At 67.4% G+C, this 56,362-nt stretch carries 52 protein-coding genes and 1 tRNA gene (2 of these 53 cut by a window edge); 29 read left to right on the forward strand and 24 right to left on the reverse strand.

Features of this window, described 5'->3' with window-relative positions; all coding sequences use genetic code 11:
• Positions 1-106, reverse strand: partial view of an FAD-linked oxidase C-terminal domain-containing protein gene (locus tag DYI37_RS17690; RefSeq protein WP_116684608.1) — the 5' portion only. It extends 1,388 nt beyond the left edge of the window; 106 of the gene's 1,494 nt are visible here — the first part of the coding sequence; it begins with the start codon at positions 104-106; its stop codon lies beyond the left edge, outside the window.
• 106 nt (positions 107-212) lie between these two features.
• Complete coding sequence (locus tag DYI37_RS17695) at positions 213-1,493, reverse strand: DUF3422 family protein (RefSeq protein WP_245413986.1); 1,281 nt, start codon at positions 1,491-1,493, stop codon at positions 213-215.
• 272 nt (positions 1,494-1,765) lie between these two features.
• Between DYI37_RS17695 and DYI37_RS17700 the strand changes: the two genes are divergently transcribed.
• The 3 genes from DYI37_RS17700 to DYI37_RS17710 all read left to right on the forward strand — a co-directional run bounded on the left by DYI37_RS17700 (position 1,766) and on the right by DYI37_RS17710 (position 5,777).
• Positions 1,766-2,305, forward strand: a complete 540-nt coding sequence (locus DYI37_RS17700) for an O-acetyl-ADP-ribose deacetylase (protein WP_199520204.1) — start codon at positions 1,766-1,768, stop codon at positions 2,303-2,305.
• 281 nt (positions 2,306-2,586) lie between these two features.
• Positions 2,587-4,872 (forward strand): transglycosylase domain-containing protein, encoded by a 2,286-nt coding sequence (locus DYI37_RS17705; RefSeq protein ID WP_245413987.1) that lies wholly within the window; start codon positions 2,587-2,589, stop codon positions 4,870-4,872.
• A 140-nt stretch (positions 4,873-5,012) separates the two neighbouring features.
• A complete protein-coding gene (locus DYI37_RS17710; RefSeq protein WP_116684610.1) occupies positions 5,013-5,777 on the forward strand; it encodes an SDR family NAD(P)-dependent oxidoreductase in 765 nt (254 codons plus the stop codon).
• 78 nt (positions 5,778-5,855) lie between these two features.
• Here the strand turns inward: DYI37_RS17710 and DYI37_RS20065 are convergent, their stop codons facing one another.
• The 6 genes from DYI37_RS20065 to DYI37_RS17730 form a co-directional block, all read right to left on the reverse strand.
• Complete coding sequence (locus DYI37_RS20065; RefSeq protein ID WP_158555207.1) at positions 5,856-5,999, reverse strand: hypothetical protein; 144 nt, start codon at positions 5,997-5,999, stop codon at positions 5,856-5,858.
• Positions 6,000-6,092: 93 nt separating this feature from the next.
• Positions 6,093-6,233, reverse strand: a complete 141-nt coding sequence (locus tag DYI37_RS20070; RefSeq protein WP_158555208.1) for a hypothetical protein — start codon at positions 6,231-6,233, stop codon at positions 6,093-6,095.
• 176 nt (positions 6,234-6,409) lie between these two features.
• Positions 6,410-7,714, reverse strand: a complete 1,305-nt coding sequence (gene fucP / locus DYI37_RS17715) for an L-fucose:H+ symporter permease (protein WP_116684611.1) — start codon at positions 7,712-7,714, stop codon at positions 6,410-6,412.
• A 217-nt stretch (positions 7,715-7,931) separates the two neighbouring features.
• A complete protein-coding gene (locus DYI37_RS17720) occupies positions 7,932-8,714 on the reverse strand; it encodes an anti-sigma factor (protein ID WP_158555209.1) in 783 nt (260 codons plus the stop codon).
• Positions 8,711-9,283 carry a sigma-70 family RNA polymerase sigma factor gene (locus tag DYI37_RS17725; protein WP_116684613.1) on the reverse strand — a complete coding sequence of 191 codons (573 nt, stop codon included), beginning with the start codon at positions 9,281-9,283 and terminating at the stop codon, positions 8,711-8,713. Before DYI37_RS17725 ends, DYI37_RS17720 begins: the two co-directional genes overlap by 4 nt.
• A 288-nt stretch (positions 9,284-9,571) precedes the next feature.
• Positions 9,572-9,739, reverse strand: coding sequence for a DUF1328 domain-containing protein (locus tag DYI37_RS17730; protein WP_116684614.1), 168 nt, complete (start codon positions 9,737-9,739; stop codon positions 9,572-9,574).
• A gap of 246 nt (positions 9,740-9,985) precedes the next feature.
• Here DYI37_RS17730 and DYI37_RS17735 point away from each other — a divergent pair, with 246 nt between their 5' ends.
• Positions 9,986-11,818, forward strand: a complete 1,833-nt coding sequence (locus tag DYI37_RS17735) for an ABC-F family ATP-binding cassette domain-containing protein (protein WP_116684615.1) — start codon at positions 9,986-9,988, stop codon at positions 11,816-11,818.
• A 186-nt stretch (positions 11,819-12,004) separates the two neighbouring features.
• Here DYI37_RS17735 and DYI37_RS17740 read toward each other — a convergent pair whose 3' ends face one another.
• The 3 genes from DYI37_RS17740 to DYI37_RS20455 form a co-directional block, all read right to left on the reverse strand.
• Positions 12,005-12,799, reverse strand: coding sequence for an aspartyl/asparaginyl beta-hydroxylase domain-containing protein (locus tag DYI37_RS17740; protein ID WP_116684616.1), 795 nt, complete (start codon positions 12,797-12,799; stop codon positions 12,005-12,007).
• 231 nt (positions 12,800-13,030) lie between these two features.
• On the reverse strand, positions 13,031-14,464 hold the full coding sequence (locus DYI37_RS17745) for a helix-turn-helix domain-containing protein (RefSeq protein ID WP_116684617.1): 1,434 nt from the start codon (positions 14,462-14,464) through the stop codon (positions 13,031-13,033).
• A gap of 42 nt (positions 14,465-14,506) precedes the next feature.
• The gene (locus DYI37_RS20455; RefSeq protein ID WP_280987355.1) at positions 14,507-14,641 is read right to left on the reverse strand and encodes a hypothetical protein; all 135 of its coding nucleotides are present in this window, start codon (positions 14,639-14,641) and stop codon (positions 14,507-14,509) included.
• 347 nt (positions 14,642-14,988) lie between these two features.
• On the opposite strand from DYI37_RS20455, the gene DYI37_RS17750 reads away from it, so the two are divergent.
• The 18 genes from DYI37_RS17750 (at position 14,989) to DYI37_RS17835 (ending at position 37,571) form a co-directional block, all read left to right on the forward strand.
• Positions 14,989-15,252 (forward strand): SMc00767 family acetate metabolism repressor, encoded by a 264-nt coding sequence (locus DYI37_RS17750; RefSeq protein ID WP_116684618.1) that lies wholly within the window; start codon positions 14,989-14,991, stop codon positions 15,250-15,252.
• A 147-nt stretch (positions 15,253-15,399) separates the two neighbouring features.
• Positions 15,400-16,392, forward strand: coding sequence for an adenosylcobinamide-phosphate synthase CbiB (cbiB, locus tag DYI37_RS17755; RefSeq protein ID WP_116684619.1), 993 nt, complete (start codon positions 15,400-15,402; stop codon positions 16,390-16,392).
• A 347-nt stretch (positions 16,393-16,739) separates the two neighbouring features.
• On the forward strand, positions 16,740-17,486 hold the full coding sequence (locus DYI37_RS17760) for a DUF6894 family protein (RefSeq protein ID WP_116684620.1): 747 nt from the start codon (positions 16,740-16,742) through the stop codon (positions 17,484-17,486).
• 234 nt (positions 17,487-17,720) lie between these two features.
• Entirely contained in the window at positions 17,721-18,818 is a 1,098-nt protein-coding gene (locus tag DYI37_RS17765; RefSeq protein ID WP_116684683.1) for a TRAP transporter substrate-binding protein, read from the forward strand.
• A gap of 208 nt (positions 18,819-19,026) precedes the next feature.
• Positions 19,027-20,280: a D-amino acid dehydrogenase gene (locus tag DYI37_RS17770; RefSeq protein ID WP_116684684.1), complete on the forward strand. Its 1,254-nt coding sequence runs from the start codon at positions 19,027-19,029 to the stop codon at positions 20,278-20,280.
• Positions 20,281-20,466: 186 nt separating this feature from the next.
• The gene (locus tag DYI37_RS17775) at positions 20,467-21,273 is read left to right on the forward strand and encodes an N-acetylmuramidase domain-containing protein (protein ID WP_116684621.1); all 807 of its coding nucleotides are present in this window, start codon (positions 20,467-20,469) and stop codon (positions 21,271-21,273) included.
• Positions 21,274-21,346: 73 nt separating this feature from the next.
• Positions 21,347-22,108: a trehalose-phosphatase gene (gene otsB, locus DYI37_RS17780; RefSeq protein WP_116684685.1), complete on the forward strand. Its 762-nt coding sequence runs from the start codon at positions 21,347-21,349 to the stop codon at positions 22,106-22,108.
• 2 nt (positions 22,109-22,110) lie between these two features.
• Positions 22,111-23,565 carry an alpha,alpha-trehalose-phosphate synthase (UDP-forming) gene (locus tag DYI37_RS17785; protein ID WP_116684622.1) on the forward strand — a complete coding sequence of 485 codons (1,455 nt, stop codon included), beginning with the start codon at positions 22,111-22,113 and terminating at the stop codon, positions 23,563-23,565.
• A gap of 192 nt (positions 23,566-23,757) precedes the next feature.
• A complete protein-coding gene (cobW, locus tag DYI37_RS17790; protein ID WP_116684623.1) occupies positions 23,758-24,846 on the forward strand; it encodes a cobalamin biosynthesis protein CobW in 1,089 nt (362 codons plus the stop codon).
• 10 nt (positions 24,847-24,856) lie between these two features.
• A complete protein-coding gene (gene cobN, locus DYI37_RS17795; protein WP_116684624.1) occupies positions 24,857-28,642 on the forward strand; it encodes a cobaltochelatase subunit CobN in 3,786 nt (1,261 codons plus the stop codon).
• Positions 28,635-29,486 carry an MBL fold metallo-hydrolase gene (locus DYI37_RS17800; RefSeq protein WP_158555210.1) on the forward strand — a complete coding sequence of 284 codons (852 nt, stop codon included), beginning with the start codon at positions 28,635-28,637 and terminating at the stop codon, positions 29,484-29,486. The genes cobN and DYI37_RS17800 overlap by 8 nt, the downstream gene beginning before the upstream one ends.
• 181 nt (positions 29,487-29,667) lie before the next feature.
• On the forward strand, positions 29,668-31,146 hold the full coding sequence (locus tag DYI37_RS17805; RefSeq protein WP_116684626.1) for a sensor histidine kinase: 1,479 nt from the start codon (positions 29,668-29,670) through the stop codon (positions 31,144-31,146).
• Positions 31,121-31,918 carry a peptidoglycan-binding domain-containing protein gene (locus DYI37_RS17810; protein WP_158555211.1) on the forward strand — a complete coding sequence of 266 codons (798 nt, stop codon included), beginning with the start codon at positions 31,121-31,123 and terminating at the stop codon, positions 31,916-31,918. The genes DYI37_RS17805 and DYI37_RS17810 overlap by 26 nt, the downstream gene beginning before the upstream one ends.
• A gap of 110 nt (positions 31,919-32,028) precedes the next feature.
• Entirely contained in the window at positions 32,029-32,361 is a 333-nt protein-coding gene (locus tag DYI37_RS17815) for a DUF1491 family protein (RefSeq protein ID WP_116684628.1), read from the forward strand.
• A 359-nt stretch (positions 32,362-32,720) separates the two neighbouring features.
• Complete coding sequence (locus tag DYI37_RS17820) at positions 32,721-34,586, forward strand: AsmA family protein (RefSeq protein WP_116684629.1); 1,866 nt, start codon at positions 32,721-32,723, stop codon at positions 34,584-34,586.
• Between the two features lie 22 nt (positions 34,587-34,608).
• Positions 34,609-35,781: a hypothetical protein gene (locus DYI37_RS17825; protein WP_116684630.1), complete on the forward strand. Its 1,173-nt coding sequence runs from the start codon at positions 34,609-34,611 to the stop codon at positions 35,779-35,781.
• A 190-nt stretch (positions 35,782-35,971) separates the two neighbouring features.
• Entirely contained in the window at positions 35,972-36,391 is a 420-nt protein-coding gene (locus DYI37_RS17830) for a CopG family transcriptional regulator (protein WP_116684631.1), read from the forward strand.
• Positions 36,392-36,461: 70 nt separating this feature from the next.
• Positions 36,462-37,571, forward strand: a complete 1,110-nt coding sequence (locus tag DYI37_RS17835; RefSeq protein ID WP_116684632.1) for an extracellular catalytic domain type 1 short-chain-length polyhydroxyalkanoate depolymerase — start codon at positions 36,462-36,464, stop codon at positions 37,569-37,571.
• 52 nt (positions 37,572-37,623) lie between these two features.
• Here DYI37_RS17835 and DYI37_RS17840 read toward each other — a convergent pair whose 3' ends face one another.
• Complete coding sequence (locus DYI37_RS17840; protein WP_116684633.1) at positions 37,624-38,019, reverse strand: hypothetical protein; 396 nt, start codon at positions 38,017-38,019, stop codon at positions 37,624-37,626.
• Between the two features lie 141 nt (positions 38,020-38,160).
• Between DYI37_RS17840 and lhpI the strand changes: the two genes are divergently transcribed.
• Positions 38,161-39,096 (forward strand): bifunctional Delta(1)-pyrroline-2-carboxylate/Delta(1)-piperideine-2-carboxylate reductase, encoded by a 936-nt coding sequence (lhpI, locus tag DYI37_RS17845; RefSeq protein ID WP_116684634.1) that lies wholly within the window; start codon positions 38,161-38,163, stop codon positions 39,094-39,096.
• Between the two features lie 27 nt (positions 39,097-39,123).
• On the opposite strand, the gene fabI is transcribed toward lhpI, so the two are convergent.
• From fabI to fabA, 3 genes are all read right to left on the reverse strand, one after another.
• The gene (gene fabI, locus DYI37_RS17850) at positions 39,124-39,972 is read right to left on the reverse strand and encodes an enoyl-ACP reductase FabI (protein WP_116684635.1); all 849 of its coding nucleotides are present in this window, start codon (positions 39,970-39,972) and stop codon (positions 39,124-39,126) included.
• Between the two features lie 207 nt (positions 39,973-40,179).
• Positions 40,180-41,397, reverse strand: a complete 1,218-nt coding sequence (fabB, locus tag DYI37_RS17855; RefSeq protein ID WP_116684636.1) for a beta-ketoacyl-ACP synthase I — start codon at positions 41,395-41,397, stop codon at positions 40,180-40,182.
• 58 nt (positions 41,398-41,455) lie between these two features.
• Positions 41,456-41,986 carry a 3-hydroxyacyl-[acyl-carrier-protein] dehydratase FabA gene (fabA, locus tag DYI37_RS17860; protein ID WP_116684637.1) on the reverse strand — a complete coding sequence of 177 codons (531 nt, stop codon included), beginning with the start codon at positions 41,984-41,986 and terminating at the stop codon, positions 41,456-41,458.
• A 240-nt stretch (positions 41,987-42,226) separates the two neighbouring features.
• Between fabA and DYI37_RS17865 the strand changes: the two genes are divergently transcribed.
• Positions 42,227-42,634: a hypothetical protein gene (locus DYI37_RS17865; protein WP_147307942.1), complete on the forward strand. Its 408-nt coding sequence runs from the start codon at positions 42,227-42,229 to the stop codon at positions 42,632-42,634.
• Between the two features lie 130 nt (positions 42,635-42,764).
• Positions 42,765-43,199 (forward strand): iron response transcriptional regulator IrrA, encoded by a 435-nt coding sequence (irrA, locus tag DYI37_RS17870; RefSeq protein ID WP_116684639.1) that lies wholly within the window; start codon positions 42,765-42,767, stop codon positions 43,197-43,199.
• Between the two features lie 186 nt (positions 43,200-43,385).
• Here irrA and yihA read toward each other — a convergent pair whose 3' ends face one another.
• The 6 genes from yihA to rpmH form a co-directional block, all read right to left on the reverse strand.
• Positions 43,386-44,057: a ribosome biogenesis GTP-binding protein YihA/YsxC gene (gene yihA, locus DYI37_RS17875; protein ID WP_116684640.1), complete on the reverse strand. Its 672-nt coding sequence runs from the start codon at positions 44,055-44,057 to the stop codon at positions 43,386-43,388.
• Positions 44,054-44,701, reverse strand: coding sequence for a CatB-related O-acetyltransferase (locus DYI37_RS17880; protein ID WP_116684641.1), 648 nt, complete (start codon positions 44,699-44,701; stop codon positions 44,054-44,056). The genes yihA and DYI37_RS17880 overlap by 4 nt, the downstream gene beginning before the upstream one ends.
• A 229-nt stretch (positions 44,702-44,930) precedes the next feature.
• Positions 44,931-45,365 carry a VOC family protein gene (locus DYI37_RS17885; protein WP_116684642.1) on the reverse strand — a complete coding sequence of 145 codons (435 nt, stop codon included), beginning with the start codon at positions 45,363-45,365 and terminating at the stop codon, positions 44,931-44,933.
• A gap of 85 nt (positions 45,366-45,450) precedes the next feature.
• The gene (yidC, locus tag DYI37_RS17890) at positions 45,451-47,262 is read right to left on the reverse strand and encodes a membrane protein insertase YidC (RefSeq protein ID WP_116684643.1); all 1,812 of its coding nucleotides are present in this window, start codon (positions 47,260-47,262) and stop codon (positions 45,451-45,453) included.
• A 12-nt stretch (positions 47,263-47,274) separates the two neighbouring features.
• Positions 47,275-47,667 carry a ribonuclease P protein component gene (gene rnpA / locus DYI37_RS17895; RefSeq protein ID WP_116684644.1) on the reverse strand — a complete coding sequence of 131 codons (393 nt, stop codon included), beginning with the start codon at positions 47,665-47,667 and terminating at the stop codon, positions 47,275-47,277.
• Between the two features lie 70 nt (positions 47,668-47,737).
• Positions 47,738-47,872 (reverse strand): 50S ribosomal protein L34, encoded by a 135-nt coding sequence (gene rpmH / locus DYI37_RS17900; RefSeq protein WP_116684645.1) that lies wholly within the window; start codon positions 47,870-47,872, stop codon positions 47,738-47,740.
• A 257-nt stretch (positions 47,873-48,129) separates the two neighbouring features.
• Between rpmH and DYI37_RS17905 the strand changes: the two genes are divergently transcribed.
• The 4 genes from DYI37_RS17905 to DYI37_RS17920 all read left to right on the forward strand — a co-directional run bounded on the left by DYI37_RS17905 (position 48,130) and on the right by DYI37_RS17920 (position 52,281).
• A complete protein-coding gene (locus tag DYI37_RS17905) occupies positions 48,130-48,954 on the forward strand; it encodes a TVP38/TMEM64 family protein (protein ID WP_116684646.1) in 825 nt (274 codons plus the stop codon).
• Between the two features lie 10 nt (positions 48,955-48,964).
• Positions 48,965-50,392 (forward strand): dihydrolipoyl dehydrogenase family protein, encoded by a 1,428-nt coding sequence (locus DYI37_RS17910; protein WP_116684647.1) that lies wholly within the window; start codon positions 48,965-48,967, stop codon positions 50,390-50,392.
• Between the two features lie 186 nt (positions 50,393-50,578).
• Complete coding sequence (locus DYI37_RS17915) at positions 50,579-52,057, forward strand: sensor histidine kinase (protein ID WP_158555212.1); 1,479 nt, start codon at positions 50,579-50,581, stop codon at positions 52,055-52,057.
• A 147-nt stretch (positions 52,058-52,204) separates the two neighbouring features.
• A tRNA-Arg gene (locus tag DYI37_RS17920) sits at positions 52,205-52,281 on the forward strand.
• A gap of 290 nt (positions 52,282-52,571) precedes the next feature.
• On the opposite strand, the gene recQ is transcribed toward DYI37_RS17920, so the two are convergent.
• From recQ to addA, 3 genes are all read right to left on the reverse strand, one after another.
• Entirely contained in the window at positions 52,572-54,410 is a 1,839-nt protein-coding gene (recQ, locus tag DYI37_RS17925; RefSeq protein ID WP_425365061.1) for a DNA helicase RecQ, read from the reverse strand.
• A 231-nt stretch (positions 54,411-54,641) separates the two neighbouring features.
• Positions 54,642-54,959, reverse strand: coding sequence for a thioredoxin (gene trxA / locus DYI37_RS17930; protein ID WP_116684687.1), 318 nt, complete (start codon positions 54,957-54,959; stop codon positions 54,642-54,644).
• 58 nt (positions 54,960-55,017) lie between these two features.
• Positions 55,018-56,362: the 3' end of a double-strand break repair helicase AddA gene (gene addA, locus DYI37_RS17935; protein WP_116684649.1), read on the reverse strand. Its footprint extends 2,300 nt past the window's final position; 1,345 of the gene's 3,645 nt are visible here — the last part of the coding sequence; its start codon lies beyond the right edge, outside the window; its stop codon occupies positions 55,018-55,020.

Here is a 56,362-nt window from a genome sequence, read left to right on the forward strand (position 1 = left end):
TCGCGTCCACCACCCCTTCGCCGGGCACGATCGCGCGCAGCGCCGAAACGATTTCTTCTCGCCGCGACAGGACCGCCGCGGACGGCTTCGGCATTGCGATGGACATGAATCGAGACCTCCCAGTCCTTTATGCGAGAACTTAAGACGGCCGGCCGCGTGCGTCCACCTCGGCCAAAACACCGCAGGCGGGCTGTCTATCCGGAACGTGTATATCAATCGGTATGGGAGCGGCGGATGCGCCGGACGACCGTCCAGACGCCGAGAAGGGCGACGGGCACGAAGCCGGCCGTCAGCATCGTCGCCGAGACGGGGAAGCCCTCCTTCTCCAGCGCCTTCGCCACATAACCGAACAGGCCGACCACATAGTAGCCGATCGCGGCCACGGAGAGGCCCTCGACGGTCTGCTGCAGGCGAAGCTGGAGGCGGGCCCTGCGATCCATCGAGGAGAGGAGGTCGCGGTTCTGGTGTTCCAGCTCCACGTCGATGCGGGTGCGCAGGAGATTGGCGGCCCGGCTGAGCTTCTCCGACAGCACCGCCAGTCGCCGGTCCACGGAGAGGCAGGTGCGCATGGCCGGCGCCATGCGCCGCTGGAGGAAGGCGCTCCAGCTTTCCGATCCGGGAACCGTCTGCTCGCCGACGGCGGCGAGGCGCTCGCGCACGATGTCGTCATAGGCCCGGCTCGCGCCGAACCGGTAGAGCACCCGCGCGGCGGTCGCCTCCACCTCGGCGGCTGCGAGCGTCAGCTCCTGCAGGAGCGCGCGGCTGTCCTCGCTGCCGCCCTTCATCTCGTCGGTGATCTTGACGAGCTGGCCTTCCAGCACCTCGATCGCCGGGCCCACATCGTGGGCGAGGGGCAGGCCGAGAAGCGCGAGCGTTCGGTAGACCTCCAGATCGACGAGGCGCATGGCGAGCGCTCCCGCACGCGCCGGCGTCAGCCCGTCGCTGAGGACCAGCATGCGGGTGAGGCCGTCGGCGTCCTGGCGGAAATCGGTCGCGGCCATGGCAAGGCCGCCATCCATGTTGGAACAGCAATAGCTCGACCGGTCGAAGCTTTTCAGGGCCGCCTCGTCGCTTGCGCTCTTCTGGCGGATCTCGATATGGACGCCCGCCATCATCGGGCCGGGCGCCTCGAACTCGGCGCCGAAGGGATGCCCCGTGACCGGCTGGCCGAAGCGCTCCGGCGCCGGTCCGTCCCAGGAATAGGTCGAAAATTCGGTATGGCGTTCCCAGCGCAGCCGTCCCTGGCCGAAGACGAAGCCGTGGGTGCGCGCGTCGAGCGCGGGCGGCGGCACGCCCTGGCGGCGGGAGAGTTCGGCGAGAACCTCGCGGTCGCGCTCGCCCCCGTCCTCGGTCATGAAGGCGATGGTGACGATCGCGCGCGGCAGGCTGAGAAGGGGGAAGGGGCGGGCATGGATCTCGCCGAGGACGCTCGCCCGTCTCGGATCGACGGGGAAGCGGTCGCGGCCCATCTCCCGCAGCGTTCTGTCGCTCATGCCCCGTCCCTTCAATATCGCCCCTCTCGCGTTATCTCGTATCGGCGGGAGAAGTCCAAGGGTTTGGCGCCGTGCGGCCGCGCTTTGGGGGCGGGGCGGCGAATTTCCACCCGAGGGGGTACGGGTTTGCCCGCCCCGCTCCACCCGAAGGCGACGCCGCCGGGACCGGGGTCCCGTTCCGCGCCGGCCGCACTGGGGGACGCGATGGCGCCGAGACGCACGAGCCCGAAACGCACGAGCCCGAGACGCACGAGATCGAGGATCCGAGGATGATGACGAGAGCCGAACGCGATGGTGCGAGGATCGAGGTCGTCACCGGCGACATCACGCGGCTCGAGGTGGACGCGATCGTGAATGCAGCGAATGAGAGCCTTCTGGGCGGAGGCGGCGTCGACGGGGCGATCCACCGGGCCGCCGGGCCGCGTCTCTTGGAAGCCTGCCGCGCGATCGGGGGATGTCCGACCGGCGAGGCGCGCATCACGCCGGGCTTCGATCTGCCGGCGCGCCACGTGATCCATACGGTGGGGCCGTTCTGGCGGGGCGGCGGGGCGGGCGAGGACGAACTGCTGGCCTCCGCCTATCGATCGAGCCTCGAACTCGCCTGCGCGAACGATCTCGCCTCGATCGCCTTTCCGGCGATCTCGACCGGGGTCTACGGGTTTCCGAAGGCGAGGGCGGCCCGCATCGCGGTGCGCGAATGCTTGCGGGCGGCGGACAGTGGCGCGGTTCCCGGCCGCATTCTCCTATGCTGCTTTTCCGAGGGCGACCGGGCGCTCCACGCAGAAACCCTCGAAGCCGCCCTGAGGGCGTGACCTCCTCGGCGGGCTCCGGATGGTGGCGGTGCGCCAGGCTCGCGCCGGCCGGCGTTCGAAGCCTGTCCGAGACTGCCACAATTGGTTCAGGTCCCGTTAAATCGCCGCATTTAAAGTTTGGAAAGGATCCGTCGGCCCTGAAAAGGGGCGCGTCGGACGGGCGAACCGTTCGCCGCGAGGGCGGACGAGGGGAAGCGATCGCATTGGGTCCCGGCGGATGGCGGCACGAGCTGCGCCGCGAACGGGATGCGCGATCGCGCAACGAATGACGAGCGGGGGCCATGTCCATGGCGGCCAGACGGCAAGAGCGGATCGAACCGAGCTTTGAGGGTGCATTTGAGGATCGCGGCGAGGACGAGATCCGCGTGACGGCGGACGATCGCGCCATTCCCACGGCGGCCAACAGCCGGGGCCGCAAGGCCAAGCCCGAAAAGGCAGAGCGTCGCTCCTTCTTCGGTGGCCGCAAGACGAATTCCGGCCGTGGCCGCCCGGGCGGTGGCTCCGGCGGTGGCTCGGGAGGCAGCGGCGGCAAGCGGCGCCGGCGCGGCTTCGTCGGCCATGTGTTCAGAACCTGCCTCACGCTCCTCGTCTGGGGCGGGCTCGGCGTCGCGATGGTCGTCGGCTATTTCGCGGTCAAGCTTCCGAGCGAGGCCTGGGCGATCCCGGAGCGCCCGCCAAACGTGAAGATCGTCGCCGTCGGCGGCGAGATGATCGCCAATCGCGGGCTCACCGGCGGGCGCGAGGTCGCCCTCGACGAGATCAGCCCGTATATCCCGCAGGCCGTGATGGCGATCGAGGATCGCCGCTTCTACGACCATTTCGGCGTCGATCCCCTGGGCATCGCCCGCGCCGCCTTCGAGAACTATCAGGCGGGCTCGACCGTGCAGGGTGGCTCGACCCTCACCCAGCAGCTCGCCAAGAACGTCTTCCTCAGTCCCGAACAGTCGTTCCAGCGCAAGATCCAGGAGGCGATCCTCTCGCTCTGGCTGGAGCAGAAGTTCACCAAGGACCAGATCATGGAGATGTATCTGAACCGGGTCTATTTCGGTTCGGGTGCGACCGGCGTGGAAGCCGCCTCGCGGCGCTATTTCAACAAGAGCGCCGCCGATGTGGACCTGCACGAGGCCGCGCTTCTGGCCGGCCTTCTGAAGGCGCCCTCGCGTCTTTCGCCGGCCCGCGATGCAGAGGCCGCCAAGGCCCGCGCGGACGTGGTTCTGACGGCCATGCGCGAGGAAGGCTATATCGACGATGCGGAGCTTGCCGCCGCCAAGGCCGAGGAGCCGGTGAAGGCGAAGAGCTACTGGTCGGGCGCCGAGAACTACGCCGCCGACGTGGTCATGAACGACCTCAAGGAGCTCATCGGCGAGGTGAAGGAGGACGTGGTCGTCCAGACCACGATCGATCTCGATCTCGAACGCGAGGCCGAGAAGGTCATCAAGAAGACGGTCAACGGCGCGCGCCAGAACGTCTCCCAGGGCGCCCTCGTCTCGATCGACGGCACCGGGGCGATCCGCGCGCTCGTCGGCGGCGTCGACTACGCCAAGAGCCAGTACAACCGCGCCTTCCAGGCGCGGCGCCAGCCGGGCTCGGCCTTCAAGCCCTTCGTCTACCAGACGGCGATGGAACAGGGATGGCGCCCGGAGACCGTGCTCGACGACGCGCCGGTGAAGATCGGCAACTGGACGCCGCAGAACTACGACAACCGCTATCGCGGCCCGGTGACGCTCGCGAGCGCCCTTCAGAATTCCCTCAACACCATCGCGGCCCAGCTGATCGAGGCGGTGGGTCCGGCCTCGGTGATCGAGACGGCCAATCGCATGGGCATCAAGTCGCAGATCGGCGACAACGCCTCGATCGCGCTCGGCACCGCGGAGGTCTCGCTGCTCGAACTGACGGACGCCTTCACGCCCTATGCAAACGGCGGCTACCAGGCCAAGCCCCATCTCATCAACCGGGTGACCACCGAGGGCGGCAAGCTCCTGTGGGAGCGCGGCGCGGAGGTCCCGCCGGTCATCGTCGATCCCGACACGGTCGCCATGATGAACGCCATGCTGACGCGTGTGGTCAGTTCCGGCACCGGCCGCAGGGCCGAGATCGACGGCTGGCAGGTGGCGGGCAAGACCGGCACCACCAACGACTATAAGGATGCCTGGTTCATCGGCTACACCGCCAATCTGACGACCGGTGTCTGGCTCGGCAACGACAACGGCGCCAAGATGCAGAAGGTCACCGGCGGCTCCCTGCCGGCCGAGGCGTGGAAGGAGTTCATGACCGCCGCGCATGAGGGCCTGCCGCCGACGCCGCTGCCGGGCGACTACCAGATCGGCGCCCAGGGCGCGCCGCTCGTCGCCGACAGCCAGGGCGGGGAATATTACGATCCGACCATGGCCGAAGGGGGCGACCCCTACTACGCCCCGGCCGGCCAGGTGCCGCCGGAGAACGTCGGCGGGGCACGCCAGTCGGCCGACAATCGCGGCCGGGTCTACGATTCGCCGCCGCCTCCGGGCGTCTCGGTCGAAGGCCGGGTGCGCAATCCGACCCTGCTCGAAAGCATTTTCGGCATGTGAGGACGCTTGAGGGCGTCCCCGCCGTCACCCGCGGCGGGGATTGCCCGGCCCCAGGGCTTTCGACCATAAGGGGCGGCTCACGCGTCCGGTCCGGTTCGGGCCGGCGCTCCAAGCCGCTTCGAAGTCGAGGACCCAGGCCCATGACCGCATTCGCCCTCTATCCGAGCCTCAAGGGCGCGAGCGTCGCCGTTTCCGGCGGTGCCTCGGGCATCGGCGCCGAGATCGTGCGCGCCTTCGCCGCGCAAGGCAGCCGCGTCGGTTTCGTGGATTTCGATCGGGAAGGCGGGGAGCGGCTTGCGGCGGAGCTGTCGTCCGAAGGCTCCGAGGTCGCCTTCGAATTCTGCGATCTGCGCGAGGCCGAAGCGATCGGACCGGCCTTCGAGAGGCTCGCCGCGCGCATCGGGCCTGTCGGCGTTCTCGTCAACAATGCGGCGCGGGACGATCGGCACGACTGGCGCGATGTGACCCCCGCCTATTACGACGAGCGCATCGCCACCAACCTCAGGCACATGTTCTTCGCCATCCAGGCGGTCGCGCCCGGAATGATCGAGGCCGGCAAGGGCTCCATCGTCAATATGGGGTCGAACAGCTGGTGGGAGGCTTCGGGCGGCATGCCGGTCTATACGACCTCGAAGGCCGCCGTCCACGGCATGACGCGCTCCTTCGCGCGCGATCTCGGACCGCACCGGATCCGCGTCAACACGGTGGTTCCGGGCTGGGTGATGACCGAGCGGCAGAAGGAGAAGTGGGCGACGCCGCAATCGCTCGAGCGGCACCGTCAGAACCAGTGCCTGCCGGATCTCATCGATCCGGTCTATCTGGCGCGGATGGTGCTGTTCCTGGCGTCCGACGACGCCGCCATGTGCACGGCGAGCAATTACATGGTCGAGGCCGGCTCGATCTGAGGCTCGCTACGGCCGGTCTTGCCGGCGATAGCTGCGTCGGAGAGCAGTTCGAACTCCCTCGTCACCTGTTCGAAGCGCTCAGCGTCCGAAAAGCGATGCGGGGGAGGGGAAGCGCGACGGGCGGAACGGATTGGTGCCGGCTTCGTGATCGAAGCGGACGGCCTTCGCGCGGCTGCGTCCTTCATAGGTCCGGGACGTGGCGTTGCGGATATTGGCAAACATGGGACTGCTTTCGGATGGTCTTTTCGCCGCTGCGTGTCGCTTGCGGCGTCTGCATTGGTGAAGCCTCGAAGAAGGCCTCGCATTCTCGAAGTCTCAGCGGGCGTTGCGCGCGGCGATGCGGTGGGGCAGCATGGAAAAGCTGAAACGCGTCTTTTCCAGCTGATCGACGCTGCCGGTGGCCTTGTCGATATGCGCCAGCTTGCGGTGGTCGAGGGCGGTGAAGCTCGTCAGCATGGGGTCTCTCCTGCCAAGCGATGAAGGTCTTTGCTGCAATGCAATATGACCCTTCGACCCTTGCGTAACAATGCAGGCGAACGGGACGCTTCCATGCAGGAATGCATGGGGGCGTTCATCATTCCTTCACCAAAGACTGCTGTTTTGGAATCATTGCCGAACACTGCGCCGCCCGTTCAGCCCTCTCGTTGCGAAAGGCGGTCGCGATGGCGCCGGCGATCGGTGGCAAGATCGAACGCGCCATAGGCTGCGACGACCAGGAAACAGGCGGCCGGGACCCCATAGGCGGTGGTCGCCCCGTAGGCGTCCATCATCGCGCCGTGGACGAGCGGCAGCAGCGCGCCGCCGAGGATCGCCATCACGAGCCCCGCCGCGCCGAACTTCGTGTCCTCGCCGAGCCCTTCGAGGGCGATGCCGTAGATGGTCGGGAACATCAGCGAGAGGCACAGCGACAGGGCGACGACGGCGATGACGCCCGACAGCCCCGGAACGAGCACCGCATAGAGGCTGAGACCGGTGCCGAGAAGCGCCATTGCGAGGAGCAGGGCCGAGGGGCGGACATAAGCGAGGATCACGGTCATGGCGAAGCGCGAGACGAGGAAGACGATGAGGCTCGCCTGAAGCCAGGCGCCGCCTTCCGTCTCGCTCGCTCCGATCGCCGACTGGGCGTACTGGATCGTGAAGGTCCAGGCGCAGGTCTGGGCCGCGACGTTGAAGAACTGGGCGATGACGCCGAACCGGTAATGGGGGTTGCCGGCGAGGCGTTTGAGGGTCGGCCCGAAATCGATGGCCGAGATGCCCTCTTCCTCGTCCCGCGTCCTCGGCACCTTCGACAGAGCGATGCCGATCCAGATCACGACGAGCAGGCAGGCCATGCCCACATAGGGCGTCATGACGGCGCCGAGTTCGGCTTGCTGGATGCGTTCCAGTTGCTCGGGCGCCATCGCGGCCCGCTCCGCCTCGCTCGCCGGATTCAGCTGCGGCAGGATCAGCGTCGCGGCGAGGAAGACGCCGATATTGGTGCCGACCGGGTTGAAGGCCTGGGCGAAGTTCAGGCGGCGGGTGGCGTTCGCCTCCGGCCCCATGGCGATGACGAAGGGATTGGCCGAGGTCTCCAGGACGGAAAGACCGGCGGCGAGGACGAAGAGGGCGGCGAGGAACGGCCCGAAGGACATCGCAAGGCTCGCCGGATAGAACATGAAGGCGCCGACCGCGGCGAGGCCGAGGCCGAGAAGCACGCCGGTCTTGTAGGAATAGCGCCGGGTGACGAAGGCGGCCGGCAGGGCCAGGAGGAAATAGGCCCCGTAATAGGCGAACTGCACGAAGGCCGATTGCAGCGCGCTCATGGAAAAGATCTTCGAGAACACGTTGACCAGCGGATCGGTCATGTTCGCGGCGATGCCCCAGGCGGCGAAGCACGTCACCAGGAGAACGAAGGGCACCGTCATGCCCGGATAGAAGAATGGGGGTCTGTCCCTCATCTGTGCCGCGCCTCCCGCATCGCATCGCCGTCCGAAAGCCTTCGTTGAATGAGGTTTTCGTCACCGCCTATCGCAAAGGTAGCGCACGAGCGCCCTAGCGTCGGCACAAGGGGACGCAAAAAAGTAAAGGCAAGGGGCATGGACGGGCGCGCGGCGCCCGCCGCACAGTCTCTGCGTGGGTCTTGCGTGGAGGGGGCGCGCCGTTCCCCGGTCCGCCTCAGATCCGGTCGAGCGACCCGCTCGCGACCACCGGTCCCGTCGGGCTGCCCGTCGGCGAGCCGCCTTCCGGCTCCAGCGAGATGGCGAGCGTCGCGCCGGCGCTCGCGGCCTCCCCGCCCGTATCGAGCCGGACCCGCAAGGGCCGGTCGCCGGTGATGACGCCCAGCGAACGGGGCGCGGGGGCATCGTTCTCGATCAGCCAGAGTTCGGGAACCCGTCCGGCCTCCGCGATGCCGTCGACCGGCACGAGCGTCGCCGTGCGGCTGTCGAGATCGACCACCACCGTGAAGTAGACGAGGCCCGTATCGGAGGCGAGGCTTGCGGTGAGCGCGCCGTCCGCAAGCGTTGCCTGGGGCGCGGTGCCGAGGCCCTGTCCGCCCGGAGGGATCATGATCGCGAGCGCCGCGAGGCTGGCGACGGCAAGAAGCGAGCTCGCCCCCGCGATCGTGCGCCAGATGGGAGAGACCCCGGCAAGACCCCTGGCCGGGGCGGGGCGTTCGGCGCGGTTCGCAAGCGTGCCGCGATAGGTCGCGCTCACCCTGGCGATGCGGTCGATATCCTCGCTGACCCGCTCCCAGACATCGGCGGGGGCTTCGGCGGGCCGGATCGCGCCGAAGAGGGGCGCAAGGCGGTTCTCCCACCACAGAACGCTCGATGCGAAACCGCCGTCCTCGCGCATGCGCCGCTCGGCCTCGCGCCGCTCGGCCCCGGTGAGGACGCCGAGCGCATATTCGGCCGCCATGTCCGCGGGGGCCTCCGACCGATCCTGAAGGTCGCTCATCGCGAGAGACATCCTTTCAACTTGATCAGGCCGCGCCTGATCACGCTCTTCATGGTGCCGAGCGGCACCTCGGCGGTATCGGCGAGTTCCTGATAGGTCCGCCCGGCGAAGAACGCCGTCCGGATCGCGTGGCTCGTCCGCTCGTCCAGTTCGCCGATACAGGCCACGAGGCGGTCGTGATCGTCCCGGGCGGTGAGCACCTGGAACGCGTCGGGCTGGTCGTCGGGCACGTCGAGCGCGGTCTCGATATCCCGTTCGTCGCGCCGTCCGATCTGGCGGACGCGGTCGATCGACCTGTTGCGGGCGATCGTCGCGAGCCAGGTGATCGGACTTGCGCGACCCGGATCGAAATCGGCCGCCTTCATCCAGACCGAAAGATAGACGTCCTGGAGAACGTCCTCGGCTTCCCTGCGGTCGTTCAAGATACGCAGGGCGATGCCGAATAGCTTCGCCTGGGTCCGGTCGTAGAGGTCCTTCAAGGCGGATTTGTCGCCGCCGGCGATCCGGGCCAGCCGTTCGACCAGATAATGGCGGCCGTCCTCGTCCTCGCGTCCCGAACTGCCTGCCATCGAAGCTCCTCCATCTTGCGACAAGGCCAACAGGCTTGCCGGAAGGAAGTCAAGCTTGCGGTTTCTGCGGAACTCACCTCGGGCGCCCGCTTGAGACCCGAGCGAAGGGAGCGTTGCGAGCCGCCGCGCCGGCGACCCCTCGCGGGGCATACCCTCGCCTCGAGCCCGCCACGCCCTGCCGCGCCGGCCCTCGCGGGTCGGATGCAAAACGAAAGCGCCGGGCCCCGTCTGAGAACGGGACCCGGCGCTTGAAGATAATCGGCTGATCGAACGATCAGGATCCGAACGTCAGATCCTGCTGCGACCCCGGCCGAAGATGAGCGATGCGATGAACAGCACGATCGCGACCACCGCGATGATCTTGGCGATGCCGACGGCCGTGCCGGCGATGCCGCCGAAGCCGAGAACCGCTGCAATCAGCGCGATGATGAGAAATGTGATGGCCCAACCGAACATGGTCCTGCTCCTTTTGAAGACGACATGATCATCGGCGCGTGACCTGCCCGCATTCCCTTCCGGTCAGGACGTCGGTGATTTCATGGGTATCAACGTCCTTCACGGACAAACGATCCCTTCGTGACAACGAAATCGTGATTTCGCAGATTCCGGGGACCGACCGAGGCGGGGGGGCCGCGGCTTTGTGCGCGGATGGCGGAGCGCCGGCTCTTTCTTCGGCGCGCGCCTGCGTCTAAAGGGACGCTCATGGCTCTTCCTCCGCTTCTCCGCCTTGCCGGCGTGCGCCTCACCTTCGGCGGCACACCGCTTCTCACCGATTGCGAACTGAACGTCCTGCCGGGCGATCGCATCGCCCTGGTCGGGCGCAACGGATCGGGCAAATCGACCCTTCTGAAGATCGCCGCCGGGCAGATCGAGGCCGATGGCGGCGAGGTGTTCCTGAAGCCTGGCACGACGCTGCGCTATCTGCCGCAGGAGCCCGATTTCGGCACCTTCGGGAGCGTCGGCGAATATGTGCGCTCGGGGCTGGGGCCGGCCGACGATCCCTACCGGGTGGACATGTGCCTGATGGCGCTCGGCCTGACGGAGGACATGGTGCCGGGCAATCTGTCGGGCGGGGAGGCGCGGCGCGCCGCGCTCGCACGAACGCTCGCCCCCGAGCCGGACGTGATCCTGCTCGACGAGCCGACCAACCATCTCGACCTTCCGACCATCGAATGGCTGGAAGGCGAACTCGGCCAGATCAAGAGCGCCATCGTCACCATCAGCCACGATCGCCGCTTCCTCGAAACCGTGACGCGGGCGACCGTCTGGCTCGACCGGGGCGCGGCCAAGCGGCTCGACGAGGGCTTTGCGGGCTTCGAGGCCTGGCGCGACAAGCTGCTCGAGGAAGAGGAGCGCGACCTTCAGAAGCTCGACCGCAAGATCGTGCGCGAGGAGCACTGGCTGCGCTACGGCGTGACGGCGCGGCGCACGCGCAACCAGCGCCGGCTCGAAGGCCTGCACCAGCTGCGCCGCGACAGGCGCGATGCGCGCCGGGCCGAGGGCAAGGCGGTGATGAGCGCGGGCGAGACGCGGGAGAGCGGCAAGCTCGTGATCGAGGCCGTCGACATCGCCAAGGCCTATGGGGACCGCGTCCTCGTCCAGGACTTCTCCACCCGTATCGCGCGCGGCGACCGGATCGGGCTCGTCGGCCCGAACGGCGCCGGCAAGACGACGCTCCTGAAGATGCTGATCGGCGAGGTCGAACCCGATACCGGCCGCATCAAGCGCGGCACCAATCTCGATCTCGCCTTTCTCGACCAGAAGCGGGCGGCGCTGAAGGACGAGGAGACCGTGACCGACGCGCTCACCGGCGGGCGGGGCGATCAGGTGATGGTGAACGGCGCGCCGCGCCATGTGGCCGGTTATCTGAAGGATTTCCTGTTCAAGCCCGAGCAGATGAGAACGCCGGTCGGCAACCTGTCGGGCGGCGAGCGCGCGCGGCTTCTTCTCGCCAAGACGCTGGCGACGCCCGCCAACCTCCTCGTCCTCGACGAGCCGACCAACGATCTCGACATGGAGACGCTGGATCTCCTGGAGGAACTCGTCGCCAATTATCCCGGCACGGTCCTTCTCGTCAGCCATGACCGCGACTTCCTCGACCGCACGGTGACGGCGGTGGTCAATCCGGCCGGCGACGGCCGCTGGATCGAGTTCGCGGGCGGCTATTCCGACATGCTCGCCCAGAAGCGCGACGCGGCGAAGGCCGGCAAGGCGTCCGAGGCGAACACCCGCAAGGAGACCGGCGGTGCCGCCGGCACCGGCGGAGCGAAGGCGGGCGCCGCCACCAAGCCTGCGCCGTCCAATGCCGGCAAGCTCTCCTTCAAGCAGAAATTCGCCCTCGAAAACCTGCCCAAGCAGATCGCCAAGCTCGAGGCCTCGATCGCCAAGGCCGAGGCGGAGATGGCCGATCCCGCGCTGTTTGCGAAGAACCCGCAGCGGTTTCACGCGCTCGCCGCCGCGATCGAGACCGATCGCGCGGCGCTCGCCGCGGCCGAGGACGAGTGGCTGGAACTCGAAATGCTGGCGGGCGGCTAGGCGGCGCGCGCTCCAAGAAGACAGCCCGCACGAGGCGGCGCATCCTCGCCGCCTCTCCATTGCCGCTCCATTGCATCCGGCGTGTTCGATCCTTGCCGGGTCGTCCCGGCATGACCGGCTAAAGCACCGGACCGAAACCTGGACCCGGTTTTCGGGCCATCCGATGCGTCAGCAGGAAACAGATGCCTAGCGGTGCTTCTGGCCCTCGCCGTAGAACATCTTCTCCCATTTCTTGTGGGCCTTGTAGCCCTCGCGGATGAAGGGGGTGAAGACGGCCATGTTGAGAACGGCCTTGTTCATGGCCTTGGCCGGCTGGTTCAGGGGCTTCTCGAAATCGACGAACAGCACCACGCGGACCTCGTCCGAATGGTTCCAGGCCTCGTGCTCGTAGGCATCGTCGAAGATCAGGGCCTTGCCCTCTTCCCAGTGGCAGAGCTGGTCGTCGACGCGGATGCCGATCTTGTCGGGCTGGTCCGGGACGATGAGGCCGAGATGGAAGCGCAACACGCCGTTATAGGGGCCGCGATGGGGCGGCAGGTGCTTGCCCGGCTCGAAGATCGAGAACATCGCGGATTTCAGGCCGGGGATCTTCTGGAGGATGCGCCAGGTCTCGGGGCACTGGCGGATCGCCTCTTCCGACTTGATGCCGTAGCCGCACAGGAAGAAGGTCTTCCAGTTGCTGTCGGAGGAGATGGAGCGCACTTCCGAGGAGATCTCGTGAAAGGCCGGCAGGTCGCCCTTGCGCACGAGAAGCTTGTCGAGCTCGGCGCGGATCAGCTTCCATTCGGCCTCCACGTCCCGCGCCCAGGGGAAGGCGTCGGTCGGGAAGACCGGCGGATTGCCGACGGCTGAATGCTTGAGGTTCAGCTTCTCGGCCTTGTCGACCAGTTTCTGCACCGACCGCGCGACGATGCCGCCGCCGCCCATCGTGTCTTCCAGACCCTCGGTCTTGAAGGATTGCTGGCTCTCCGGCTTGTTCATGACGTCTCTTCCAAACTTCGAACGCTCTGGGCCCTCGGCCCCGAAATTCAGCGGCGGGTCCCGAGGGTCCGGTTTCCTGATTGCGCAACGGATGCTTCGAAACCGCTGCGACCGCGATTCGCCCGGATGCACCGGCCGGCCCCTGGACCGTCGCCGGCACCGGGCCCGGACATCGTCATCGTTCCGTCATCCAGCGTTGAAACGCGCATGACGGGCGATTTGATGCATCGGCTACTGAAAATCAAACGCGGACAGTCCGGTCACCATGTCGTCGAAGCCGGAGGGGCGGGTCAGCGGCGGCTCGGCCCGCGACAGGCAGGCCTGGCGTTCGCAGAGCCTGCAGGCCTGCCCGATCGGGGTGACGCCCGCCTGGCCGGTCTCGCTGCCGAGCTGGCGGCCATAGACCGTCTCGCCCTTGAAGGCGATGTCGCAACCGATGAGGATCGCGGTGCGCCGGGGCCGTTCGGCAAATCCGGTCTGCAGGCCCTCCAGCGTGCGGGCGACGAGGAGGAACTGCGAGCCGTCGGGCATCGCGGCGACCTCCACGATGATGTGGCCGGGCTGGGAAAAGGCGGCGTGGACGGGAAGCTTGGGGCATTCGCCGCCGAAACGCTGGGTGGGAAAGCCCCGCGCGCCGGCCCGGCGGAAGTGATTGCCGGCATTGTCGATCTCCTGCATGAAGAAGGGCACGCCCGGCGCCCCCTGGCGCTGGAGCGTTGTCATCCGGTTGGCCGCCTGTTCGAAGGAGACCTGGAAGCGGGCGGCGAGGACGTCGATGTCGTAGGCCTCGCTCTCGGCCGCCGCGCGGAAGAGCTTGTAGGGCATGACCAGCGCATGGGCCGCGTAGCGCAGGAGTTCGAAACGCGCCAGACGCCCCGCCTCGTCGGTGGAAAAGGTGAAGGTGCGCCATTCGCGGTCGATCACGTCGCCGAATTTCAGCATGGCGGCCTGGAGCGCGATCTCGCGCAGCCGGTCGGCATGGGACAGGCGCTCGGACAGAAACAGGCGGCGTGAATGCCGGTCGAAGCGGCGCCGATAGATCGGCATGCGGTTCAGCGGAAGGACGCGCACGGTCACCTCCCGCTCGCGCGCGAGCCAGGCCTTGAGGGGACCGCTCGCCCCTTCGCCCGGATCGATGCCGAGCTCCTCGTGGAACGCCTCGGCGGCCGTGTCGATGGCGGCGAAGAAGTTGGGCCGGCCCTCGAAGGTCTCGTGCACCTCGTTGATCGGCAGGCGCGTTCCCGCAAGGCTCGTGGTGCGTCCGTCCTTGGCGAGGAGATTGGACAGATCGGTCAGCCGGCTCTGCTGTTCGCGATAGGCGCGGTAGAGCTTGAGGATGGCCTTGGCCGCGTTCGGCGCCGCATCCGCGATCTCGCCGAGTTCCTGATCGCCCGCGATCTCGCCGGACAGGAGCGGATCTGAGAACAGGGTCTTCAGTTCGCTCAGGGTCTCGTCCTCGCCGCCGCGCAGGTCGCCGAGATCGATGTCGTAGGTCTGCGACAGCTTGAGGACGAGCTGCACCGTGAGCGGGCGCTGATTGCGCTCGATGAGGTTCAGATAGCTGGGCGAGATGCCCAGCTCCTCGGCCATCGCCGTCTGGGTGAGGGACAGGCCGTGACGGATGCGGCGGATGCGGGGGCCGGCGAAGATCTTGCTCTCTGCCATGATCTCAGCGCCCGGCCTTCGCTATGCCGCGCGCACGCCTCTTCAGCCGGCGGTCAGCCCCTGATCGCGGCGCGCGCAGGCCGGTCCCGGACCGCGCATGTAATAGCGTTCCGGCCGGTAGGCGGGGCGAATCGAGGTGGTGATAAGCGAAAGAAGGCGCTTGGCTGACGCGACCATGGGCGCGACCCTCCGATGAATTGAACCAGCTTCGTGTATGGCTCCAGACTGGTGCCAATCCGTTGCGAATTCGCAAATGAGCGTCCTTTCGGGCGTAATTCGGTCAACAAATACAAGTGATTGCAGGAAAGGCGCAGCTGTTGCCGCACGGCCACTCCTCACCCTGCGGCACCCGGTGCGAGCATAGCGGTCCGCGACTGGTCTTTACAACTGTGACAAGCTTCGGATGTATCCCTGTCAAGACCGGGCGGTTTCGGTGGGTTTGTCGCCCGGCCTTCCGGGACAAGCCTTGCGAAGGCGGACGGAAACGGTCAAAACGGCAGCAACCGAATTCTGGGAGCAGATCCATGAGCGAGAACAACGTCACCGGCGAAGATCGTCCGCGCACCCGCGTCCGCGAGCGCGCCGAGGAGCAGTCGAGCACGATGGGCGACGACCAGCAGGCGGCGATCCGCATGCTGGCCAACGACCTTCACCGGCTGAACCAGTCGGTGATGAAGGCGGTCGAGGCCGGAGTGTCCGTCGAACTGGTGCGCTCGGCCCGCCACCATGCCGGAAACGGCAATTGGGGCGACCTTCTGATCCCGGTGATCGTGCGCACCGAAAGCTGATGCGGCGGGCGTTTCGCCCGCTCACCTGACATCCCGGGCCGGCACGCCATCCGCGAGCCGGCCTTTTTCGTGGCAACGCCTGTCGGCCGGGCCCGGCGAAAGGGTAGCGGCACGGCGCCAAGCCGACGGAAGGCACGCGAAAAGGCCATGACCGCCCATCTCGCCATCCTGTTCCTGGCGACGCTTCTCGACCGGATCGTCGGCGATCCGCCCGAACTCTGGCGCAGGCTGCGCCACCCCGTCGTCCTCGTCGGCGGCCTCATCGCCGTGCTCGACCGGTCCCTGAACGATCCGCACCTGCCCTCCGGACGGCGGCGTCTCAACGGCTGCCTCCTCGCGCTCCTCCTCGTCCTCGGCGGGGCGATCCTGGGGCTCGGTCTCTCCGCTCTCTTCTCGCTCGCCGGCATCGTCGGCGCGGTCTTCGAGATCGTGCTCGTCGCCGTCTTCCTCGCCCAGAAGAGCCTTCTCGACCATGTGGGAGCGGTGGAGACCGCGCTGAAGGACGAGGGGCTGGAAGCCGGCCGCGCGGCGGTGGCCCAGATCGTCGGCCGCGACGTCAGCGAACTCGACGAGGCGGGCGTCTGCCGGGCCGCGATCGAGAGCCTCGCCGAGAACACATCGGACGGGATCGTCGCGCCCTTCCTCTTCTATCTCGTCCTCGGCCTGCCCGGTCTCCTCGTCTACAAGGCCGTGAACACGGCCGATTCCATGGTCGGCCATCTCGACGAGACCTATCGCGACTTCGGGTGGGCGTCGGCGCGGCTCGACGACCTCCTCAATCTCGTGCCGGCGCGCCTGACGGCCCGTCTCTATGTCCGCCTCTCCGTACCGGGCGGAAGGCCGGCGCGCCGCGCGGCAATGGACGAGGTGCGCCGCGATGCCCGCCTCCATCGCTCCCCCAATGCCGGATGGCCCGAAAGCGCGCTCGCCCGGGGTCTCGCCATCGCGCTCGGCGGCCCGCGCCGCTATCGCGGTCTTCATGTCGAAGCCCCGTTCATCAACGCGAACGGCCGGCGCGCGGCGATTGCCGCCGATATCGCCGCCGGCACCGGGCTGACGCGCAGGCTCTTCGACCGGCTCCTGTGGATCGCGGGCCTTGCGATGCTCGCATCGCTCCTCCTGTCCGCCGGCCTCGCCTGAACGTGCCGGGATGGAAGACGCGGAGCGGGAAACCGCCGAGCCGTGGCCTTGCAATGTCAGGCATTCGAACGGAGGGCAACGATCGGACCTGTAACGCATTACATCACCGGGAGTAGCGGATCGGAATCGTCCGGCGCTACCTCCGGGGAAAGACACATCCGGCCGACCGGCAAAACTGCGCTTGAAGAATCAACGGAATGGAAACTCTTCGGACGTGCAGTAACGCCGGTTCCGGGTCTTTCGCTTTGCATTCGTCCACAAGAGTGATATGGTCAATTCGCTCTTTTCATACGGTCTTCCGGGAGCGGCTTTCTCGCCCGTGGCAATTTTGACGGTTTGGGGCCGGAATGAGACTTTACTTCCACTTGCGCAAGTCGGCGCATGACGTTCGGCTGGATGAAGAAGGTCAGACGTTCGCGACCCTCGAAGACGCCTACATGACCGCCTGCCGGGAGATCCCCGACATGGTGGCGGAGTTCCTGCGCCAGCGGACCGATGCCATGGGTTTCGCGTTCGAAGTGTGCGACGCGGACGGCCAGTTGGTGATGGAAATCCCGTTCCGGGAAATGGTCCGATCCGACCTGCGGGTCGACATGACGCTCTCGGAGCGCTGGTTCGCGGGCATCAAGCGGCGGGATATCCGCGATCCCGCCTCCGGTCCCTCGAATTTTTCGGAATTTCTCTATTCGCCCGTCGCCGCCATCCTCCTGAAGCCGTCGGGCTATATCGAGGCGGTGAACCAGACCTTCGCGGGCGCCGGTGTGACCCAGGTCTCCCACATGATCGGGCGCAGTTTCTTCGAGATCTTTCCCGACCGGATCGAGAACGACGAGTTTGCCGGCCGTCGCCGTCTGCAGGAAAGCGTCGAACGCATCGCCTCCACCCATACGCCGGAAGCCTGGAGCAACCAGCGATACGACGTCCTCGTCTCCGGCGGCGAATGGATGGAGCGCTATTGGGACGTGAACAACTGGCCGCTCTTCAACGATGACGGGCGCCTTCGCGGGATCGTGCATTACGGGCGGCCCGTGGTCGATCCGGGCCTCGAGCGCACGCGCGACATCTTCGAGCGCCTGACCGTCATCGAGGCCTGACCGAGGCCCGGCCGGGTCTTCCATCCGGCGGCCGGAAGGCGCCTCGCGGACCTCAGAAACCGCTTTCCCAGCCCCCCGTCGATAATGTAAGCCCTTTAGAGCTTCGAACCCGATTTAAAGATTCGGGTCCGCGGCTCCTGTTTCTTGCTGACGCATCGGATGGCCCGGAAACCGGGCCCACCTTTCGGTCCGATGCTCCAGGCAAACCACGCGCCCATGCTATCGGAGGACCCCATGGACAGACGCAAATTCATCACCGGTGCGGCCGTCGGCGCCGCCGGTGTGACGGGGCTCGCCGCGCCCGCGATCGCGCAGGACAGGCCCAAGCTCCAGTGGCGCATGACCTCCTCCTTCCCCAAATCGCTCGACACGCTCTACGACGCCTCGCTGACCATCGCGAAATACGTGACGGAAGGCTCCGACGGCCAGTTCGAGATCCAGGTCTTTGCCGCCGGCGAGATCGTTCCGGGCTTGCAGGCCGCCGATGCGGTGACGAACGGCACCGTCGAGATGGCCCATACCTGCTCCTATTACTACTGGGGCCAGGACGCGACCTTCGCCCTCGGCACCTCGATCCCGTTCGGGCTGAACGCGCGCCAGACCAATGCCTGGTTCTACCATGGCGACGGCAACAGGCTGATGAACGAGTTCTTCGCCACCAAGAACATCTACGGCCTGCCCTCGGGCAATACGGGCGTGCAGATGGGCGGCTGGTACCGCAACGAGATCAATTCGCTCGAGGACCTGAAGGGACAGAAGGTCCGCATCGCGGGTCTTGCCGGGCGCATCGTCGAGAAGCTCGGCGTCGTGCCGCAGCAGCTGGCCGGCGGCGACATCTATCCGGCGCTCGAAAAGGGCGTGATCGACGGCGCCGAATTCGTCGGTCCCTATGACGACGAGAAGCTCGGCTTCGTGAAGGTCGCCCCGTTCTACTACTATCCCGGCTGGTGGGAGGGTGGCCCTACCGTCCACAGCTTCATCAATCTGGAGAAGTGGAACGAGCTGCCCAAGAGCTACCAGTCGCTGCTCACCGCCGCCTGCCAGGCGGCCAATTGCGACATGACCGCCAATTACGACTACAAGAACCCGGCGGCGATCAAGACCCTCGTCAATCAGGGCGCCAAGCTGCGCTCCTTCAGCCAGGACATTCTCCAGGCGGCCTACGACGCCTCCAAGGAGGTCTATGCGGAGATCGGCGCCTCGAACCCGACCTTCCAGTCGATCTACGAGAACCAGCTGGAATTCAAGCGGGACGCCTATCTCTGGGCGCAGCTCGCCGAATACACCTACGACACCTTCATGATGATCCAGCAGCGCAACGGCGCGATCTGATCGGGTGGCCGGCGGGTCTTCCCGGCGGGCCGTTTCTGCGACATGCAAGCCCCGGGCGGAGACGTCCGGGGTTTTTGCGTTTGCGAAGGCGTCCCGCCCGTGGTTGCATTGCACGCGGGCGGGACGCACTCTTGCGGACGCCTCGAATGCGGTGACCCGTCCGTCACCGATGTTCTCGGCACGCCATTCTCGCGCATGGAGCGATCACATGAGGTCCGTCGCCATTCTGGGAGCCGGCATCACCGGCATCACCACCGCCTACAAGCTTCTGGAACGCGGCTTCGACGTGACGGTGTTCGAGCGCCATGACGGGGCCGCTCTCGACACGTCCTTCGCCAATGCCGGACAGCTCTCGGCCTCCAATGCCGAGGTCTGGAACCGTCCCGGCACCTTTCTCAAGGGGCTGAAATGGATGTTCACGCGCGATGCGCCGCTGCTCGTCCATCCCGCGCCCACGCCCCACAAATTGTCCTGGATGCTCCAGTTCGTGCTCGCCGCGCGCTCCTACGAGGAGAACACGATCCGCACCACCGAGATGGCGATCGCCGCTCGCCGTCATCTTCTGGAGATGGCGGACAAGGAAGGGATCGAGTTCGACATCGAGAAACGCGGCATCCTGCACATCTTCGAGGACGAGAAGGAACTCGCCCATGCGCGCGAGGTGAACGCGCTCCTCGATCGCGGCGGCCTTTCCCGCCGATATGTCACGCCGCAGGAGATCGCGGTGATCGAGCCGGCCGTGACGGGGAAGTTCGTCGGCGGCTATTTCACCGAGAGCGATTTCACCGGCGATATCCACACCTTCACGAGGGGCCTTGCCGAGGCCTGCGCGCGGCGCGGTGCAAAGCTCTTCTTCGGCACCGAGGTCGTGGGCACCCGGGCGGACGACGAGCGGGCGGACGTCACCGTGCGCGAGGCGGGCGGCGAGCGGCGGACGCGCACCGAGAGCTTCGACGCCGTCGTCGTCTGCGCCGGCGTGTCCAGCCGGGCGATCGCCAGAGGGCTCGGCGACCGCATCAATATCTATCCGGTCAAGGGCTATTCGATCACCGTTCCCCTGAAGGACGAGCCGAGCCGGACGGCCGCGCCCCATGTCTCGATCCTCGACGACGAGGCGAAGATCGTCGGAACGCGGCTCGGCCAAAGGCTGCGCGTCGCCGGCACGGCGGAGTTCGCGGGCGAGAACCGCACGGTGCGCCAGGAGCGCATCGAGCCGCTTCTCGCCTGGTGCCGCACCCGCTTTCCCGGCGTCTCGCTCGCGGATTACGAATCCTGGGCGGGTCTTCGGCCGATGATGCCGGACATGATGCCGAAGGTCGGCCGAGGCAGGGCGCGCACGGTGTTCTACAATACCGGCCACGGCCATCTCGGCTGGACGCTGGGGGCGATCACCGCCGAAACGGTTGCGGCCGAGGTCGCCGAGGCCTTCGCAGCGGGCCGGAACGCGCCGAAGGCGGCCTGAGACGCGGGCTTGGTCTCCGGTTTCCGGCCGACGCATCGGGTGGTCTTGAAAACCGGGGCCACGGTTCGGTCCGATGCCGGAGCGGGGCCGGACTTGTCCCCACCGATCGCCCATCTTGTCCGCGGGGTCTGCCGCTTCATGCATCCTTCACGTCTCGTTATCGGATGGGACAGGAAGGAGAACGGCATGGCGGTCGACAGACAGGTGATCGAGGGCGCCCGGCGCGTGGGCGCGGAAAGCGGCGTTCGGCCGGCGATTCTCCTCGCGGTGGCGATGGTGGAGACGCGGGCGACCCCCTTCGTCGAGATCGAGGGTGCGGCCCTGCCGCTGATCCGGTTCGAGGGCCATTATTTCGATCGGCATCTCTCCGAGGCCAGGCGCGAGACCGCGCGCGGCGCAGGCCTTGCCCATCCGCGCGCCGGGCGCATCCGCAATCCGGCGACCCAGAGCGCACGCTGGGCCCTGTTCGAACGGGCGGCCGATATCGACCGCGAAGCGGCCTGCGCTTCGGTCTCCTGGGGGCTCTGCCAGGTGATGGGCGCCCATGCGGGCCTCCTCGGCTACGGCACGGCCGAGGCGCTCGCACGGGAGGCGAGGCTGTCGATCGAGGGGCAGTTCACGCTCGCGGCCCGCTTCCTCTCCAGGGGCAATCTCGCCGCCCGTCTCGCCGATGGCGACGTCGCCGGCTTCTCGCGCCGCTATAATGGTCCGGCCTATCGCAGCAATCGCTATGACGAGAAGATCTCGGCGGCGCTGGCGCGGGCCGAAATCCTTCTCGCCGAGGCGCAGGATGGCGACTGGCTCGCCCGGGGTGCGAGAGGCGCGGGCGTCATGCGCCTTCAGATCGCGCTTCGCGGCAGGGGCGCGGTGATCGAGACCGACGGCATTTTCGGGCCGCGCACCGAGGCGGCCCTGTCGCTCTGGCAGGGCGCGAAGGGGCTGCCTGTGACGGGCGCCGCCGATGCCGCGACCCGGCGCGGACTGTCGATCTGACGACCGGGCGGGCGGACCGGCGATCGTGTGAACGGTTGGCGGTCCGCGCCCCGGCACTATGTCGCAAGACAGGATGACCAGACCGACCACACCCCCGCCCATCGATCCCCGGCGCCACGCCGTCTTTCTCGACTTCGACGGCACGCTCGCCCCCCTCGTCGACGACCCGGACGCGGTCGCGCTGCCCGATGGCACGCTGGAGCCCCTGATGGCGCTTCAGGAGGCCTGCGGCGGCGCGCTCGCGATCGTCAGCGGCCGAAAGATTTCCGATCTCGACCGGTTCCTCTCGCCCATGCGGTTCGCCGCCGCCGGCGTCCACGGTCTCGAACGGCGCGGCGCGCCCGGCGGAACGGTCGAGCGGCTGATGACGGCGGACGAACTCGACCCCGTGCGCGAGGGTTTGAAGCCGCTGCTCGACGAGCATCCGCAGCTCGGCTTCGAGGACAAGGGGCTCGCCCTCGTCCTCCATTACCGGACCGTACCTCATCTCGAAGAGGCGGCGCGCGAGGGGATGCGCAAGGCCGTCGGCGACCGGGACGATCTCCTGGTGATGGAGGGCGACATGATCGTCGAGATCCATCCGGCCGGCATGGACAAGGGCCGGGCGCTGGAGGCGATGCTGGGGTCGGCTCCCTTCGAGGGGCGTGTGCCCCTCTATGCGGGCGACGATACGACCGACGAATACGCGCTCAAGGTCGTCAGGGAGCGCGGCGGTGTCGCGGTCAAGGTCGGAGAGAAGGAGAGCGTCGCAGAGTTTCGTCTCTCCGATGTTCGCGCGGTGCACGACTGGATCGCCGCATCTCTAGAGAGTTTCAGGTCGAACGAGGATCATTGATCATGGCTGAGACGCAGTCCCGTCTTGTCGCTGTCTCCAATCGTGTCGGACCCTTGAGCGACGAGGGGCAGGCCGGCGGGCTCGTGGTGGGGCTCTCCGATGCCCTGAAGCGCCATGGCGGTCTCTGGTTCGGCTGGAGCGGCGAGACCTCCGCCGAAGGCACCCAGTCGCGGGAGAAGACCGAGGTTCAGGAGAACGTGGAGATGACCACGATCGACCTGACCGAGGAGGAGCTGAAGGGGTTCTACCTCGATTACGCCAACCGCTCGCTCTGGCCGCTGCTCCACTACCGGCTCGATCTCGCCGAATTCGATCGCGCCTCGGACCGGATCTATCGCAATGTGAACCACCGCTTCGCGGTTCGCCTGATGCCCCATCTGAGGGAGGGCGACCTCGTCTGGGTCCACGACTATCACTTCTTCTACATGGGCTCGGAGCTGCGCCAGGCCGGCTATAAGGGCCGGCTCGGCTACTTCCTGCACATTCCCTTCTGCTCCCCGGAGGTCTTCTCGGCGCTTCCGGCAAGCCACGACATCGTGCGCGCGATGCTCGCCTATGACCTCGTCGGCTTCCAGACCGAGCGGGACCGGCGGAATTTCGTCAATTTCTGCACCGGGGAGCTCGGCGGCGAGGAGCTCGACGAGGAGCGGTTGCGCGTCGGAGACCGGACCGTGATCACCCGCGCCTTTCCGATCGGCATCGATGCGGAGGCCTATGCCCGGTTCGCCGTCTCGCCCGAGGCCGGCGAACACGAGGAAATGCTTCGCGACATCTCCCGCAGAAGGGGCGCGCCCGAGGGCGAGGAGGGCGGCCGCAAGCTGATCGTCGGCGTCGACCGGATGGACTATTCGAAGGGTCTGCTCGAACGCTTCTACGGTTTCGAGCGGCTGCTGGAGGACTATCCCGAAAACCGCGGCAACGCGATCTTCCTTCAGGTCGCCCCGCTCTCGCGCTCGGAAGTCGACGCCTATGCCGATCTGCGCCATCAGCTGGAGCACACCGCCGGCCATCTGAACGGCCGGTTCGCGACCCTCGACTGGACGCCGCTGCAGATGATGACGCGGGGCTTCACCCGCAAGGCGCTGGCCGGCATCTACAGGGCCGCGCGGGTCTGCCTCGTCACCCCCTTGCGGGACGGGATGAACCTCGTCGCCAAGGAATTCGTCGCCGCCCAGGACCCCGACGATCCCGGCGTCCTCGTCCTGTCGCGCTTTGCCGGCGCGCTGGCCGAACTCAAGGGCGGCTGCATCACGGTCAATCCCTACAACACGGACGATGTGGCCGCAGCCCTCCAGAAGGGGCTCACGATGCCGCTGGAAGAGCGCAAGCGGCGCTGGCAGGTGATGCGCGAGGCGGTGTTCACGGGAACCGCCCAGCACTGGTGCCAGACCTTCCTCGACCGGCTGGAGGCGAGCCACGACGAGGCGGGCGGCACCGGGGGTAAGAGCCCGGCCTGAGGCGGCCCACAGCATCGGACCGAAACCCGGGCCCAATTCTCGAATCGGGTCCGAGGCTCGAGGGAGCTTTTCCCATGAACGGGGTCGAGCGCCCGCCCTCGACCTTTGCCGCGTCTTGCGCCACAAGGTGGGCCGGACAAGGCCGCCCGAACGGCGCGGCTCATCAATCGTCAATCAAGGCTGCGGGCACCCATGTCGAAGATTCCTGCCACCGTCGTCACCGGGTTCCTCGGGGCCGGCAAGACGACGATCATCCGCAACATGCTGCAGAACGCGGGCGGGCGGAAGATCGCGCTCATCATCAACGAATTCGGCGATCTCGGCGTCGACGGGGACATCCTCACCGGCTGCGGCATCGAGACCTGCAGCGAGGACGACGTCGTCGAACTGACCAATGGCTGCATCTGCTGCACCGTGGCCGACGACTTCATTCCGACCATGGAAAAGCTGCTCGCGCGCCCCGATGCGCCCGATCACATCGTCATCGAGACGAGCGGCCTCGCGCTGCCCCAGCCGCTCGTCGCAGCCTTCAACTGGCCTGAGATGAAGACGCGGGTCACCGTCGACGGCGTCGTGACCGTGGTGGACGCGGCGGCGGTCTCGGAAGGGCGCTTTGCCGAGGACGAGGACCGGGTCGCCGCCCAGCGTCTCGCCGACGAGAGCCTCGATCACGACAATCCGCTGGAGGAGCTGTTCGAGGACCAGTTGCGCGCCGCCGATCTCGTCGTTCTCAACAAGGCCGATCTGATCGATGCCGAGGCGCTCGCCCGGGTGAAGGACGAAGTCGGTCAGAAGACCGCCCGCAGCGTGCGCACCGTCGTCAGCGAGCTCGGCCGGCTCGCGACCGACGTTCTCCTCGGCATTCGCGCCGGAACCGAGGACCTGATCGCCGACCGCAAGTCCCATCACGAGATGGAACACGAGACCGGCGAGGAGCACGACCACGATCACGACGAGTTCGAGAGCTTCGTCGTGGAAGCCGGCGCGCTCGCCGATCGCGAGGCCTTCGCGGCCGCGCTCCCCGAGCTTCTGTCGCGCTACGACATCCTGCGCCTGAAGGGCTTCGCCGAGGTGCCGGGCAAGACGATGCGCCTCGTCGTCCAGGCCGTCGGCAAGCGGGTCGAGACCTATTTCGACCGGCCCTGGAAGGCGGGCGAGACGCGGGCCTCGCGCCTCGTCGTCATCGGCCTTCACGACGGGCTCGACGAGGCGACTCGGGCGGCGATCGCCGGGGACCTCGCTCAGATGATCGAGACGGGCGCCCGGCAGGCGGCCGAGTAGCCCCGGTTTCATGCATCTTCTTCTCGCCCAGAAGGGGACGATCGACGATGGCGGCGAGGCGGTCGATCTCGGCCAGTCGCCCGCCGATCTGGTCGTCCTGACGGCGGCCGATACGGAGATCGCGAGCCTTGCGGGCGCTGCCCGCAGGCTGGGCGGGGAGGCGCCCGGCCTTCGCCTCGCCAATCTCCTGCGGCTCAAGCATCCGATGTCGGTGGACGCCTATGTGGAGCGGACCGTGCGCCATGCGCGGCTGGTCGTCGTACGGCTGCTGGGCGGGCGTGGTTACTGGCCCTATGGGCTCGATGCGCTGCTCGCCAGCGTCCAGGCCTCGGGCGCGCTTCTCTCAGTCCTGCCGGGAGACGACAAGCCGGATCCGGGCCTTCATCCCTATAACCGCCTCGATGGCGCAACGAGCGAACGGCTCTGGCGCTATCTGATCGAGGGCGGGGCGGAGAACGCGGAGCGCTTTCTTCTCGCCTGCCGGGCGCTTCTCGATGGCGGCGAGATGCCCGACGAGGCGCGCCCGCTTCTCAAGGCCGGACGCCTCAGGCCACGCGCGGGTACGGGCGACGAAGCGGAAGCCGGAAGACCGCGCCCGAGGGCTGCGATCGTCTTCTACCGGGCCCTCGTCGAAAGCGGCCAGACCGGGGCCGTCGAGGCACTGGCGGGGGCGATGGCGGATGCCGGTCTCGAACCCCATCCGATCTACGTCTCCAGTCTCAAGGACCCGGTCTCCGTCGAGACAGTGCGGGCGATCTTCGCCGCCGATCCGCCCGAGGTCGTCGTCAATCTCACGGGATTTGCCGTCTCCTCGCCGGGTGCCGCGCGGGTGCCGACGGTTCTCGAAGAGACGGGCGCGGTGGTTCTCCAGGCGGTTCTTTCGAGCGGCGACGAGACGGCCTGGCAGGCGTCCACCCAGGGATTGTCGGCCCGCGATCTCGCCATGAGCGTCGCCCTGCCGGAGGTGGACGGGCGCGTTCTCTCCCGCGCCATCGCCTTCAAGAGCGCCGGCGAATGGGATGTCCTGACCGAGACCGATATCGTCGCCCACAGGCCGATCGAGGATCGCACGCGCTTCGTCGCCGAACTTACGGCCCGGTGGGCCCGGCTTCGCGCGGCGCCGAACGGCGAGAAGAGCATCGCGCTCGTCCTTGCCAATTATCCCAATCGCGACGGGCGCATCGGCAACGGCGTCGGCCTCGACACGCCCGCCGGCACGATCGAGGTGCTGCGCGCGATGAAGGCCGCCGGCTACGAACTGGGCGCGGTGCCGGATGGCGGCAATGCGCTGGTCGAGTTCCTCATCGCCGGGCCGACCAATGCGGGGCTCGAGGGCCGGACGATCCGCGAGACCCTCGGCCTCGACGACTATCGCGCCTTCTTCGAGACCCTGCCGCAGAGCGTTCGCTCGCAGGTGACCGAACGCTGGGGCGAGGCGGCAGACGACCCGTTCGTGACGCAGGTGAACGGGAGGGCGGCCTTCGCCCTGCCGCTCGCCCGCTTCGGGCGGAGCGTCGTCGGCATCCAGCCGGCGCGGGGCTACAACATCGATCCGAAGGAGACCTATCACGCCCCGGATCTCGTGCCGCCGCACAACTACTTGGCCTTCTACGCCTTCCTGCGCCGGCACGCGGATGTCGATGCCGTGATCCACATGGGCAAGCACGGCAATCTGGAATGGTTGCCCGGCAAGGCGCTGGCCCTGTCTGAGGACTGCTTCCCGGAGGCCGTTCTCGGCCCCGTCCCCCATCTCTATCCCTTCATCGTCAACGATCCGGGCGAGGGCACCCAGGCCAAGCGCCGCACGAGCGCGGTGATCCTCGATCACCTGACGCCGCCGCTGACGCGGGCCGAGACCTATGGAGACCTGAAGGATCTCGAAGCCCTGGTCGACGAATATTACGAGGCGTCGGGCGCAGATCCGCGCCGGCTCGCGCTCCTGAAGCCCCGAATTCTCGATCTCGTGCGCGATATCGGCCTCGACGAGGATGCGGGGATCGATGCGCGCGAGAGCGAGGAGACCGCGCTCGAAAAGCTCGACGCCTATCTCTGCGACCTGAAGGAGATGCAGATCCGCGACGGGCTGCACGTCTTCGGCAAGGCGCCCGAGGGCCGGCTCCTCACCGATCTGACGGTGGCGCTCGCCCGCCTGCCGCGCGGGCGGGGGCCGGGCGAGGCCTCGCTGCACCGGGCGATCGCGGCCGATCTCCTGGGCGAGGCATCGGATTTCGACCCCCTCGATTGCGCCATGGCCGCGCTTTGGAACGGGCCGCGTCCCGACCGGCTCGCAAATCCCACTGATGACGCCTGGCGCAGCCATGGCGATACGGTGGAGCGGATCGAGCTTCTCGCCGCCCGTCTCGTCTCCGGCGAGAGCGGGGCGGAGGACATGCCCCGGACGGCGCTCGTCCTCGACGCGATCCGCGCCGATCTCCTGCCGCGCGTTAAGGCGTGCGGCCCGGCCGAGATCGCCGGGCTTCTTGAGGGGCTCGCCGGACGCTTCGTCGAGCCCGGCCCCTCGGGCGCTCCGACCCGCGGGCGGCCGGACGTCTTGCCGACGGGTCGCAACTTCTTCTCGGTCGATACCCGAGCCGTTCCGACCGAGGCCGCCTACGAACTCGGCGCGAAGTCCGCCGAACGTCTCGTCACGCGGCATATGCAGGACCATGGGGACTATCCCCGCAGCATCGGGCTCACGGCCTGGGGCACGTCCAATATGCGCACCGGCGGCGACGACATCGCCCAGGCCCTCGCGCTGATCGGCGTGAAGCCCGAATGGGACCGCGCCTCGCGCCGGGTGACGGGCTTTCGCATTCTCACCCAGGCCGAACTCGGCCGGCCCCGGGTGGACGTCACCTTGCGCATTTCCGGCTTCTTCCGCGACGCTTTTCCCGAGCAGATCGCGCTCTTCGACCGCGCCGTGCGGGCGGTGGCGGCCCTCGAAGAGGACGCGGACGACAATCCGATCGCCGAGCGCATCGCCCGCGAGACTGCGGAGCTGATGGGAACGGGGCTCGGCGAGGAGGAAGCGAAGCGCCGGGCGGGCTTCCGCGTCTACGGCTCCAGGCCCGGTGCCTACGGCGCCGGTCTTCAGGCACTCATCGACGAGAAGGGCTGGAACCAGGCCTCCGATCTCGCCGAGAGCTATCTGACCTGGGGCGCCTATGCCTACGGGCAGGGCGTCGAGGGCGTCGCCGAACGCGACGGCCTGGAGCGGCGGCTCGAAGGCGTGGAGGCCGTCGTCCAGAACCAGGACAATCGCGAGCACGACCTTCTCGATTCCGACGACTACTACCAGTTCGAGGGCGGCATGACGGCGGCCGTCGAACACCTCTCCGGCCGCCGTCCCGCGATCTATCACAACGACCACTCCCGGCCGGAGCGTCCGGTGATCCGCGCGCTCGACGAGGAGATCGGCCGCGTCGTGCGGGCCCGCGTCGTCAATCCGAAATGGATCGCGGGCGTCATGCGCCACGGCTACAAGGGCGCCTTCGAGATCACAGCGACGGTGGACTACATGTTCGCCTTCGCCGCGACGACCGGGGCGGTGAAGGATCATCACTTCGACGCGGTCTATCGGGCCTTCGTCCTCGACCGGGACGTGCGGGCCTTCATGGAGGAGAACAATCCGGACGCCTTCCGGGAACTCGCCGACCGGCTGGCCGAGGCGATCGGGCGCGGGCTGTGGTCCCCGCGCAGCAATTCGGCACCGGCCGAACTCGGTGCGATCCTGAATGCTGGCGGCGAGACTCCGACCGAAGAGTCGTCTGCCGAAGGAAAGGCCGGCCATGGCTGACACCGCTTCGACCGCCCTTCCGAACGGCATTGTCCGGGTCACCGCGAACAATCCCGGCCCGATGACCTTTCGCGGGACGAACAGCTATGTGGTGGGCGACGAGGAGGCCTGCTTCGTCCTCGATCCCGGTCCCGAGGACGAGGCTCATCTTGAAGCTTTGTCGCGGGCCGTCGCCGGGCGGCGTGTCGAGGCCCTCGTCCTCACCCATCGCCATGGCGACCATAGCGGGCTCGTCGCCCGGGCGAGGACCCTTTTCGATGCTCCGCTTCTCGCGGCCGCCTCGCCGGAGCGGTCCTATCAGGCATCGGTCGATTTCGGCGCCCTCGTTCCGGACGAGACGCTCGCCGACGGACAGAGGCTCGACCTCGCCGGCCACCCGGTCGAGGTCGTCGCAACGCCCGGCCATACCTCAGACCACCTGTCCTTCGCGCTGCCCGAAACCGGCCTCCTGTTTTCCGGCGACCATGTGATGGGCTGGTCGACCACAGTAATCATCCCGCCGGACGGCTCGATGCGTAATTACCGGGCCTCGCTATCGGTGCTGCTCGCCCGCAAGGACGATCTCTACCTGCCGGGCCATGGCGATCCGGTCGCCCAGCCCCACCGCCTCGTGCGCAGCATCCTTGCCCATCGCGCCCAGCGCGAGGCGATGATTCTCGCAGCGCTTAAGGAGGGGCCGGCGCGCCTTCACGATCTCGTCGCGCGCCTCTATCCCAATCTCGAAGGCCCGCTCGCCATCGCCGCGTCCTATTCGGTGAAGGCCCATCTCGCCGAGCTCCACGCGCGCGGCGCGATCAGCGGGCCGGACCCCGTGACGAGCGAGGGTCCGTTCGCCCTCGATTAAAATACGCGAACGGAAACAAGGCTTTGACAGGGTTCCGTGTTCCGGCGGCCACATTGGCCTCGACGGTTTATGTCTTCCTTAAAAACTCTCAGACATTCTCTCCTTCGAACTTCTCCTCGAAGCGGGGCGAGGGCGCATGAAGCGCCGCTTTGCCGCGCGAACGGCATGAAGAGTGTTGCGTATGGAACTTCAGGCTCAGGATGCGGCGCAGCCCCGTCAGGCGAGGCGCAGCTTCGGTGCATCCCGTGCGGGCAGGGCGGCCGACGCCCTGACCGGGGATGGCGCCGCGGCGGCACGCTTTTGCCCGGCAGGCGTCGGTCCGAGAATCGGCGCGCTTCTGTCGGCGGCCCTCCTCGCCTCGGTTGCAACGCCGGTGATGGTCGCCCTCGACATGAGCGGTCCCATCGTCGCCGCCCCGCTCTTCCTCGCGGGCCTCGCGGTCGGTGCGGCCTCCCTGATCAGCCCCTCGGCCAAGCCCCAAGGCGCCGCCATGCCGGTGAGGCCGGTATCCGACGCCGTCTCGGCGAAGCTCGCTCTGCCCGTCGCCGATCTCTTCGACGCCTCGGCCTTCGTGGTCACCCAGGCCGGCCTCGTCACCGATACCAATGCGGCGGGCCGTCTGATGTCCCGCGCTCATGCGGATCCTGCGGAGGTTCAGGTCTTCTTCGATCTTCTCGCGCCGCACAGCCGCGGCGATGCGATGGCCGCGATCCGTTCGCGCAGAAGCGATCCCGTCCTCGTCGATCTGCGCGAGGGCGGCGCTCGGCGCCTGCATATCGTCTGCGAGGGCGAGGGTCAGGCCGTCGTCGCCGTGCTCAGCCATCCGGTGGAGGCCGCCGCCTCGCCGTCTCCCGCCGAGCCCGGATCGCGCAATCTGTCGGAAGCCATGCTGGCGACCGTCAGCCACGAATTGCGCACGCCGCTCAACGCGATCATCGGCTTTTCGGGCATTCTTGAGACGGAGCTCTACGGCAAGCTCGACTCGGATCGCCAGCGCGAATATGTCGGCCTGATCCAGAGCTCGGGCCAGCACCTGCTCTCGGTCGTCAACGACATTCTGGACGTCTCGAAGATCGAGGCGGGGGCCTACAGGCTCCAGTGCGAGCATTTCCTGCTCGACGAGCTCGTCGACGAGGCCTGCACCCTGGTGCGCTGCCAGGCACAGGCCAAGAACCTGGTTCTCAGCGTCGAGGGGCCGGCCGGCGGAACGATGATCCATGGCGATCGCCGCGCGCTGCATCACATGCTCGTCAACCTCCTGTCGAACGCAGTGAAGTTCACCGATGCCGGCACGGTCACCTTGAGCTGGGAGCGCGCGGGGCGCGATCTGAAACTCTGGGTCGCCGATACCGGGATCGGCATCCCGGCAAGCGAGATCGGCAAGCTCGGAATGCCCTTCGTCCAGGCCGAGGCCGCGCTGTCGCGCAAATACGAAGGCACCGGTCTCGGCCTCGCCTATGTCCGTGGCATGAGCGAACTGCATGGCGGGACGATGTCGATCATCAGCCAGGAAGGAACCGGCACCACGATCACCCTCGATTTGCCTCTCGTCCCGCGCCAGGCGGCCAATACCGAAGATCAGAACATCGTAGCGTTGAACCATGCCCGCAAAAGCCAGAACGACGGTCTCTCCCATGCAACGCAGCGCCGGACGGCTTGACGGTCTCGGCCGGCTGGCTGGATCGCTGGCGGTCGGCGGCTCGCGCCTCGCCGCTGGCGCTGCGGCGCAGATGCGCCGCCACCCGGTGGCCTCGGCCGGCTCGGCCGTGTTCGGCGCCTTCTTCGTCTGGGTCGCGGCCAATGCCCTCTACGCCCAGACCGGCCATCATCCGGCCCCACTGGTCGCCACGCGCGGCATGCCCGCGCCGAGCCTCGACGCCGCGGCCGAACCCGATCCGATGGTGCGCGAGCTCCAGATGGCTCTGGCGACCGCCGGCCTCTACACCCGAACCATCGACGGGCGCTTCGGCTCGGGCACGAAGGACGCGATCGAGGCGTTCCAGCGCCAGAACGGTCTCGCCGTGACCGGAACGCCGACGCCCGATCTTCTCGACGCCGTCCGCAAGGTCGCCGTCGCATCGCTTCCCAGCCCCTCGCGCAAGCCGGCGGACTGGACCGATGCCGAGGAGCGCGAACTCCCGGAGACGAACGATGCCGGGCGCGGCGGGCGGGTGGTCGAGACGGCCGATTCGCTCTCCTCGATCATCGCGGGCGACGAAGCCGAGACCCTGCGCCGGGACGAACTCGTGAAGAAGATCCAGACCGGCCTGACGGCGATCAGCGTCGCCGATCTCAGCGCCGACGGCATCGCCGGGGCAAGGACCCGGGCGGCGATCGAGAAGTTCGAGATGCTGGAAGGCATGGACGTGACCGGCGAGCCTCGCCCCGAGCTCCTGGAGCAGCTCATCCGCATCGGCGCTCTGCCGGGGTGAACCCGGATCGATCGGCGCTCCACGGGATCGTGGGCATACCGTCGCCGGGCCCCGAGATCGGGCCCGCCGCGCCTGTCCTTCGGGCGGCGCGGCTGGTATAGGCTCGCCCCATGCGGATCACCTCGGAACTCTTCGTCGCCCAGCTCGTGCGGCGTGTATTCAACGATGGCGGCTTTGCCGCGGTCGAGCGAAAGGGCGCGGCCTCGGCGGGCGCGATCTTCGTGACCTGCCGCGACCGGCAGGGCCGTGTGATCCTCCATGCCCCGGCCATTCAGAGCCTCGTCGAGAACGGCGACGGCCGGGCCTTCATGCGCGAGGAGATCGCCGACGAGGAGGCGCTGCGGACCCGTTTCGAGCGCGAGGCGCGGTTCGATCCCGATTTCTGGCTCGTCGAGATCGAGACCGATGCGCCCGAGACCTATCTGGACATCGTCGAGACCTGAGAGCTTCGTCTCGTCTCGCGCCCCTGCGGCGCGGCGACGGGCGGGACCGTTGGCCGCGGACGCGCGACGGCCTTGTTCATGCCATCTGTCTGCCGCAGAAGGCGGGCCTTAATCGCGGGCGCCCGAACCGGACCGGCATGAGCGGATGTTTCACATGAAACGGGCCGATGCGCGCAAGGACCGGTTTTCGGTTGCTCCGCTGCCTTGTTATAGACCCTCATGGACGAGATCCGTTCTAAAGACCGGGTGATGGACCCGGCGCTCGCCCGCGAACGCGGTTTCGCCACGAGGATGATTCGGCCGTTCCCGGCGGTCAGGCTTTCGCCCGCCCGGGCTTCATTCCGATCGAAGGAGGTTCGATGCGTCCAAGACCCCTGAAACGCCGATGGATCTGGGGGATCGGAAGCCTCGTCGCCCTCGCCGCGCTCATCGTTCTCCTGCCCCGCTTCGTCCTCGCATCCGACGGGGCGCGCGCCGAACTCGTCCAGCGGATCGAGACCTTGACGGGCGAGCCGGCGGCGATCTCGGGTCCGGTCGAATTCGACCTGTTTCCGCGCGCCCGGCTCGTGGCCGACCGCATCGCCATCGGCACGGCCGCCGAGACGCGGATCGAGCGCATCATCGCCGATTTCGATCCGATCGACGCGCTCTTCGGCGAGGCCCGGATCTCGCGCATCGTCCTCGTGCGCCCCGAACGCGACGGCGCGTCCGTCCCGCCCGCCGATCCGGCCGGCACAGGGGCCGTCGCCGGCCCGGAGCGGCGAGCCCGCGATTCGGCGGCCTTCGTCGCCGACCTTGCGGAACTCGCGCGCGGTGCGATCGACCGTCTCGACGATCTGCAGATCCTCGTCATCCGCAACGGCATCTGGCGCTCGAGCGAGGAGACGTTCGGGCCGAACGGGATCAGCAATGCCAATCTGACCATCACCCGCGCCTCCAATCTGAGCGCCTTCCAGATGGTGGGCGACTTCGTGTGGAACGGCGTTCCGGCGACTATGGAGATGAATCTCGCCTCCACCCAGCGCCTGAAGGCCGGGCAGGAGAGCGCCGTCGACTTCGACCTGTCCTCCCCGACCCTCGATCTGAATTTCGAGGGCCAGGTAGCCTTCGATCCCGCGCCGACCCTTCTCGGCAGATTCGAGGCCAGGGGCGATTCCTTTGCGCGCACGGCGGCCTGGCTGTCGGATACGCGCACCGAGATCCCCGATCTCGGTGCGGTGTCGCTCACGGGCAGTCTCGTCCTCGAAGGGCGCATGCTCGCCGTGAACGATGCCGAATTGCGCGTGGCCGGCAGCGCCGGGCGCGGGGCGCTCGAATACGATCTCGATCGCGACCATGTGGACGGAACCCTCGCCTTCTCGACCCTCGACCTGACGCCGATCGCCGAGGCGATCGTGCCGCTCCCGAGCGGGCCGTTCGGCATGATGCGCCCGATCAATGTGGATTTCGCCTCGACGGCCGATCTCGCCCTGCGGCTTTCGGCCGACGAGGCCCGCTTCGGCTCGCTCGCCTTCGCCAATATGGCTGCCGTCCTCACCGTCGGCGGGGGATCGGTCGGTCTCGAACTCGGCGATGCCTCCTTCTATGGCGGACGCGCCTATGGACGCCTGTCGCTTTCGGGCGGCGCCGATCCGGTCCTGTCGGGCGAACTGAACGGCTCGGGCGTCGATCTCGGCGCGGTCTCCAACGCCTTCGGAACGCCGGTGCTCGTCCTTTCGGGCAATGGCCGGGTCGGGGCGAACATTTCGGCGCCGGCCGAGGACTGGCGCACGATCGCAAGGAGCGCCGAGACGCAGCTGACCCTGTCTGCGGCCGATGGCAGCCTGTCGGGATTCGATCCCTCGGTCTTCGCCACCGCCGGCACCCGCTCGATCTATAGCGGCATCACGGGCGGCAGCCTTCCCTTCGAGGAGCTGAAGGCCGATCTGCGGGGCTACGGGACCGAGGTCACCGTGCGCTCCCTCAGCCTCGGCAATGCGAACGACCTCCTGGAAATGAGCGGCAGGGCCGACCCGGTGGAGGGCCGGATCGCCCTCGACGGGCGCTCGCGAAGCCTTCCCCAGACCGCTTCGAGCGGAACGAGGAGCGGCGAGTTCACCGCCCCGAAACCAATTTCGTTCAAGGTGGAGGGAGTTTGGCCCGATCTGCGTGTCGTCACGGACGGGCCGGCGGCCTCGCCCAGCGATGCGTCCGGCATCGCGGCCGGAGGGTCCGCCGCACCCTGATCTCACAAAAGGCTGCCGCGTCATGCCTCGCTCAACGTCCCTCGTCGTCCTCGCCGCCGCCGGGCTGATCCTGCAGGTTTCGACGCAGGCCTCCGCCCGCAACGCCCCGCCCGCCGCCTGCGCCATCGCCTTCCACGATGCGCTGAAGGGCGAGGCGAGGGCGCGCTTCGAGGCGATCGCGCCGATCCGGAAGGCGATCGCGACGGGCAGGTCGGCCCCGGTGCCAGCATCGGCGGCGACGGGCACGGTCTCGCGCTTCGTCTTCGATCCGCCCCGGGTGCGCCGGGACAAGGAGGAGATGCGCGCCCTCAAGACGGCCGGCGATCTTCTGAAGAGCGCGGGGCGGCCGGAATGGTCGGCGAGCGCCAACAGCCGGTGGATCGTCGATCGCGTGATCGCCGATCTCACCGATTTCATGGATCAGGACGTGACGCCCTTCATGTGCGGCGGTGTCGAGACCTATGTCGCGACGCTGGAAGCCTATCTCGATCGCATCGAGGGGCCGCAGCCGGCGGCGTTGGCCGGGCTCGTTTCGGCTCAGAGCGAGCGCGCCGGAAAGAGCCTTGCCGCGGCGAAGGCCGCGATGCGCCCCGTGCCGCTTCCGACCTATGCGCCCGAATACCGCCCGATCGCCGTTCTCGACGGGACGACGACCGAGGGCGCCCCGGTGACGGTGGAACTGAGGCGCGGCATGGGGCCGGAGATCCCTGGCCGCGACCTGACGCGCCCGGCCGCCCCGAGCGCCGCGCAGGAGGTCTTCGGCCCCCCGTTCGACCCGGCCCTGCCGCCCAAGCGTCCCATGGCGCCGCCGCCGCTCGCGAGCGAGCGCGACCGAATCGCGGCGATCAACGCCCTCATGTCGCTGGCTCGGGACGGCGGGTTCCTGCCCGAGCGCTCCTCCATGCTTCAGGGGCCGGCCGCCGGTGTGGCCGGCAGGCCCGTCCTCGCGAGGCTTTCGGCGGCGAAGGGCGCTCTCGACCTGCGCGCGGCCGGCTCGGCTCCCGATCCGGTCGCCTATCGCGGTCTCGTCGAGGCTCTCTCGGATATCGAACTCGTCGATCATCTCGCCCATGCCGAGAGCGAAGGTCCGAGGCAGGACCCCTTGCTCGCATCGGTGCGCGCGACCTTCGAGGCGATCCTCGTCGCCCAGAAGACGGCCGTCCGCTCGGAAATCGAGACCGCGCAATCGCAATAGCGCGATCCGGTCGCGGCAGGGCATCCTCCTCGCGCGCCGGCCGATATCTCTGCCCAGACATCTCGCGCCGTGCCCGGACCGATGGTTCGGGCAGCGGTTCGGCGCGGACACGATCATTCTTCGAGGTCCTTGTATCCGCCTCCTATGATTTCCATTTACCATCCACTTGGATGGATAAAGGAGTTTCAGGATGCCGAGGCGTGCGAAGGACGGGGCGGGTTCCTCGTCCGAAAGCGAGAAGATCACGATCAATCTCGGCCCGGTCGATCTCGGCCGGATCGATCTTCTGGTGGAGGAAGGCTTCTATGCCAACCGCACCGATCTCATCCGCACCGCCATCCGCAACCAGATTGCGCGCCACGAGGATGCGCTGAAGCAGAGCGTCGAGCGCCGCAGCCTCGATCTCGGTCTTCGCCGCTTCACGCGGCGCGATCTCGAAGCCGTCGTCGAGGCCGGCGAACGCCTGCGGATCGAGGTTCTCGGCCTTGCCGTGATCGATCCGGACGTGCCGCCCGAACTTGCAGCGGACGCCATCGCCTCCCTGCGTGTCCTCGGCGCGCTCCAGGCCTCAGCCGGTGTGAAGTCCGCCTTGAAGGACCGCATGGCCTGACGACCGCCATTTGCGCCGGATGCTTGATCCGGTGCCTCAGACATCAGCCAGACATCAGGAAGAACCGCCCATGACCTCGTTTTCCGGCATCGACATGACCGAAGTGACGCGCCTGACGCGCCAGGGACGGCTGAAGGAGGCGATGGCGCTCCTGAAAGGTTCGGCCGCCGCCCCCGAGACGCCCCGGCCGGAAACTCTCCGTCCCGAGGCGCGGCCGGGTGCTGCCGGGCCTTCGACCCGCGAAGAACTGCGGCGGACCGGGACGCGCACCGCCCGGCCGAACCGGGCCGAGCGGGCTGGCGCCGGGTCCGTGGCGCCTGAGCGTTTCGCGGAGCATCAGTTTCGCTGCGAGGCCGGAAGCCGGCCCTACAGGCTCTATGTTCCGGCCTCTCTCGACGAGCGGCATGAACCCGTGCCCCTCCTCGTCATGCTGCATGGCTGCACCCAGTCGCCGGACGATTTCGCGCGCGGCACTCGGATGAACACGCTTGCCGAACGGGACGGTTTCCTCGTCCTCTATCCCGGCCAGACGAAGTCGGCGAACATGTCGAAGTGCTGGAACTGGTTCTCGCCGGCGGACCAGCGGCGCGGCACCGGCGAACCGGCGATCATCGCGGGCATGGTGCGCGAGGTGATGGCGAACCATGCCGTCGACCCGGCCCGCGTCTTCGCCGCCGGGCTCTCGGCTGGTGGTGCGGCGGCGGCGATCCTCGGCCAGAATTATCCCGATCTCTTCGCCGCGATCGGCGTCCATTCGGGCCTTGCCTGCGGAGCGGCGAAGGACATGCCCTCGGCCTTCGCGGCCATGAAGGGGCAGGGGGCGGGCCCGGGCGGGGGACGGGCGATCCCGGCCATCGTCTTCCAGGGCTCGGCCGACACGACCGTCGCGCCGGCCAATGCCGGGCGCGTCGGCGCCCAAGCGCTCGGCGGCGCCAGAACCACGCAGCACACTGAGACCGGACGCTCGCCGGGCGGCGTCTCCTATACCCGGATCGTCCACCAGGCGCCCGAGGTCAGGCGTCCGCTGCTCGAGACCTGGACGATCGTGGGCCTCGGCCATGCCTGGTCGGGCGGCAGTGCGGACGGCACCTATACGGACCCGAAAGGACCCGATGCGAGCGCGGAGATGATCCGCTTCTTCGGCGAAGTCGCGGGGGCGCCGCTCGGTTCGACGCAATGATCCCGGGCTCGCGAAGCGCGTCGAGATCGTCCCCATCGTTGGGCGGCGCCCGTCATCGGTAGAAGAAGCAGCGCCCGACCTTCTGAGGCGGCACACGTCCCGCCTTCAGATCGGCGAGTTGAGGAAGATTGAGCCCCGCGCCACCGGTCACCCGATCAATGACGGCCTTGCTGGCCGGCGTCTCGTAGGCGCTCGTGGAGAGCGAGACATATCCATTCCCCGCTCGAACCATTCCGGGGACCAGGACGCAGAAGTAGCTGTCACGGGTACCTCTCATAATCCAGCCCGCACGCCCGCCACGACTTTTGGTCATCGGACTGATCTGATACCCCTTCGCGGCAAGTTCCGGAAAGGAGGCGGCACTGGCAGTGCCGGGGAGCATCGCGGCGGCAAGGCCGATCGCTGCTGTCAGTCCAAGGCTGGTCGGGATGGCTCGAAACGCATGCATCGGTCGGGTTCTCCGTCGCTTCCGTCAGGACAAGACAAGTCAGGTATCGCTGCGCGAGTTTATGGCAACCCAAGATGTAATTGCCGGCGGAGTCAGGTGCGCTCGAACCGGACCCCACCAACGAACAGGCGGTTTTAAGCGATGAAGATACTGACCCGCGACGAGACGATTTCGGCGCTGCCCTTCGACGGACTGATCCCGGCTCTCGATGCGGGGTTTCGTGACACAATCGAGGCGCCGCTGCGCCATCATCACTCGCTGGCCAACGATGACGCGCCCGACGATACGCTGCTCCTGATGCCGGCCTGGGCGGCGAGCGGCTGGGGCGGCGTGAAGCTCGTCAACGTGCATCCGGGCAATGGGGCGCTCGGGCGTCCGGCCGTCACCGCGACCTATATCCTCTTCGACCGGGAGACCGGCGAGCACGTTCTGATGCTCGACGGGGGCGAACTCACCGCCCGGCGCACCGTCGCGGCCTCTGCCCTTGCCGCCAAGCGCCTGGCGCGGCCGGACAGCCGCCGGCTTCTTCTCGTGGGGGCCGGGCGCATCGGCTCGGCGAGCCCCCATGCCTTCAGGTCCGTGCTGCCGATCGAGACGGTGGAGGTGTGGAACCGGAGCGCCGAGGGCGCCGAGAGGCTGGTCGACCAGCTTCGGGAGGAGGGGTTCGACGCTCGTCCCGCACCCGATCTCGCCGAAGCGGTCGGGCGCGCCGACATCGTCTCCTGCGCGACGCTTGCGAGCGAGCCGATCCTGAAGGGCGAATGGCTGCGGCCGGGCCAGCACGTCGATCTGATCGGCAGCTTCCGGCCGGACATGCGCGAGGCGGACGACGAGGTGATGCGCCGGGCCCGCGTCTTCATCGACACCGACCATGCCCGCAAGGAGTGCGGGGATATCCGCACTCCGATCGAGACCGGCGTCCTCGCCGAGGAGGATATCGCCGGCACGCTGGTCGATCTGTGCCGCGCGGACGCCTATCCGCGCGCCTGCGAAGACGAGATCACCCTGTTCAAGGGCGTGGGATCGGCGATCGAGGACCTGAGCGCGGCGATCCTCGCCGCCCGGGAGGTTCTCTGAACCGCCGGCTCGCCGCCGACGGGGGCGTCAGTCCTCGCGGGGCGTGCCGTCCACGTCCTCGACGAGCTCGGCGCCGCGCTCCTGCTTCTTCAGCTCTTCGAGATCCGGCATCGACATGATGTTGTAGCCCGAATCCACGTAGTGGATCTCTCCGGTCACGCCATTGGAGAGATTGGAGGTGAGATAGACGGCGGCGCCGCCGACCTGGGCGATGGTGGTGTTGCGGCGAAGGGGCGAATTGCGGCGCTGGTAGTTGAACATCAGCCGCGCATCGGAGACGCCGGCACCGGCGAGGGTGCGGACGGGACCGGCGGAGATCGCGTTGACGCGGATGTCGCGCGGGCCGTAATCGGCCGCCAGATAGCGCACGGAGGCCTCGAGCGCGGCTTTCGCGACGCCCATGACGTTGTAGTTCGGCATCACGCGGGTCGAGCCGCCATAGGTCATGGTGATCATCGAGCCGCCATTGTTCATGAGATCGGCGGCGCGGCGGGCGATCTCGGTGAACGAGAAGCAGGAGACGACCATGGTGCGCGTGAAGTTCTCGCGCGAGGTGTCGGCGTAAAGGCCCTTCAGCTCGTTGCGGTCCGAGAAGGCGATGGCGTGGATGATGAAGTCGATGCCGCCCCATTCGCTCTTCAGATCGGAGAAGACCTGGTCGACCGTGGCGATATCCTCGACGTCGCAGGGCAGGATGAGCTTCGAGCCGATCTGGTCGGCGAGCGGCTTGACCCGGCGGCCGAAGGCGTCGCCCTGATAGGTGAGGGCGATCTCCGCGCCCTCGTCGGCAAGCGCCTTGGCCGCGCCCCATGCGATCGAGTTGTGGTTGGCGACGCCCATGACCAGGCCGCGCTTACCCTTCATCAAATCTGCCATCAATCATCCCTCATGACCGGACTCGCGGTGGAGGCGAGGCGATCTCATTGCCTTGTCGAAAACGCCGGACCACTGAGCGAGCCGGGTACGGATCATGCTGCCGGCCGGAGCGCCGCGCATCCGACCGGACATGCAAGGGACGCTCCAACGTCTTGTTTCTACGCATCGTGCCGATCGAAGATCGTCTCCGATCGTCGGGCAGGTGCGCTAGTCGTCGACCCGCTGGAACACGAGGCATGCATTGGTGCCGCCGAACCCGAACGAGTTCGACATCACGCGGTCGAGCCTCACATCGTCCTGCCGCTCGAAGGCGATCGGGAAGCCCTCGAATTCAGGATCGAGTTCGCTGATATGCGCGCTTTTGGCGATGAAGTTCTCGCGCATCATGATGAGCGAATAGATCGCCTCGTGAACGCCGGTCGCGCCCTGGCTGTGGCCGGTGAGCGCCTTGGTCGCGGAGATTGCCGGGATCGTGTCGCCGAACACCTCGCGGATCGCTGCGACCTCCGACCGGTCGCCGACGGGCGTCGCGGTCGCATGCGGGTTGATGTAGTCGATCGGACCCTTGACGCCTTCGAGCGCCATCTTCATGCAGCGCACCGCGCCTTCGCCCGAGGGGGCGACCATGTCGGCACCGTCGGAGGTCAGGCCATAGCCGACGATCTCGCCGAGGATATTGGCGCCGCGCGCCTTCGCGCGTTCGTACTCCTCGAGGACGAGAACGCCCGCGCCGCCCGCGATCACGAAGCCGTCGCGCGCCTTGTCATAGGGGCGGGAGGCATGGGCCGGGTCGTCGTTGAAGTCGGAGGAGAGGGCGCCCATGGCGTCGAAGAGGTTGGAGAGGGACCAGTGCAGGTCCTCGCAGCCGCCCGCGAACATCGTGTCCTGCTTGCCGTAGGCGATCATCTCGTAGGCATTGCCGATGCAGTGGCTCGATGTCGAGCAGGCCGAGGAGATGGAGTAGTTGACACCCTTGATCTTGAACCAGGTGGCGAGCGTCGCGGAGGCGGTGGAGGACATCGCCTTGGGCACCGCCGTCGGTCCGATGCGCTTGGGACCCTTTTCGCGCGTCACGTCGGCGGCCGTCATGATGGTCTCGGTGGACGGGCCGCCCGAACCCATGATGATGCCGGTGCGCTCGTTGGAGACGTCCGAAGCCTCGAGGCCCGCATCCTCGATCGCCTGGTTCATGGCGACGTGGTTCCAGGCGGTGCCGCCGCCGTGGAAGCGCAGGGCGCGCCGGTCGAGGACGTCCGAGGGGTTGAGCTTCGGCTTGCCGTGCACGTGGCTGCGGAAGCCGAGTTCGGCATAGTCCTCGGCGAAGCTGATGCCGGAGCGCGATTCGCGCAGCGAGCGCGTGACCTCCTCCACATTGTCGCCGATCGACGACACGATGCCCATTCCGGTGACGACGACGCGTCTCATGATGTCCTGCCTTTCCTCGTCGAGGATCTCAGAGTCTTCGGTCGAGCGAGACCGGCGATCAGGCCGTTGCCGCGCGGGTCTCGTCGTCGCTGAAGAGACCGACGCGCATGTCGCTCGACCGGTAGATGATCTCGCCGTCCGCCTTCATCCAGCCATTGGCGATGCCGAGCTTGAGCTTGGAGCGCATGACGCGGCGGAAATCGACGCCGTATTCCAGGAGCTTGACCGTGGGCGTCACCTGTCCGGTGAACTTCACTTCGCCGACGCCGAGCGCGCGGCCGCGGCCGGGCTCGCCGAGCCAGCCGAGGAAAAAGCCGGTGAGCTGCCACAGGGCGTCGAGGCCGAGGCAGCCCGGCATCACCGGATCGCCCTTGAAGTGGCACTGGAAGAACCAGAGATCGGGATTGACGTCGAGCTCGGCCTGGATCGTGCCCTTGCCGAACTCCCCGCCATCCTCGCTCACATGGGTGATGCGGTCGAACATCAGCATCGGCGGCAGAGGCAGCTGCGCATTGCCCGAGCCGAACAGTTCGCCCCGTCCGCAGGCCAGCAGCTCGTCGTAGTCGAAGGAAGTCTTGCGCGTCGTCATCTGATGTCGTTTCCGCCTTCTTCGCCGCACTGGAGTGCGAACACATTCGTTTCCGGTCGCATTACCATGGGATGCGCGTTGTGGGAAACAATGCGGACAGGTAGTTTTTCGCCCTGTCGGGCGGCGCGCCGTAGGGCTGAAACCAGGATGAAAAGGGGCATCGTCATGCGGTCTGCGAGGGGGCTTTCGGAGAAGAGGCGAGGATTGCGGCCGGCCGGTTATCCGGTCCTTTGTCTCGCGATGCTTCTCGTTTCCCCGCCCGCCGCGGCCCAGTCCTGGCGCGCCAGCGGGACCACGGCCGGCTACTATGTCGACGGGGTTGCGAACGGGATGTTCCTGCGCTGCGCCGGCTCGAGCCTCACGGTCAATTTCACGGGCTTTCCGGCGCGCTTCGCGGACGGCGCCGCCTACCGGGTCGGCGTCTCCGTCGACGGGCTCGCCCGCATTCTCGACACGCGCGCCCACCGGGTGCGCGGCCGCACCGTCCTCGTCCATGCCGGCGCCCTCGGCGAGCTGCGAGGCCTGATCGAGGATCTGCGCAAGGGCAAGGCCGCCGAGATCTCGACGCCGGCCGGGCGCTACACCCTGCCTCTGACGGGATCGGGCTCGGCCCTCGGCGCCCTGATCGCGGCCTGCACGCCCCAGTAAGCGCGATTTAAACCGCGCGCGCAGGAAGGATTTGAGATCGCGCGCCCTTTATATTATGTCATGGGCTTGAGCCCGGCCGTCGCCCGACGGACGGTGCGGTGTGATTTGAGCGAATGGGGCACGGACGACCATGCACACGACCCAGACACGTGGTCAGGCTTTCTGCGTATTCTCACGCCTGCGGTCCGTCGGACTGCGACCGACCCGGCAACGCGTGGCACTCTGCAATCTGATGTTCGGGCGCGGCGACCGGCATCTGTCGGCCGAGGACCTGCATGCCGAGGCGCAGCAGGCGGGCGAGTCCGTTTCCCTCGCCACCGTCTACAACACGCTCCACCAGTTCACCGATGCAGGTCTCGTCCGCCCGCTCTCGGCCGAAGGCCAGCGCACCTATTTCGATACGAACATCTCCGACCACCACCATTTCTTCATCGAGGAAGACGGCGAGATGGTCGACATCCCGGCCGGATCGCTCGATCTCGGCCAGCTGCCGGAGCCGCCGGCGGGGATGGAAATCGTCAATGTGGACGTGGTCGTCCGCCTGAGGCGCAAGGCCGAGGCCTGAGCCAGGCTCGGCGCTGCCGTTAGAAACGGGCGGCGGACCGTTTTCGCGGAAGACGCGATCTCATGATCAGAACCCCGGTTCGCCGATCCCCGAAGGGTCGGCGAACCGGGGTTTTTTATTGGAGCATCGGGGCGAAAGGCGGCTGCGGTGTTCGGACCGTCCGATGCGTCGGCGGATAAGCGGCGCCTATTCGGCGAGCGCGCCGAGGGCGGTCTGGAGATCGTCGAGACCGGCGCGCTTTTCCGAGGATGTCGCGATGATGCCGGGAAAGGCCGCGGGACGCTTGCGCACGGCCTCTTCCGTCGCCGCGATCAGCTTGGGAACCGCGGTCGGCTTGATCTTGTCGATCTTCGTCAGGACGATCTGGTAGGACATCGCCGACTTGTCGAGGAGCTTCAGCACCTCCTCGTCATTGGCCTTGAGGCCGTGGCGCGAATCGATGAGAACGAAGACGCGCTTGAGGGTGGCTCGACCGCGCAGATAGTCGAAGACGAGATCGGTCCAGGCGTCCACCTTCTCCTTCGGTGCCTTGGCATAGCCGTAGCCCGGCATGTCCACAAGCGCCAGCGGCGGCAGTTCGGTGGTCTCGCCGCCGAACCCGTCCGGCACGAAGAAGTTGAGCTCCTGGGTGCGCCCCGGCGTGTTCGAGGTGCGCGCAAGCCCCTTCTGGCCGAGAAGCGCGTTGATCAGCGACGACTTTCCGACATTGGAGCGGCCCGCGAAGGCGACCTCGGGCGGACCTTCCATGGGCAGGAATTCCATGGCCGGCACGCCGCGCACGAAGACCCAGGGCTGGCCGAAGAGTTTCGGGCCGCGATTGCGGCCGGAATCGGCTGGCGGTTTGGCTTGATCGCTCATGGAGCCTCCGAGGCTTTGGCGAGGGCTCCAAGATCGGCCCCGCGTATGGCGTCGAGATAGCGCGTTATCTTGTCCGCCGGCCAGTCCCACCAGGCGATCTTGCGCAGCGCGGCGATGGTTTCGTCGTCGAAGCGCTGCCGGATGAGCCGTGCGGGGTTGCCGCCGACGATCCCATAGGCGGGCACATCCGCCGTCACCACCGAATGGGCGGCGATCACGGCGCCGTCGCCGATCGTGACACCCGGCATCACGACGGCCTTCTCGCCGATCCAGACGTCGTTGCCGATGACGGTATCGCCCTTGAGGCCGGCGGCGATGGTCGCGAAGTCGAAACCTTTCTCCCAGCCCTTGCCGAAGATGTTGAAGGGATAGGTGGAAAAACCGGTCATCGCATGGTTCGCGCCGTTCATCACGAAGCTGGCGCCCGAGCCGATCGCGCAGAAGCGGCCGATGATCAGCCGGTCGCCGAGAAAATCGTAGAGATGGCCGACACAGGCCTCGACGAAATGCTGCGGGCCCGCCGGGTCGTCGTAATAGGTGTAGTCGCCGATCTCGATCTGCGGGTGATCGACGATCGGCTTCAGGAAGCCGACGCGCGGATGGTCGGGAAGGGGATGGCGGGACGCAGGATCAGGTCCGTGCATGGGGAGGCCTCGCGATGGGTCGGATGATTGGGCTGACGGCTCGGATCGCGCGCGGGCCCGGCTGCTTCGGCCGGTTCCCGATGATGGCGATCGGTTGGGCGTCAGTGGTTCATCGGACGTCGCAGCTCCTCTTTCGGGCCCCCGAATGACATGGCGGGCGGGCGCGGTCCACCCCCTTCGTGTGAGAACCCCGTGAAACAGGTGTCCGCGCGGATCGTTCGAACGGAGCTCAGGCCGGGTCGGGGATCGTCAGTGCGCCCTCGGCATCGAGGCTCCAGAACGGATTGTGGGCAAGTTCCCAGACATGGCCGTCGGGGTCCGCCCAATAGCCGGAATAGCCGCCCCAGAAGACCGCTTCCGGCCGCTTCAGGATGGTCGCGCCGGCCGCGATCGCGGCCTCGAAGGCCGCATCCACCTCGGCGGTGCCCGGAAAATTCTGGGCGAGCGTGACGGCGCCCGTGCCGAGTGACGCACCCGGCCGGCCCTGATCGGCCGCAAGTTCCGAGCGATCGAAGAGCGCGAGCGCCATGCCGTTCATCCGGTAGAACGAGACGTCCGCGTTCTCGCCGGGGACGGGCTGCCAGCCGAGCCGGGCATAGAAGGCGCGGCTCGCCGCGATGTCGGCGACACCGAGGGTGACGAGGGTGATGCGCTGGGGTGTCATCGGCCACTCCGATCCCTGAATTTGTCGTCCGAAACGAAAGAACCGCCCCGGGGGTCCGGGACGGTTCGAAGAGGGTCTCGCGAAGCTAGCCTTGCGATGGTTTTTCCTTGCGTTTGAACATGCCTCGCAAGTTGTCGAAGAGTTCGATCTTCGCGCCGTTGCGCTTCATGATCACGCTCTGCTGGATGATCGACAGGGTGTTGTTCCAGGTCCAGTAGATCACGAGGCCCGCCGGGAAGGCGGCCAGCATGAAGGTGAAGACCACGGGCATCCAGGTGAAGATCATCGCCTGGGTCGGATCCGGCGGGGTCGGGTTGAGGCGCATCTGGACGAACATCGTGATGCCCATCAGGATCGGCCAGACGCCGATCATCAGGATATGCGGCAGTTCGATCGGGATGAGGCCGAACAGGTTGAAGATCGAGGTCGGATCGGGCGCGGCCAGATCCTGGATCCAGCCGAAGAAGGGCGCGTGCCGCATCTCGATCGTGACGTAGAGCACCTTGTAGAGGGCGAAGAAGACGGGGATCTGGATCAGGATCGGCCAGCAGCCGGCGGCCGGATTGATCTTCTCCTCCCGGTAGAGCTTCATCATCTCCTGCTGCTGCTTCTGCCGGTCGTCCTTGAAGCGCTCGCGCAGCTCCATGACCTTCGGCTGGATCGTCTTCATGCGCGCCATCGACTTGTAGGACTTGTTGGCGAGCGGGAAGAAGAGAAGCTTGAGGAAGACGGTGACGATGAGGATCGCGACGCCGAAATTGCCGACCAGCTTGTAGATGTAGTCGAGCGCCGTGAACATCGGCTTGGTGATGAAATAGAACCAGCCCCAGTCGATCAGCTGCCCGAACTGGCGGATGTTCAGCTCTTCCTCATAGGCGTTGATCTTGTCGACTTCCTTGGCGCCGGCAAAGGTGCGGTTGAGGATGTTCGCCGAGGCGCCCGGCGCGACCGAGATCGGATCGGAGACGAATTCGGTCTGGTAGTGCGGCCGCTCGCCGGTGCGGTAGAGGAATTGGGACTGGAAGTCCTGGCCGTCCTGGGGAACGAGCGCCGTCGCCCAGTATTTGTCGGTGATGCCGAGCCATCCGCCGCCCGAGGACTTGGGCTGGGTGAGCCGGCCGTCGTCCTCGATCGTCGAATAGGAGACCTCGTCGAGACCCTCCTCGCCGAACACGCCGAGAAGGCCTTCGAAGAGAACATAGGCGGCGGCATGCTCGGGCTTGGAATAGCGCGCGATGCGGCCATAGGGCGAGACCTCGATCGCCGCATCGCCCGTGTTCTCGACCGTGTCCTCGTAGGTGAACATGAAGTTCGGATCGACCGAGATCTGGCGGCGGACCGTCAGGCCGTTCTCGGTCGTCGCGGTCAGTGTCACCGGGGTATCGGGCGTCAGGGTCGCGCCCGCTTCGGCCTGCCACTGCGTATTGGCGCCGACGAGCTGGCCGCTTCCGGGCTGGATCAGGCCGTATTCGGCGAAATAGCCGTCCGGCAGCTGTTCGGGGGAGAGGAGGACGATGGTCGGCGAGGTGTCGTCGACGGTCTCGTGATAATGCTTGAGGCGCAGATCGTCGAGGCGGGCGCCCTGGAGATTGATGGAGCCTGTGAGCTCGGGCGTGTCGATCGGCACGCGGTTTCCGGCGGCCAGCACCTCGGCGCGGGTCGCACCGGCCGGAAGATTGGGGCTGCCGACGACGCTTTCGCGGCCCGAAGGCGCGGTCAGGCTCTCCTGGCTGGTGCCGGCGGGCGTCTGCGGCGTCTGGAGCGAGCCCTCGGTCTGGGCCGTCTCGGTGCGCACCTGCTGCTCGTCCATGCGCGGACTGATGACGAGATACTGCCACCCGACCAGGATGAGGATCGACAACGCCATGGCGATCAGGAAGTTGCGGTTCATTTCCATCGGGTCAAACCTCTAGACGCCATTGCGCCTCTCACGACGTTGATGGGCATTGGGGGACTGACCCGGATCGAACCGGTCGAACCGTCTGGACAATTCGTCCGTCAGGGTCCCGAACGCCACTTCGAGGACGTCGCGACGCGCGACGATGACATAGTCCACGCCCGGCTTCATGGCCTCGCCGGCCGTCACGCGGATCGCCTCGCGCAGTCTGCGCCGGATCCGGTTTCTGACGACGGCATTGCCAACCTTCTTCGTGACGGTCAACCCGAAACGGGGCGGCGCGTCGTCATCGCGAAGATGGGTTTCGACAAAGAAATAAGGGCCGTTCAGGCGACGGCCCTTGCGTGCGGCGAGGAATTCCGAGCGCTTCGTCAGCCGGCCGGTGCGTTTCGTGCCGCCGGGCATGGCTCCCCTCCGATTGCGATCGACGATGGGGCGCCGGTATGGGGCGGGCCGGGCTCGGCGCTCTTTCGGCTCAGGCCGAAAGACGCTTGCGACCCTTCGAGCGGCGGGACGCGATGACCCGGCGGCCACCGACGGTCGCCATGCGCGAACGGAAGCCGTGGCGGCGCTTGCGGACGAGTTTGGAGGGCTGGTAGGTACGCTTCATGGCTGTTTCCCGCACTTGTGAAACATGCGGGCCTTTCGTGTCGAACAAGGACTAAGAACGGCTGCGGATCGGGCGTTCTCTACGCGCAAGGACACCTCGCGCGTGACGTCGTCCGCTCGTGGCGGCGGTTATAGGAGCGGATGGGCCGAAAAGTCAACGAAGCGGTGCGGGTTTCGTCGGCCGGGGGCCGGTTCGGCTCCATCGTCACGGGTTGCGCCGGTCCGCCGCGAACGGGACTTGAGGAAGGGTCGGGAGCCATGACCAGGCAGGACGCGAAGGGGCCGGACGAGGCCGCCATCCAAGACGGTGGCGGGCAGAACGGGGGCGAGAGGAAAGGCGGCGAGCGCGCTTGGTGGCGCCGGCTCTGGCCCGTCGCCCTCATCCTCGCGCTTCTTTCCCTCGGATACGCCTTCGGGCTCCAGGACTATCTTTCGCTCGAGGTCTTCCTCGACAGCCGGGCGGCGCTGAAGGCCTGGGTGAGCGACAATCTCGCCCTCGCACTGGCCAGCTACGTCCTCGCCTATGCCGCGCTCGTCGCCGTCGCCTTTCCGGCCGCCTCCATCATCACGATCGCGGCAGGCTTCATGTTCGGCTGGTTCGTCGGCGGCATCGCGACGGTCTTCGGCGCGACTTTGGGCGCGGCCGCGATCTTCCTTGCGGCCCGCCACGCCTTCGGCGACCTTCTGCGGCGCAAGGGCGGCAAGGCGATCCGCCGGTTCGCGGACGGCTTTCGCGACGACGCCTTCTCCTATCTCTTCGTCCTGCGACTGACGCCGGTCCTGCCCTTCTTCGCGGTCAATATCGCGCCGGCCTTCGTCGACATCCCGCTGCGGACCTATGTGATCGCGACCTTCTTCGGCATCATGCCGGGCTCCTTCGTCTATACCTTCCTCGGCAGCGGCATCGATCAGGCCGTCGCCAATGTGGATCATGCGGGACCCGTCACCCTCGGCGATCTCGTCACGCCCGAGATGACGGTCGCCCTGTTCGGGCTCGCGGGCCTCGCGATCCTCGGCCTCATCCTCAAGAAGACCTTCCTCAAGGGCCGCAATCCCGAGCGCAGCGGCGCCGGCAACGCTTAAGGAGATCGCGATGAGCGCCAAGACCTCCAAACCCGATATCTGCGTCATCGGCGCGGGCTCCGGCGGCCTCACGGTCGCGGCCGCCGCGGCCGCCTTCGGCGTCCCCGTCACCCTCATCGAGCGCGACCGCATGGGCGGCGACTGCCTGAACTATGGCTGCGTGCCCTCCAAGGCGCTGATCGCGGCTGCAAAGACCGCCGAGACGATGCGCAAGGCGGGCCGCTTCGGCATCGGCGAGAGCGAGCCGAGGATCGATTTTGCGGCCGTCAACGATCACGTGAAGGGCGTCATCGGGGCGATCGCGCCCAATGATTCCGTCGAGCGCTTCGAGGGCCTCGGCGTCGAGGTGATCAAGGGCGATGCCCGCTTCGTGGACGAGAAGACCGTCGAGGTGAACGGACGGCGCATCGAGGCGCGCCGCTTCGTGATCGCCACCGGCTCGCGCCCCTTCGTGCCGCCCATCGACGGGCTGAAGGAGACGCCCTTCCTCACCAACGAGACGCTGTTCGACCTGCGCGATTGTCCCGATCATCTGATCGTCATCGGCGGCGGGCCGATCGGCATGGAGATGGCGCAGGCCCATCGAAGGCTCGGCGCGAAGGTTACCGTTCTCGAAGGCGGAACGCCCCTCGGCAAGGACGATCCGGAGCTTGCCGCCGTCGTCCTGAAACGTCTTGCCACTGAGGGCGTGAGGATCGAGGCCGGGGCGAAGGTCGTCCGGGTGTCCGGCACCCAAGGCGCGATCACGGTGACGGCCGAGCGCGGCACGGAGCGTTTCGAGGTGACCGGCTCCCATTGCCTCGTCGCCGTCGGGCGCCAGCCGAATGTCGACGATCTCGGGCTCGATGCGGCGGGGGTCGCCTTCGATCGCTCGGGGATCACGGTCGGGCGCGACCTTCGCACCTCCAACAAGCGGGTCTATGCGATCGGCGATGTCGCCGGCGGGCCGCAATTTACCCATGTGGCCGGCTATCACGGCGGCCTCGTGCTGCGGCCGCTCCTCTTCCGCCTGCCGGCGAGGGCGAAGCACGAGGAGATCCCGCACGTCACCTATACCGATCCCGAACTCGGCCAGGTGGGGCCGACCGAAAGCGAGGCCCGCGAGAAGGGGCTCGACGTCTCCACCGTGTCCTGGCCCTATGCCGAGAACGACCGGGCCCAGGCGGAACGCGAGACGGAGGGGCTCGTGAAGTTCGTGGTGGGCAAGCGGGGCAAGATCCTCGGCGCGGGCGTTGCCGGCGCGAAGGCGGGCGAGATCACCAATCTCCTGACCCTTGCCGTCGCCAGGGGCATGAAGTTCTCCGACCTCCAGGGCTTCGTCTCGCCCTATCCGACCCTCTCGGAGATCGCCAAGCGCGCGGCGACCTCCTATTATTCGCCCTATACGCGAAAGCCCCTCGTTCGCGGCGTCGTCGCTTTCCTCAGGCGTTTGGGCTAGAGCAGGATGAGGAAGAGTGGGCACCGGTTTTCCGCTCGCATCCTGCGCAATGGATGGTCCGGAGCGCGGCGTTCGACAAGATCGAATGCCGTGGCGCTTCAGGAGCCGTCCGGCGCCGGGTGAGCGTCGCAAGGCCGGGTCGCGGGACAGGATGTGGTCGAAGTAGGACGCATGGCGGAAGCCGATTTGAACGATCCCCGGACGGGCGCGGGGAGGGACGGCGAGCGCGCGGCGAACCGGCCGGCCGGCTCCGTGTTCCGTTCCCTGTCGATGAAGCTCCTCGGGCTGACGATCCTGGCGGTGATGCTGGCCGAGATCCTCATCTTCGTGCCCGTCCTTGCCGGCTTCCGCGACGGCTATCTGCGCGACAAGCTCGACCATGCGGCGGTTGCGGCCCTTGCGACCTCGGGGCCCGGCCAGCCGGGCGCGAGCGGCGCCGGCACGATGCCGCGTGGGCAGCAGCGCGCCCTTCTCGACGCGCTCGGCCTCCGGCTCGTCGCGATCTCGGATGGGGATACGAACCGCCTCATCGCCCGCCATGCGGGGATCGAGACGGTCGATCGATCCGTGTTTCTCGACCAGGAGACGACCTTCGACAGCATCCGCGAGGCGCTCGACGAATTCCTGTTCGGCGGCGAGCGGACCCTGAGGGTCATCGGCAGGGCCGATAACGGCGATTTCCTGACCGAGGTCGTTCTGACCGACGGCGATCTCCGGCGTGCGATGTTCGCCTATGCCAAGCGCATCTTCTTCCTGTCCTCGATCATCGCGATTCTCACCGGACTTCTTCTGTGGGCGGCGATCAACCGGATGATGATCGCGCCGATCCGGCGCATGACCGAGGCCATGGTTCGCTTCGGCGACAAGCCCTCCGATCCCTCGCGCATCATCCGGCCGGCCGGGCGCAGCGACGAACTGGGCATTGCCGAGGCCGAACTCGCCTCCATGCAGGCCAAGCTCGCCGAAGTTCTGAAGGAGCAGCGCCGGCTCGCCAATCTCGGGCTCGCCGTCTCCAAGATCAATCACGACATGCGCAACATCCTCGCCTCTTCGCAGATGATCTCCGACAGCCTCTCGACCCTGCCCGACCCCAAGGTGCAGCGCATGACGCCGATGCTGATCAAGAGCCTCGACCGGGCGCTGCACTACACCCAGACGGTGCTGGCCTATGGACGGGCGGTGGAGCGCACGCCCGAGCGCCGCCAGATCGATCTGCGCGCGACCGTCGCCGATGTCTGCGATCTCCTCGCGCTCGGCGCCGAGGAGACCGCCGTCGAATTCGTCAACGCGGTGCCGGAGAATTTCGAGGTCGTGGCCGATCCCGAACAGCTCCATCGCCTCCTCACCAATCTGTGCCGCAATGCCGTGCAGGCGCTGATGTCGGACGATATGGCGGGGATCGGCGTCGTTCGCCGGCTCACCGTCTCGGCGAACCATCAAAGCCGCGAGCGCACTCTCATCGCCGTCGAGGACACCGGCCCGGGTCTTCCCCAGAAGGCGAGGGACAATCTCTTCCAGGCCTTCCGCGGATCGGCCCGTTCGGGCGGAACGGGCCTCGGCCTTGCGATCGCCATGGAGATCGTCGAGGCCCATGGCGGCGATCTGCGCCTCGCCGAGACCGGTACCACCGGCACGCGCTTCGAGATCGAGCTTCCGCGCCAGTAGCCGGCGGCGGCTCGCAAGCGCCCGCTTGTGCCGTCGCCCGAACGGCCTCTGAAAAACTCTCTCAGCCGGGTGAGAAAACGGCCTTGCATTCACGCGGCGGACGGTCTAGGTACCCCGCATCGAAGCCGATGGCGCTTCGATCGGCACGCGCCCGTAGCTCAGCTGGATAGAGCACCAGACTACGAATCTGGGGGTCAGAGGTTCGAATCCTTTCGGGCGCGCCATTTTTCCATCATTCTCAGAATGCCACGGCGCAGCCTCTGCGTTTGATTCCTCAGCCGGTTTCCGCAAAGACGTTCGCCCTTCATCCGGACTGGCGCGACGTGAATGGTTGAGCCCGATCCTGCGGGGCTCCTAATCGACTCCTTTGATAGGCGGATGACGCTCGCCGCCCACTCGGCCGATCCGCCCACTCGGCCGATCGTTCGGGGGGGCTGGGACGGCGCGCATGGGCGCCTCTGGTTACGCGCGCCTGGCCGCGTCTGGCTTCGGCGCTCGAACGGGTGCGCCTGCGCTATCCCTCGTGCTCCGCGATCACCGAGAGGAAGGCCGGCCCGTAGCGGTCGAGCTTGGCTTCGCCGACGCCGGGAACGTCCGCCATCTGGGTGCGGGAGCGGGGACGGGCGGCGGCGAGTTCGATCAGCGTCCTGTCGTGGAAGATGACGTAAGGCGGCACGTTCTGGAGACGGGCGATCTCCGTGCGCTTCTGGCGAAGCGCCTGGAAGAGGTCGCGGTCGCTCTCCGGCAGGCTCGTCTCGGCGGTTCGGGCCGTGCCCTTGCTCCGTTTGGCGCGCGGGGCTTTGGGCACGCGCAGCATGAGATCGGGCTTGTCGCGCAGGAATTCCCGGCCGGCGGGCGCGATCGACAGGCCGCCATGGCCGGAGACGTCCACGTCGACGAGGCGCAGGGCGATCATCTGGCGCAGGATCGCCCGCCACAGCCTTGCATCGTGCTCCGTGCCGATGCCGAAGGTGGACACCTCGTCATGGCCGAACTGCCGCATCCGGTCGTTGGTCTTTCCGAGAAGCACGTCCACGATATAGGCCTGCCCGAAGCGCTCGCCGGTGCGGTAGATGCAGGACAGGGCCTTCTGGGCGGCGATCGTGCCGTCGAAGAGGTCCGGCGGCTCGATGCAGGTATCGCAATTGCCGCAGGGCTCGCACGCATTGCCGAAATAGGACAGGAGAACCTGCCGCCGGCAGCCGGGCGTCTCGGCCAGCCCCAGGAGCGCGTCGAGCTTGTGGCGTTCGGTGCGCTTGCGCTCGGGCGGCGAATCGCCCTCCTCGATGAAGCGCACCCTGAGCGCGATGTCCTCGTGCCCGTAGAGCATCAGGGTTTCGGAGGGCAGGCCGTCGCGCCCGGCCCGGCCGGTCTCCTGATAGAAGGCCTCCATGCTGCCGGGCAGATCGAGATGGGCGACGAAGCGCACATCCGGCTTGTCGATGCCCATGCCGAAGGCGATGGTGGCGACCATGACCACGGCCTCGCCGTGCTGGAAGCGGATCTGGTTCGCCTCCCGCTCGGCCTTGTCCATGCCGGCATGATAGGCGAGCGCGTCATGGCCCTCGCTTCTCAGCCAGGCCGCCGTCTCCTCCACCTTGCGCTTGGACAGGCAGTAGACGATCCCGCTCGATCCGTCGTGACGGCGCAGGAACGCCTTCAGCTGGGCGCGGGGATTGTCCTTCTCCTCGATCGCATAGCGGATGTTCGGCCGGTCGAAGCCGGCGACGAAGGCGTCGCGCTCGTCGATCGCAAGATGAGCGAGGATCTCGGCCCGCGTCGGCTCGTCGGCCGTCGCCGTCAGCGCCATGCGCGGAATGGTCGGGAAGCGTTCGGAAAGGGCGTCGAGCTGCCGGTAGGAGGGGCGGAAATCATGCCCCCACTGGGACAGGCAATGGGCCTCGTCGATGGCGATCAGCGACAGGCGCGTGCCGGAGAGGCGGTCCATCACCTCGCCGCGAAGCAGCGTTTCGGGCGCCACGTAGAGAAGGTCGATCTCGCCCGCATCCACCGCCGACCAGAGCGCGCGGCGCTCCTCCGGGGGCAGATCGGAATTGAGGGCGGCGGCCCGGACGCCCGCCTGGCGCAGCGCCGCCACCTGATCGGCCATCAGCGCGAGCAGCGGCGAGACCACGAGGCCCATTCCGGGGCGCAGCAGTGCCGGGATCTGGTAGCAGAGCGATTTGCCGCCGCCGGTCGGCATCAGCACGAAGGCGTTGTTGCCGGCGACCGCATGCCCGACGATCTCGGCCTGAAGGCCGCGAAAGGCCTCATAGCCATAGACGGATTTCAGGATGTCGAGGGCATCGCCCGCGATGGCGGCGGGGACGGGGGCGGGCATCGCAGACGGCATCGAAGCTTTCGGCTCGTGATTGTCGGACGGGCCCATGTCCGGCGCGTCCCGCGAAGGGCTCGCACGCCGATCGGGCTGCCGGCGGAGGTTCGAAAGCGATGCTTTCCTCTGTTCGCCGGTATCACGCCCCCGGGAGCACCGTGCACCGGGCCCAGCCTTGAAAAAAGAACGGCCCGGCCACCTGGGCGGCCGGGCGTCGATGGGGCCGGATCCGAAATCCGGCCGGGCACGTTACTTCGCGCTGTCGATCCAGGAGGCGAGCTTCGACTTCGACTGGGCACCCATCAGGGTGTCCACATGCTCGCCGTTCTTGAACATCATCAGGGTGGGGATCGAACGGATGCCGAACTGGACGGCCAGTTCCTGGTTCTCGTCGATATTCACCTTGGCGATCTCGACGCCCTGGTTCTCCTCGGAGATCTCCTCGAGGCTCGGGGCGATCATCTTGCAGGGGCCGCACCACTCGGCCCAGAAATCGACGACGACGGGCTTCGACGCGCCGAGGACTTCGGTCTGGAACGTGTCCTTGGTGACGGTCTTCGTGGCCATGAGCGGCTCCAATTCTAGTAGGTTTCGGCAGAAGAGGTAGACGCGGGGGCGGTGGGATTCAAGCGGAGGCCATGCCCCGTTCGCCGCCCTGTGGAGAATGGTTTGCCAAACCCGCCATCGCCGCATCCATCACCTCGGGCTCCAGCTCGATCAGATGGGGACCTTCGGTAAAGAGAAGCGCCGCGCGCACGCGTTTGTCCGGATAGATCGGGGCGACGAGCGCCCGGTAGATGGCGAGCTGACGGATATAGGCCCTCGGCACCTGTCCCAGCTCTTCGGGCGGCGGCCGGTTGGTCTTGTAGTCGACGATCAGCACCTCGTCCGTCGTCACGGCCAGCCGGTCGATCGTCCCGTTCACCGCATAGTGCGCCGCCCCGATCCGCACGGTGCCGGCGACCGACACCTCGGCCCGGCTCGCTTCGGTGAAGATCGCCGCGAAGCGCGGATCGTCCATCACGGCCGCAACGCTCGAAAGAAGCGCCGCGCGGTGGGCGGGGCTCGCCTCGGGCAGGGAGCGCGCGGCATAGGCGGCGGCGATCGCCGCGCGCTCGTCCGGTGCGACGGTGGGCAGGTGCTGGAGCAGGCGATGGACGAGAAGGCCGCGCCGGATGGCAAAGCCCGGGCTTGCCGATGCACCGAGGACGGGGGATTCGACCATCTCCTCGCCGCCGTCTTCGCCCTCTTCGTCCTCCGGCCCTTCGTCCGCCTCCGCGTCGAAGGCCGCTCCCGCCGAGGACGGGGAGAGGGGACGGGGCGGCAGGTCCTCGGGGGCAAGCTCGGTAAGGTCGAGCCTGCGCGAGGCGGCGCGCGCGGAACCGCCTTCCTCCTTGGCGAGTGCATCCGAGCGGCGCGAGCCGATGCGCCAGCAGGCGATTTCGCCGTCCTCGCCGGGGATCTCCTGCGCCTTCGCCTTCAGCGCCGTTTCGACCCGCTCGCGCCAGGCATCCTCGCTTGGCCCCTTCGGGCCGGCCATGCCGCAGATCACCAGGCGCTCGGCGGCCCGCGTCATGCCCACATAGAGAAGCCGCCGATATTCTTCCTCGGCCTGCCTCTTCTCCCTCTCGCGCAGGTCCGCGACGGCCCGCGTCTCGAGCGCTTTCGAGACGTTCCACAGATAGCCCGGCGCCTCGCCCGCAACGAGGCCGGGCATCCCCTCCCAGCGCACGAGGCGGGCCCCGTGGGAGACGTGATAGGGCGCCGAGCCCGGATCGACGAGAAAGACGACGGGCGCTTCGAGCCCCTTGGAGGCGTGGGTGGTCATGATCCGCACCTCGCCGCGTCCCCCCTCCATCTCGCGCTTGATCTGCGGCGGGGCCGCTTCGAGATCGGCGAGAAAGGCATCGAGGCCCGAGACGCCGGACGCCTCCTCAGAGAGAGCCAGATCGAGAAAGGCGTCGACCACG

It is taken from the genome of Fulvimarina endophytica, from assembly GCF_003403015.1.
Classification (GTDB): Bacteria; Pseudomonadota; Alphaproteobacteria; order Rhizobiales; family Rhizobiaceae; genus Fulvimarina; species Fulvimarina endophytica.

Coding starts and splice junctions, on each gene's coding strand:
- DYI37_RS17785 (WP_116684622.1), top strand. CDS start 22,111: ATGGCTGAGACGCAGTCCCGTCTTGTCGCTGTCTCCAATCGTGTCGGA.
- otsB (WP_116684685.1), top strand. CDS start 21,347: ATGACCAGACCGACCACACCCCCGCCCATCGATCCCCGGCGCCACGCC.
- DYI37_RS17710 (WP_116684610.1), top strand. CDS start 5,013: ATGACCGCATTCGCCCTCTATCCGAGCCTCAAGGGCGCGAGCGTCGCC.
- DYI37_RS17880 (WP_116684641.1), bottom strand. CDS start 44,701: ATGCACGGACCTGATCCTGCGTCCCGCCATCCCCTTCCCGACCATCCG.
- DYI37_RS17720 (WP_158555209.1), bottom strand. CDS start 8,714: ATGAGCGACCTTCAGGATCGGTCGGAGGCCCCCGCGGACATGGCGGCC.
- DYI37_RS17765 (WP_116684683.1), top strand. CDS start 17,721: ATGGACAGACGCAAATTCATCACCGGTGCGGCCGTCGGCGCCGCCGGT.
- DYI37_RS17835 (WP_116684632.1), top strand. CDS start 36,462: ATGACCTCGTTTTCCGGCATCGACATGACCGAAGTGACGCGCCTGACG.
- DYI37_RS17700 (WP_199520204.1), top strand. CDS start 1,766: ATGACGAGAGCCGAACGCGATGGTGCGAGGATCGAGGTCGTCACCGGC.
- fucP (WP_116684611.1), bottom strand. CDS start 7,714: ATGAGGGACAGACCCCCATTCTTCTATCCGGGCATGACGGTGCCCTTC.
- DYI37_RS17830 (WP_116684631.1), top strand. CDS start 35,972: ATGCCGAGGCGTGCGAAGGACGGGGCGGGTTCCTCGTCCGAAAGCGAG.
- DYI37_RS17905 (WP_116684646.1), top strand. CDS start 48,130: ATGACCAGGCAGGACGCGAAGGGGCCGGACGAGGCCGCCATCCAAGAC.
- DYI37_RS17770 (WP_116684684.1), top strand. CDS start 19,027: ATGAGGTCCGTCGCCATTCTGGGAGCCGGCATCACCGGCATCACCACC.
- DYI37_RS17695 (WP_245413986.1), bottom strand. CDS start 1,493: ATGAGCGACAGAACGCTGCGGGAGATGGGCCGCGACCGCTTCCCCGTC.
- DYI37_RS20070 (WP_158555208.1), bottom strand. CDS start 6,233: ATGCTGACGAGCTTCACCGCCCTCGACCACCGCAAGCTGGCGCATATC.
- DYI37_RS20065 (WP_158555207.1), bottom strand. CDS start 5,999: ATGTTTGCCAATATCCGCAACGCCACGTCCCGGACCTATGAAGGACGC.
- DYI37_RS17840 (WP_116684633.1), bottom strand. CDS start 38,019: ATGCATGCGTTTCGAGCCATCCCGACCAGCCTTGGACTGACAGCAGCG.
- rpmH (WP_116684645.1), bottom strand. CDS start 47,872: ATGAAGCGTACCTACCAGCCCTCCAAACTCGTCCGCAAGCGCCGCCAC.
- lhpI (WP_116684634.1), top strand. CDS start 38,161: ATGAAGATACTGACCCGCGACGAGACGATTTCGGCGCTGCCCTTCGAC.
- DYI37_RS17805 (WP_116684626.1), top strand. CDS start 29,668: ATGGAACTTCAGGCTCAGGATGCGGCGCAGCCCCGTCAGGCGAGGCGC.
- DYI37_RS17725 (WP_116684613.1), bottom strand. CDS start 9,283: ATGGCAGGCAGTTCGGGACGCGAGGACGAGGACGGCCGCCATTATCTG.
- DYI37_RS17910 (WP_116684647.1), top strand. CDS start 48,965: ATGAGCGCCAAGACCTCCAAACCCGATATCTGCGTCATCGGCGCGGGC.
- recQ (WP_425365061.1), bottom strand. CDS start 54,410: ATGCCGTCTGCGATGCCCGCCCCCGTCCCCGCCGCCATCGCGGGCGAT.
- DYI37_RS17760 (WP_116684620.1), top strand. CDS start 16,740: ATGAGACTTTACTTCCACTTGCGCAAGTCGGCGCATGACGTTCGGCTG.
- DYI37_RS17745 (WP_116684617.1), bottom strand. CDS start 14,464: ATGGCAGAGAGCAAGATCTTCGCCGGCCCCCGCATCCGCCGCATCCGT.
- DYI37_RS20455 (WP_280987355.1), bottom strand. CDS start 14,641: ATGGTCGCGTCAGCCAAGCGCCTTCTTTCGCTTATCACCACCTCGATT.
- DYI37_RS17820 (WP_116684629.1), top strand. CDS start 32,721: ATGCGTCCAAGACCCCTGAAACGCCGATGGATCTGGGGGATCGGAAGC.
- yidC (WP_116684643.1), bottom strand. CDS start 47,262: ATGGAAATGAACCGCAACTTCCTGATCGCCATGGCGTTGTCGATCCTC.
- fabA (WP_116684637.1), bottom strand. CDS start 41,986: ATGACGACGCGCAAGACTTCCTTCGACTACGACGAGCTGCTGGCCTGC.
- cbiB (WP_116684619.1), top strand. CDS start 15,400: ATGACCGCCCATCTCGCCATCCTGTTCCTGGCGACGCTTCTCGACCGG.
- DYI37_RS17810 (WP_158555211.1), top strand. CDS start 31,121: ATGCAACGCAGCGCCGGACGGCTTGACGGTCTCGGCCGGCTGGCTGGA.
- fabI (WP_116684635.1), bottom strand. CDS start 39,972: ATGGCAGATTTGATGAAGGGTAAGCGCGGCCTGGTCATGGGCGTCGCC.
- DYI37_RS17705 (WP_245413987.1), top strand. CDS start 2,587: ATGTCCATGGCGGCCAGACGGCAAGAGCGGATCGAACCGAGCTTTGAG.
- DYI37_RS17800 (WP_158555210.1), top strand. CDS start 28,635: ATGGCTGACACCGCTTCGACCGCCCTTCCGAACGGCATTGTCCGGGTC.
- DYI37_RS17740 (WP_116684616.1), bottom strand. CDS start 12,799: ATGAACAAGCCGGAGAGCCAGCAATCCTTCAAGACCGAGGGTCTGGAA.
- rnpA (WP_116684644.1), bottom strand. CDS start 47,667: ATGCCCGGCGGCACGAAACGCACCGGCCGGCTGACGAAGCGCTCGGAA.
- cobN (WP_116684624.1), top strand. CDS start 24,857: ATGCATCTTCTTCTCGCCCAGAAGGGGACGATCGACGATGGCGGCGAG.
- DYI37_RS17885 (WP_116684642.1), bottom strand. CDS start 45,365: ATGACACCCCAGCGCATCACCCTCGTCACCCTCGGTGTCGCCGACATC.
- DYI37_RS17825 (WP_116684630.1), top strand. CDS start 34,609: ATGCCTCGCTCAACGTCCCTCGTCGTCCTCGCCGCCGCCGGGCTGATC.
- fabB (WP_116684636.1), bottom strand. CDS start 41,397: ATGAGACGCGTCGTCGTCACCGGAATGGGCATCGTGTCGTCGATCGGC.
- cobW (WP_116684623.1), top strand. CDS start 23,758: ATGTCGAAGATTCCTGCCACCGTCGTCACCGGGTTCCTCGGGGCCGGC.
- DYI37_RS17865 (WP_147307942.1), top strand. CDS start 42,227: ATGCTTCTCGTTTCCCCGCCCGCCGCGGCCCAGTCCTGGCGCGCCAGC.
- trxA (WP_116684687.1), bottom strand. CDS start 54,959: ATGGCCACGAAGACCGTCACCAAGGACACGTTCCAGACCGAAGTCCTC.
- irrA (WP_116684639.1), top strand. CDS start 42,765: ATGCACACGACCCAGACACGTGGTCAGGCTTTCTGCGTATTCTCACGC.
- DYI37_RS17730 (WP_116684614.1), bottom strand. CDS start 9,739: ATGTTCGGTTGGGCCATCACATTTCTCATCATCGCGCTGATTGCAGCG.
- DYI37_RS17815 (WP_116684628.1), top strand. CDS start 32,029: ATGCGGATCACCTCGGAACTCTTCGTCGCCCAGCTCGTGCGGCGTGTA.
- DYI37_RS17750 (WP_116684618.1), top strand. CDS start 14,989: ATGAGCGAGAACAACGTCACCGGCGAAGATCGTCCGCGCACCCGCGTC.
- yihA (WP_116684640.1), bottom strand. CDS start 44,057: ATGAGCGATCAAGCCAAACCGCCAGCCGATTCCGGCCGCAATCGCGGC.
- DYI37_RS17775 (WP_116684621.1), top strand. CDS start 20,467: ATGGCGGTCGACAGACAGGTGATCGAGGGCGCCCGGCGCGTGGGCGCG.
- DYI37_RS17735 (WP_116684615.1), top strand. CDS start 9,986: ATGGCTCTTCCTCCGCTTCTCCGCCTTGCCGGCGTGCGCCTCACCTTC.